This is a genomic window from Prosthecobacter sp. (assembly GCF_014879935.1).
In the GTDB taxonomy this organism is placed as follows: domain Bacteria; phylum Verrucomicrobiota; class Verrucomicrobiia; order Verrucomicrobiales; family Verrucomicrobiaceae; genus Prosthecobacter.
The window spans coordinates 1-48,106 of the sequence record NZ_JACSRD010000086.1; the positions used below are offsets into that span (position 1 = coordinate 1).

Annotated in this window: 39 protein-coding genes and 3 tRNA genes; 24 read left to right on the plus strand and 18 right to left on the minus strand. The window is 61.1% G+C overall.

What is annotated here, in order from left to right:
• The first annotated feature begins 50 nt into the window (after positions 1-50).
• From IAE77_RS04635 to IAE77_RS04660, 6 genes are all read left to right on the plus strand, one after another.
• Entirely contained in the window at positions 51-1,208 is a 1,158-nt protein-coding gene (locus tag IAE77_RS04635; protein WP_345780960.1) for a nucleoside monophosphate kinase, read from the plus strand.
• Between the two features lie 52 nt (positions 1,209-1,260).
• On the plus strand, positions 1,261-1,908 hold the full coding sequence (locus tag IAE77_RS04640; RefSeq protein WP_294222550.1) for a Uma2 family endonuclease: 648 nt from the start codon (positions 1,261-1,263) through the stop codon (positions 1,906-1,908).
• Positions 1,908-3,590 carry a tRNA guanosine(34) transglycosylase Tgt gene (gene tgt, locus IAE77_RS04645; RefSeq protein ID WP_294222656.1) on the plus strand — a complete coding sequence of 561 codons (1,683 nt, stop codon included), beginning with the start codon at positions 1,908-1,910 and terminating at the stop codon, positions 3,588-3,590. The genes IAE77_RS04640 and tgt overlap by 1 nt, the downstream gene beginning before the upstream one ends.
• A gap of 13 nt (positions 3,591-3,603) precedes the next feature.
• Positions 3,604-4,206, plus strand: coding sequence for a hypothetical protein (locus IAE77_RS04650; RefSeq protein ID WP_294222552.1), 603 nt, complete (start codon positions 3,604-3,606; stop codon positions 4,204-4,206).
• Between the two features lie 30 nt (positions 4,207-4,236).
• Entirely contained in the window at positions 4,237-6,252 is a 2,016-nt protein-coding gene (locus tag IAE77_RS04655; RefSeq protein ID WP_294222555.1) for a prolyl oligopeptidase family serine peptidase, read from the plus strand.
• Positions 6,253-6,335: 83 nt separating this feature from the next.
• On the plus strand, positions 6,336-7,109 hold the full coding sequence (locus IAE77_RS04660; protein ID WP_294222558.1) for an SUMF1/EgtB/PvdO family nonheme iron enzyme: 774 nt from the start codon (positions 6,336-6,338) through the stop codon (positions 7,107-7,109).
• 1 nt (position 7,110) lies between these two features.
• Here IAE77_RS04660 and IAE77_RS04665 read toward each other — a convergent pair whose 3' ends face one another.
• Positions 7,111-7,491 (minus strand): ApaG domain, encoded by a 381-nt coding sequence (locus tag IAE77_RS04665; RefSeq protein WP_294222560.1) that lies wholly within the window; start codon positions 7,489-7,491, stop codon positions 7,111-7,113.
• Between the two features lie 146 nt (positions 7,492-7,637).
• Here IAE77_RS04665 and thiD point away from each other — a divergent pair, with 146 nt between their 5' ends.
• The 3 genes from thiD to IAE77_RS04680 are packed head-to-tail and all read left to right on the plus strand — an operon-like array spanning position 7,638 to position 9,753.
• On the plus strand, positions 7,638-8,450 hold the full coding sequence (gene thiD, locus IAE77_RS04670; protein ID WP_294222564.1) for a bifunctional hydroxymethylpyrimidine kinase/phosphomethylpyrimidine kinase: 813 nt from the start codon (positions 7,638-7,640) through the stop codon (positions 8,448-8,450).
• Positions 8,447-9,544, plus strand: a complete 1,098-nt coding sequence (locus IAE77_RS04675; RefSeq protein ID WP_294222568.1) for a S41 family peptidase — start codon at positions 8,447-8,449, stop codon at positions 9,542-9,544. The genes thiD and IAE77_RS04675 overlap by 4 nt, the downstream gene beginning before the upstream one ends.
• Positions 9,541-9,753: a hypothetical protein gene (locus IAE77_RS04680; protein WP_294222570.1), complete on the plus strand. Its 213-nt coding sequence runs from the start codon at positions 9,541-9,543 to the stop codon at positions 9,751-9,753. Before IAE77_RS04675 ends, IAE77_RS04680 begins: the two co-directional genes overlap by 4 nt.
• 39 nt (positions 9,754-9,792) lie before the next feature.
• Here the strand turns inward: IAE77_RS04680 and IAE77_RS04685 are convergent, their stop codons facing one another.
• Positions 9,793-11,238 (minus strand): Gfo/Idh/MocA family oxidoreductase, encoded by a 1,446-nt coding sequence (locus IAE77_RS04685; RefSeq protein ID WP_294222573.1) that lies wholly within the window; start codon positions 11,236-11,238, stop codon positions 9,793-9,795.
• Between the two features lie 80 nt (positions 11,239-11,318).
• Here IAE77_RS04685 and IAE77_RS04690 point away from each other — a divergent pair, with 80 nt between their 5' ends.
• The 3 genes from IAE77_RS04690 to IAE77_RS04700 all read left to right on the plus strand — a co-directional run bounded on the left by IAE77_RS04690 (position 11,319) and on the right by IAE77_RS04700 (position 16,422).
• Positions 11,319-12,791: a sulfatase gene (locus IAE77_RS04690; RefSeq protein ID WP_294222575.1), complete on the plus strand. Its 1,473-nt coding sequence runs from the start codon at positions 11,319-11,321 to the stop codon at positions 12,789-12,791.
• A gap of 668 nt (positions 12,792-13,459) precedes the next feature.
• Positions 13,460-14,854: a sulfatase gene (locus IAE77_RS04695; RefSeq protein ID WP_294222578.1), complete on the plus strand. Its 1,395-nt coding sequence runs from the start codon at positions 13,460-13,462 to the stop codon at positions 14,852-14,854.
• Between the two features lie 125 nt (positions 14,855-14,979).
• A complete protein-coding gene (locus tag IAE77_RS04700; RefSeq protein WP_294222582.1) occupies positions 14,980-16,422 on the plus strand; it encodes a Gfo/Idh/MocA family oxidoreductase in 1,443 nt (480 codons plus the stop codon).
• 418 nt (positions 16,423-16,840) lie between these two features.
• Here IAE77_RS04700 and IAE77_RS04705 read toward each other — a convergent pair whose 3' ends face one another.
• The 7 genes from IAE77_RS04705 to IAE77_RS04735 all read right to left on the minus strand — a co-directional run bounded on the left by IAE77_RS04705 (position 16,841) and on the right by IAE77_RS04735 (position 21,704).
• Complete coding sequence (locus IAE77_RS04705; protein WP_294222585.1) at positions 16,841-17,458, minus strand: hypothetical protein; 618 nt, start codon at positions 17,456-17,458, stop codon at positions 16,841-16,843.
• Between the two features lie 8 nt (positions 17,459-17,466).
• The gene (locus IAE77_RS04710; RefSeq protein WP_294222587.1) at positions 17,467-17,658 is read right to left on the minus strand and encodes a hypothetical protein; all 192 of its coding nucleotides are present in this window, start codon (positions 17,656-17,658) and stop codon (positions 17,467-17,469) included.
• 130 nt (positions 17,659-17,788) lie between these two features.
• Positions 17,789-19,891 (minus strand): acetate--CoA ligase family protein, encoded by a 2,103-nt coding sequence (locus tag IAE77_RS04715; protein WP_294222590.1) that lies wholly within the window; start codon positions 19,889-19,891, stop codon positions 17,789-17,791.
• 66 nt (positions 19,892-19,957) lie between these two features.
• Positions 19,958-20,386, minus strand: coding sequence for a hypothetical protein (locus tag IAE77_RS04720; RefSeq protein ID WP_294222593.1), 429 nt, complete (start codon positions 20,384-20,386; stop codon positions 19,958-19,960).
• 204 nt (positions 20,387-20,590) lie between these two features.
• Complete coding sequence (locus tag IAE77_RS04725; protein WP_294222596.1) at positions 20,591-21,280, minus strand: nucleotidyl transferase AbiEii/AbiGii toxin family protein; 690 nt, start codon at positions 21,278-21,280, stop codon at positions 20,591-20,593.
• Positions 21,249-21,539: a hypothetical protein gene (locus IAE77_RS04730; protein ID WP_294222599.1), complete on the minus strand. Its 291-nt coding sequence runs from the start codon at positions 21,537-21,539 to the stop codon at positions 21,249-21,251. The genes IAE77_RS04725 and IAE77_RS04730 overlap by 32 nt, the downstream gene beginning before the upstream one ends.
• A gap of 3 nt (positions 21,540-21,542) precedes the next feature.
• Positions 21,543-21,704 carry a hypothetical protein gene (locus tag IAE77_RS04735; protein WP_294222602.1) on the minus strand — a complete coding sequence of 54 codons (162 nt, stop codon included), beginning with the start codon at positions 21,702-21,704 and terminating at the stop codon, positions 21,543-21,545.
• Between IAE77_RS04735 and IAE77_RS04740 the strand changes: the two genes are divergently transcribed.
• From IAE77_RS04740 to IAE77_RS04760, 5 genes are all read left to right on the plus strand, one after another.
• Positions 21,703-22,929, plus strand: a complete 1,227-nt coding sequence (locus IAE77_RS04740) for a DUF5722 domain-containing protein (RefSeq protein WP_294222605.1) — start codon at positions 21,703-21,705, stop codon at positions 22,927-22,929. The genes IAE77_RS04735 and IAE77_RS04740 overlap by 2 nt on opposite strands.
• A gap of 21 nt (positions 22,930-22,950) precedes the next feature.
• Positions 22,951-24,108, plus strand: coding sequence for an acyltransferase family protein (locus IAE77_RS04745; protein WP_294222608.1), 1,158 nt, complete (start codon positions 22,951-22,953; stop codon positions 24,106-24,108).
• Positions 24,109-24,407: 299 nt separating this feature from the next.
• On the plus strand, positions 24,408-25,280 hold the full coding sequence (locus IAE77_RS04750) for an AraC family transcriptional regulator (RefSeq protein ID WP_294222611.1): 873 nt from the start codon (positions 24,408-24,410) through the stop codon (positions 25,278-25,280).
• Positions 25,281-25,525: 245 nt separating this feature from the next.
• Positions 25,526-34,888 carry an autotransporter-associated beta strand repeat-containing protein gene (locus IAE77_RS04755; RefSeq protein WP_294222614.1) on the plus strand — a complete coding sequence of 3,121 codons (9,363 nt, stop codon included), beginning with the start codon at positions 25,526-25,528 and terminating at the stop codon, positions 34,886-34,888.
• Positions 34,889-34,904: 16 nt separating this feature from the next.
• Positions 34,905-35,807, plus strand: a complete 903-nt coding sequence (locus tag IAE77_RS04760; protein ID WP_294222617.1) for a hypothetical protein — start codon at positions 34,905-34,907, stop codon at positions 35,805-35,807.
• Positions 35,808-35,875: 68 nt separating this feature from the next.
• On the opposite strand, the gene IAE77_RS04765 is transcribed toward IAE77_RS04760, so the two are convergent.
• Positions 35,876-36,898: a cytochrome c peroxidase gene (locus tag IAE77_RS04765; RefSeq protein WP_294222619.1), complete on the minus strand. Its 1,023-nt coding sequence runs from the start codon at positions 36,896-36,898 to the stop codon at positions 35,876-35,878.
• 214 nt (positions 36,899-37,112) lie between these two features.
• Here IAE77_RS04765 and IAE77_RS04770 point away from each other — a divergent pair, with 214 nt between their 5' ends.
• From IAE77_RS04770 to IAE77_RS04780, 3 genes are read left to right on the plus strand one after another with little or no spacing between them, the layout of a single operon-like run.
• Positions 37,113-38,834, plus strand: a complete 1,722-nt coding sequence (locus tag IAE77_RS04770) for a hypothetical protein (RefSeq protein ID WP_294222622.1) — start codon at positions 37,113-37,115, stop codon at positions 38,832-38,834.
• Between the two features lie 35 nt (positions 38,835-38,869).
• On the plus strand, positions 38,870-39,553 hold the full coding sequence (locus IAE77_RS04775; RefSeq protein ID WP_294222625.1) for a hypothetical protein: 684 nt from the start codon (positions 38,870-38,872) through the stop codon (positions 39,551-39,553).
• Between the two features lie 42 nt (positions 39,554-39,595).
• The gene (locus IAE77_RS04780) at positions 39,596-39,976 is read left to right on the plus strand and encodes a hypothetical protein (protein ID WP_294222628.1); all 381 of its coding nucleotides are present in this window, start codon (positions 39,596-39,598) and stop codon (positions 39,974-39,976) included.
• Between the two features lie 80 nt (positions 39,977-40,056).
• Here the strand turns inward: IAE77_RS04780 and sucD are convergent, their stop codons facing one another.
• The 3 genes from sucD to IAE77_RS04795 all read right to left on the minus strand — a co-directional run bounded on the left by sucD (position 40,057) and on the right by IAE77_RS04795 (position 42,517).
• Complete coding sequence (gene sucD, locus IAE77_RS04785; protein WP_294222630.1) at positions 40,057-40,965, minus strand: succinate--CoA ligase subunit alpha; 909 nt, start codon at positions 40,963-40,965, stop codon at positions 40,057-40,059.
• Between the two features lie 91 nt (positions 40,966-41,056).
• Entirely contained in the window at positions 41,057-41,425 is a 369-nt protein-coding gene (locus IAE77_RS04790; protein ID WP_294222633.1) for a diacylglycerol kinase family protein, read from the minus strand.
• A gap of 15 nt (positions 41,426-41,440) precedes the next feature.
• A complete protein-coding gene (locus IAE77_RS04795; protein WP_294222636.1) occupies positions 41,441-42,517 on the minus strand; it encodes a hypothetical protein in 1,077 nt (358 codons plus the stop codon).
• A gap of 142 nt (positions 42,518-42,659) precedes the next feature.
• Between IAE77_RS04795 and IAE77_RS04800 the strand changes: the two genes are divergently transcribed.
• The gene (locus tag IAE77_RS04800; RefSeq protein WP_294222639.1) at positions 42,660-42,965 is read left to right on the plus strand and encodes a heavy-metal-associated domain-containing protein; all 306 of its coding nucleotides are present in this window, start codon (positions 42,660-42,662) and stop codon (positions 42,963-42,965) included.
• Between the two features lie 99 nt (positions 42,966-43,064).
• Positions 43,065-43,155 (plus strand) — tRNA-Ser (locus tag IAE77_RS04805).
• 283 nt (positions 43,156-43,438) lie between these two features.
• Here the strand turns inward: IAE77_RS04805 and IAE77_RS04810 are convergent.
• The 5 genes from IAE77_RS04810 to IAE77_RS04830 all read right to left on the minus strand — a co-directional run bounded on the left by IAE77_RS04810 (position 43,439) and on the right by IAE77_RS04830 (position 46,349).
• Positions 43,439-43,515: transfer RNA gene (locus IAE77_RS04810), tRNA-Arg, on the minus strand.
• A 111-nt stretch (positions 43,516-43,626) separates the two neighbouring features.
• Positions 43,627-45,048, minus strand: coding sequence for an Asp-tRNA(Asn)/Glu-tRNA(Gln) amidotransferase subunit GatA (gene gatA, locus IAE77_RS04815; protein ID WP_294222641.1), 1,422 nt, complete (start codon positions 45,046-45,048; stop codon positions 43,627-43,629).
• A gap of 24 nt (positions 45,049-45,072) precedes the next feature.
• Positions 45,073-45,363: an Asp-tRNA(Asn)/Glu-tRNA(Gln) amidotransferase subunit GatC gene (gene gatC / locus IAE77_RS04820; RefSeq protein WP_294222644.1), complete on the minus strand. Its 291-nt coding sequence runs from the start codon at positions 45,361-45,363 to the stop codon at positions 45,073-45,075.
• Between the two features lie 93 nt (positions 45,364-45,456).
• Entirely contained in the window at positions 45,457-45,876 is a 420-nt protein-coding gene (locus IAE77_RS04825; protein WP_294222647.1) for an exosortase system-associated protein, TIGR04073 family, read from the minus strand.
• A gap of 269 nt (positions 45,877-46,145) precedes the next feature.
• Positions 46,146-46,349 carry a hypothetical protein gene (locus IAE77_RS04830; protein WP_294222650.1) on the minus strand — a complete coding sequence of 68 codons (204 nt, stop codon included), beginning with the start codon at positions 46,347-46,349 and terminating at the stop codon, positions 46,146-46,148.
• Positions 46,350-46,512: 163 nt separating this feature from the next.
• On the opposite strand from IAE77_RS04830, the gene IAE77_RS04835 reads away from it, so the two are divergent.
• A tRNA-Thr gene (locus IAE77_RS04835) sits at positions 46,513-46,587 on the plus strand.
• Positions 46,588-46,601: 14 nt separating this feature from the next.
• Positions 46,602-47,648 (plus strand): hypothetical protein, encoded by a 1,047-nt coding sequence (locus IAE77_RS04840; protein WP_294222653.1) that lies wholly within the window; start codon positions 46,602-46,604, stop codon positions 47,646-47,648.
• The last annotated feature ends 458 nt before the right edge of the window (positions 47,649-48,106 follow it).

The following is a 48,106-nucleotide window of genomic DNA, read 5'->3' on the forward strand; positions in this document are numbered from 1 at the left end:
TGTCATCAACCGCCCCCGAAACCTCTCCCAAACCCGTCGTCCCCGCGGATTTGGAGATCAAAGACGCCCAGCTCATCTTCAACCATGTCTGGAAGCAGCTCGAAGCCGATTACGGTCGCGAAAAACTGCGCTTCCCGAAGGAGCTGATCCTGCTCGGTGGTGCGCCGGGCGCGGGCAAGGGCACGAACACGGACTTCATCCGCAAAGTGCGCGGCATTGATGCGCAGCCCATCGTCGTCAGCGCCTTGCTCGACACACCGGAGGCCCGCGAGATCAAAGCACGCGGCGGCATGGTGGGAGATCGCGAGGTCGTGGGCATCCTCATGCGCAAGCTGCTCGAGCCCGAGCAGCAAAACGGCGCCATCCTCGACGGTTTCCCACGCACCAAGGTGCAGGTCGAGTGCCTCAAGATGCTCTTCGACAAAATGGTGCGCCTGCGCCGCGACTTCCTCGACACACCGGACGCGGCGCACTTCAAGCAGCCCATCTTCCACATCATGGTGCTCTTTGTCGATGAGGCCGAAAGCATCGCCCGGCAGCTCAAGCGCGGCCAGGAAGTGCTCGCCCACAACGCCGAGGTGCGCAGCTCCGGCCTCGGCGAGCTTTGGGAAGAACGCGCCACCGACTTCGATCCCGCACTCGCTCGCAATCGCTACAAAGTCTTCAAAGAGAAGACCTACGACGCGCTCGTCTCGCTGAAGGAGATCTTCCACTACCACTTCATCAATGCGCAGGTGCCGCTCGAGGTGGTGCAGGAAAACATCATCAAGGAGCTCGAATACCAAAGCTCCCTCGAGCTCGATCCGCGCACCTTCGACCTCCTGCGCAAGCTCCCGCTCGCCAGCGAGATCATCCGCCACGCGCGGCAAGACCTCGTGCGCCGCCTCGATGCCTACAAGGTCGAAAAACCCGAGCTCATGCAGGACGTCGTTAGCTTCATTGAGAAAAAGATGATGCCCATCATCGTCCGCCACGCCATCTCCGGCCGCGCCGACATCAACACCGAGGACAAGCTCTTCCACGACCCCGAAGCCCTCGCCATCCTCATCGACATCTTCTCCGAACGCGGCTTCCACGCCAAGACCGATCTCCACGTCATCGAGATCCCCGACCGCTTCGACCTTCAAACCGGCAAGATCGAGTGCCGGAAGAAAAAAGTCTTCCGCATCGCCGTGCAGTTCAAAGGCTCGGAGATTCGCCGTGGCTGATGAGCAAGGAGAGGCTTGTCATTTGCCTCGCGAGTCATACGTTCGCCCCATCATGGTCGCCCTAGCTTCCAAATCCGTGAAAACCGCCCGGCGCAGTGCTTCGCCGAGGTCGCGCCAGACTGGTGTCGCGCAGCAGGAGTCGCGTCCCATCCCGCCGCCGCAGCCCTTTCGCTTCACGGTGAAGGATTACTACCGCCTCGGCGAGATCGGCATCCTCAAGGAAGACGACCGCGTGGAGCTCATCCAAGGAGAAATCATCATGATGCCGCCCATTGATCCAGGACACGCCGAAAGCACGGACAACACTCAACAAAAAATACAGAAGAAGCTCGGCTCAGAGTTTCGTGTCCGCTGCCAACACCCCGTGCGCTTGGATAGCCGAAGCGAGCCGATGCCAGACCTGGCGGTTGTGCGCCAGAAATCCTACAAGGACTGTCATCCAAGCGCGGATGACACCCTGCTCATCATTGAGGTCTCCAATTCCTCCTTGCGAGAGGATCTCGGTCGCAAGAAGCACCTCTATGCCGCCGCGGGCATTCCGGAATACTGGGTGGTCGATTTGAATGCGCGAGTGCTGCATGTCTTTGCCCGTCCGAAAGGTGGTGACTACCTCGATCATCGCATTCACGAGGAAAAAGAGACCGTTCAAAGTGCTACGCTGAAGCCGCTGAAGCTGAAGGTGTCGGAGCTCCTGCCTTGATGCCTCCCTCCCGTCTCGATTTCCAGCTTCAAGCGCGTGCCAGCGGCTCGCGGGCACGGGCGGCGACGTTTCGGACGTTGCATGGGGTGATTCAGACGCCGCTGTTCATGCCGGTGGGCACCCAGGCGACGGTGAAGGCGCAGACGCCGGAGTCGCTGGCGGCATCGGGATCGCAGATTTTGCTGGCGAACACCTACCACCTGCTGCTGCGGCCGGGGCCGGAGGTGTTTGAGAAGATGGGTGGAATTCATCGCTTCATGAAATGGCCCGGCTCGGTGCTCACGGACTCGGGTGGCTACCAAATTTTCTCGCTGCCGCATTCGCGGTCGATGACGGAGAAAGGCGCGGTGTTTCAAAGTTATGTCGATAACCGCCGCATCCTGCTGAGCCCGGAGCTGAGCATTCAAACGCAGCGCAGCATCGGCAGCGACATCATGATGGTGCTCGACCAGTGCATTCCGAGCACGGCGGATGAAAAGACGGCGCGGAAGGCCCTGCAGGTCACGCAACGCTGGGCCGCCCGCAGTCTCGCGGCACGAGAGGACTCGCCGCAGTCGCTTTTCGCCATCGTGCAGGGCGCGTTGTATCCGCATTTACGGAAGGAGAGCGCCGCCGGGCTGGTCCCGATGCCATTTGATGGCTTCGCCATTGGTGGACTGGCCGTGGGTGAGGAAAAACATCAGCGCGAGGACGTGTGCGAGCTCACCGCCGCGATGCTGCCGGAGGATCGGCCGCGTTATCTGATGGGCGTGGGCATGCCAATCGACCTGCTTGAGGCTGTGCATCGCGGGATGGACATGTTTGACTGCATCATCCCCACACAGGTGGCGAAACGCGGCACGGCCTTCACCTCACGCGGCATCGTCGAGTTGCGGCGCAGCGTGTATAAATTCGCCGATGCGCCGCTGGATGCCGCCTGCACCTGCCCGGTGTGCGCCACGCACTCACGGGCCTATTTGCATCATCTCACGAAGACGCAGGAGACGCTCGGCTGGACGCTCATCGGCCAGCACAACATCCACTTCTACCACCAGCTCATGCGCGAGATCCGTGCGAGCATTCTTGAGGACCGCTTCCTGCCGCTCTACCACGAGAAGCGGGCGATCCTGGCCGAAGAGGATCTCGATCATCCGGTGAAGCCGCCGAAACGCGGTCAAAGCTCCACGGTGAGTGAAATTGGCCGTTACGAATTGCATGGTTCGTCGATCCGATTGATCGACTCCGGTGAGATCATTCCGACTGCGATTCAGGACAGCCTGCCGGAGCTGGCAAAACTGATTCACGAGAAGACCCAGGAGCCGCTCATTGTCTGGGATGTCGGTCTTGGTGCAGGCGCAGCCGCTATCTCCGCCATTCTAGGGTATGAAGCCGCAGTGCAGAAGCAGCCGGTACGGCCGATGCATCTCATCAGCATCACGGACGACCTTGACGCTCTCAGACTGGCGCTCAGCCACAAGAAAATCTTCTCCTGGCTGCGTCACGGAGCCGCGGACACGCTGCTGCATCGTGGCGAGTGGACATCGCGATTCTGCAAAGGTTTGAGCTGGTCGCTCGCAAAGAAGGATGAGCGGCCAAAGCCGGAATTGATCCTCCACACGCCTATTCCTGGACAGGAACACGACCTGACCGGCCATGTCTGTCCTGTGATTGACCTGCTTGCGCCACCGCCAGGCCCCCGCTAGTCATGCGGCCCTCATGTCCACCATCGTTGTCACCCAGAAAAACGGCGTCGCCTGCATCGGCGCTGACACGCTCAGTTGTCTTGGCTCGCTGCGGCAGAAAGCACAGCATGTCGTGAACAAGACGAAGATCACCAAGGTCGGCGACACCTTCATCGGTCTCACTGGCACGTCAGCCAGTTTGGTGGTGATGAACAGCTACTTCGCCAATCCGGAGCGCCCGCGCGACTTTTCCTCGTGCGAAACGATCTTTGAAACCTTCCGCCACGCGCATCACTGGCTGAAAGCCGAGTATTTCATGGCTGCGATGCCGGACAAGGGGGAGGAATACGAAACGACGCAGTTTTATGGGCTGATGGCCAACCCGCACGGCATCTTCGCGATCTACTCGTATCGCTCCGCGCAGCAGTTCCACAAATTCTGGGCCGCAGGCTCCGGACGGGACTACGCGCTCGGCGCGATGCAAACGGCCTATGACAAAGGCAAGACAGCGGAGGAAATTGCCCGTGCAGGTCTCGAAGCCGCCGCCGAGTTCGACAGCGCCACCAGCTCACCTTTTGAGATTCACAATATCCCGCTGCTCTCGGCTGAGAAACCCAAAGCCAAGCGCAAGAAATAACCTTTCCGCCCCTTCTTCTTCGATCCAACCATGAAGCGTCTCGTTCTCCCCTTCATTCTCGTTTCCTCCGTCTTCGCGGATGGTCCCAAAGACAACCTCGCCGACAACGTGCGGCCGGTTCCGCCTCCAGGAGTCGCAGTTCCGGATGCAGATCGAGCCAGACTCACGGAAGGCTTGAAAAAGCTGCGCGCAGCCATCGACGATGCTGCCAAAGCGCAGGCGAAACATCCGCTGCTGGCCGATTTGCTGCCGGATCTGGAGATCTACCACAAGGCGGTCGATTGGGCGCTGCGCTACAACGAGGTTCACAAGCTCACCGAGCTGAAAAGCGGTGACGAATTGATCGCGGAAGGCCTGCAACGCGCCGAGCAGTTCAAAAACGGCCAGACGCCATGGACGAAGCAGAAAGGTCTCGTGGTGCGCGGCTATCGCTCGAAGATCGACGGCTCCGTGCAGCCCTATGGCATGGTGATTCCCGAAAGCTACGTCGGCGCTCCGTCGCGTCTCGACATCTGGTGCCACGGACGCGGCGAAACCTTGAGCGAGCTTGGTTTCCTTGATCAACGCCGCAAACAAACCGGCCAGATCTCGCCCAAAGGCGCTCTCGTGCTGCACCCGTATGGCCGCTATTGCTGCGCGAACAAGTTCGCGGGAGAGATCGATCTGCTCGAAGCCATCGATCACGCGAACAAGTTCTACGCCATCGATGAAGACCGCGTGATCGTGCGCGGCTTCAGCATGGGCGGTGCGGCAGCGTGGCAGTTCGCGGTGAACTACGCGGAGAAATGGTGCGCGGCGAATCCGGGCGCCGGTTTCTCCGAGACACCGGAGTTCCTCGGCGGATTCCAGGCGGAGGATGTCAGTGGCGCTCCTTGGTATCAGAAGAAGCTCTGGCATTGGTACAACGCCACGGACAACGCGCTGAACCTCGAAAACTGCCCGACGGTGGCCTACAGCGGCGAGATCGACAAACAGAAGCAGGCTGCCGACATGATGGAGAAAGCGCTGCGGGGCGAAAACGTCGATCTTCTGCACATCATCGGCCCGCAAACCGCGCACAAGATTCATCCCGACTCGCTGATCGAGATCGAAAAGCGCCTCGCGAGCATTGCCGCTCTCGGGCGTGTGCGTGCGCCGACTGAGGTGCATCTCTCGACCTGGTTCCTGCGCTACAACCGCATGCACTGGGTCGTCGTGGACGCTTTGCAGGAGCATTGGGTGCGTGGCCGCATCCATGCACGCGTCACCGGATCGTCAGAAGTCACGATCAAGCTGCAAAACATCACCGCTTTCACGCTCGACATGGCCAGCGGTCATTGCCCGCTGTCGCTGCTGGTGAAGCCGACGGTCGTCATCGATGGCCAGGTGATTGAAGTCACGCGTCCAAAGCTGGACCGTTCCTGGCAGGTGCATTTCCAGCTCAAGAACAGCAAGTGGGTGCAGACGCTGGGCAACGAGGAAGCGGAAAAACTCGTGAAGAAGCACGGGCTGCAAGGCCCGATCGACGACGCCTTCATGGACAAGTTCCTCTTTGTGAAGCCGACGAAGGCCGGACTGAGCGAAAAGGTCGATTCCTGGGCCAAAGCCGAGCTCGAACGTGCGCAATTCGAGTGGCGCAGGCAATTCCGTGGCGATGCGCCGACCAAAGACGATGCTGCCGTCAACGACGCCGACATCGCCGCCAACAACCTCGTGCTGTGGGGCGATCCGCAGAGCAATGCCGTTCTCGCAAAGATTGCCGACAAACTGCCGATCCAGTGGTCGAAGGACAAGCTCGTGGCCAACGGCAAGACGTATGATGCAGCGACGAACGCGCCTGTGCTGATCTACCCAAACCCGCTCAATCCGGCGAAGTATGTGGTGATCAACAGCAGCTTCACCTATCGCGAGTATGATTACCTCAACAACGCCCGTCAGGTCGCCAAGCTGCCGGACTGGGCGGTGATCGATGTCACCAAGCCGAAGACCAGCCAGGCCCCGGGCGGAGTCGCGGATGCCGGTTTCTTCGGCGAAAACTGGGAATGGAAGCCTGCTCCGACGAGATGAGCGTTGCTGCCGATGTTGTAGCGCGGAATTCCGATTCCGCGACGCACCCTCCGCGGAATCGGAATTCCGCGCTACAGGGCGGCATGTTGCGACCGGTGTTTGCCGCCGGCTGCTGCGTGCTGGTTTTGAGCCTCGCTTTCTTCGTCAATGCACAGCCCGCGAAGATCGAAACAGCGTTCACGAACAGCCTGGAGATGCCGTTTGTGCGTGTGGCGAGCATCAACGCGCTGGTCTGCCGGTTCGAGACGCGAGTGAAGGACTACCAGACCTTCGTCACGGCGACAAACACCGAGTGGCCGAAGCCTGAGTTCCCGCAAACGGCCGATCATCCGGCTGTGAACGTGAGCTGGCAGGACGCGAAGGCGTTTTGCCAGTGGCTGGGGCAGAAGGAGGGGCGCAAGTATCGTCTCCTCTCCGATGCCGAATGGAGCGTGCTGGCGGGTCTGAAGGAGAACCAGGACGTTTCACCGATGCTGCAGCCGCCAAGCACCGGACATTTCCACTGGGGACAGCGCCCCCTGGCCAAGGATGTCGGCAATTTCTGCGACGAGGCCTTCGGCAAAAAGTATCGCGCCACCTACGACGCGAAGTGGCTCGAAATCGACGACGGTCATGCCGACACGGCCCCTGCGGGCAGTTATCCGGCCGATGCGAACGGCCTGTTCGACTTCGCCGGCAACGTCTGGGAGTGGGTGGACGGGTGGTATGACCCGCCGAAGAACACCCTGCGCATCGTCCGAGGCGGTTCCTTCCGTGCCGGTGGGGAAAAGCGTCTGCTGGCGTCGTTTCGCGGCCCGGATCCCTACAACGTGCGACTCGACAGTGTCGGGTTTCGCATCGTGTGCGAAAAGGAGTGACTCACACCATCATCGGCGGCTGCATATCAAACGCAGGGATGCGCGTGAAGACGCCGCGACCGTCGAGCGTGGTGCCGAAGAAGGAACCGGTGGCAGTGCTCTCGGTCTTGATCACGTGGTAGGAGTTGTAGCTGAAGGTCTCGCCGGGCGAGAGATTCGGGAACTGGCCGACCACGCCGTCGCCTTCCACCACCATCGTGTCGCCATCGGTGTCACGCACGATCCATTTGCGGCCGAAGATGCGCACCGTCTCCTCCGAGCCGTTGTGGATCGACAGGTGATACACAAAGGGGTGCGGACGTTCCGGTGGAGCAGGCCGGGTGGGGTCGTAGGCGATGCTGTCCACCTTGACTGTGAGTCCTGGCAGCGGGTCAAAATGCATGTGGCATGTTAATTCATGGCGAAATGCCTACAAGCAAGGCTTTGCAGAAATCCAGCTCCACCGTGCCCGTGCGACACATCCGCCGGGCCGTCAAAATGCGATGCTCGAACTGGCAAAAAGCGCGATGGCCTCCTACTGTCGCGAGAATGTCATCTCCCCCCGTCGTTCTCACCATCGCAGGTTCAGATTCCTCCGCCGGAGCGGGTGTTCAGGCCGACTTGAAGGCGATCTCAGCACTCTGCGGCTACGGCTTGAATGCGCTGACCAGCGTCGTGTCGGAAACGCCCGGCATCGTGTCGCAGGTGCGGCTGCTGGACGCGGATTTCATCGCCGATCAGATGCGGGTGCTGTTTGAAGGCTTTCCCGTGGCCGCGGCGAAGACCGGCATGCTCGGCGGCCGTGAACAGGTGCTGGCGGTGACGCGGACGTGGAAACAGCACGCCCAGGGCCGCATCCCGCTCGTCGTCGATCCGGTCATGGTGGCCACGAGCGGCGGCAAACTGCTGGAAGACGAAGCCGTGCGCACCTTGATCGACGAATTGCTCCCTCTGGCGACCTTGATCACGCCGAACATGGATGAGGCCCGGGTGCTGTGGGATCGCGACGTGACGACGGTGGAGGACATGGAAGCCTGCGCCCGGAAGCTGAGCGCACGTTTTGGCACCGCCGTGCTGGTCAAAGGCGGCCATTTGCGAGGCGAGGCGGCAGACGTGCTTTGTCATGCCGAATCCATCACCTGGCACACGGCGCCGCGAACGGCCGGTGTCCACACTCATGGCACGGGTTGCACGTATTCGGCCGCCATCGCCACCTGTCTGGCTCGCGGCATGACTCTGAATGACGCGGTGGCCGAGGCGAAGCAGTTCGTGAGCCGGGCGATCGCACAGCATTTCGCGTGGCAAAGTGCTGGCGCGGGTGTCGTTCATGCTCTCAATCATCTCCAGCAGACCCCCGCATGAGAAGCGCCGCCGCCATTTTGATCCTCACGACCTCCGGATTCGCCGCCAGCGGCCCGGAATCGCAGGACATCAGCCAGGCGGGCATCCAGACGGCGTTCCGCATCCTGCAGAAGGAGTACATCCGCAGCAACGACCTCACCTTCGATGTTTTGAACCGGGCCGCCCTGGCCGGACTGCTGCAGCGGCTCGATTTCGGCGCGGAGTTGATTCCGAAGAAGCTCGAATCTGTGCCGAACGCGCTCAAAGGCGTGCAGGCAGAGCTGCTCACGCCGCAGATCGCCTATCTGCGCCCGCAGGCGATCACGAACCAGGAAGTGACCGAAGTGGAGCAGCAGTTGCGCCAGTTTGCCGAAGCCAAGGTGACGCATCTCATCCTTGATCTGCGCACACCAGCGCCTCCGGGTGATTTTGATGAAGCAGCCGCCTTGCTGAGCCTGTTTGTGCCCAAGGGCGAGACACTCTTCAAGATGAAGCAGATGGGTCAGAATTCAGCGGAGAGTGAAGTCAACCGTCGCGATCCGCTTTGGACGCAGCCGCTGCTCGTCCTGGTGGACGATGAGACGAACAACCTCGGCGAAACGATCGCCGCCGTGCTGCGGCAGCGGAAACAGGCGCTCTTGATCGGCACGGCCACACGCGGCGGAGCCGTGCGCTACGAGACGGTGCCGGTGGATGCCGAATGGTCGCTGCGCTTCGCCCGTGCCGAGGTGTTGCTGGCTGACGACAGCTCCGTGTTCAAGAAGGGCTTGAAACCGGATTTCGCAGTCGCCATGACGCCCACGGCCAAACGCCTCGCCTTCGAGGCAAGTCGCGAAAAGGACGTGAAAAGCACCATCACCGACCGCCCGAGGTCCCGCTTCAACGAAGCGGCGCTCGTGGCCGAAAAAAATCCCGAGCTCGAGACTTACATCCGCCGCTCAGCCGGCGAACCACTGCCTGAGGATGCGCCGAAACCGTCGGACACCGTGCTGCAACGTGCCGTGGACGTGATTCAGGCACGCAGCCACTTTCAATCGGCGAAGATCGACTGGAAACGCAAGGCTCCGGTCAACCATGAACCACCCGCGATGAAGGCGATTCCTGTGAAGCCATGATGGAGATTCCCCAGAAGATCGAAACGACAATCACGATCCAGGAGGTGCTCAGCCCGCGCACCTGCCATGCCTCGCTGCCCAATGGCAAGATCGTCTTCGGTTTCATCTCCAAGGACGCTCCCGAGTTTCAACTCGAAGTCGGCGGAAAGGCGCGCGTGCAGATGGATGTGGCCGATTTTTCCCGTGCCGAGATGCTGAACGCGGCATGAGGCAGGCCGGACCGACCTGCCTCACCGCATCACAGCGGCTCAACTGATCTCCGGAACCACGAAGGGCTCGCGATACTTGTCTTTCAGCATGCCGTTGGCGGCATCGTTGTCGCTGAAGCGCTCGGCTTTGCCATCCATCTTCAAAACGGGGCCGAGGGTGAGCTTGTCCTTGGCCAGATCGACCTCGTTCTTCGCCAGATGCTCCTTCATGCGCTCAAAGGTCTCCGCGGCAAACCTGTCACCTTTGATCATTTCGAGAATCGCGTCCGGGTTCTGCTTCTCGCCGAGGCGATGGCTGATGTTGCCGGTGTGGCAGAGAGCGCTGGAGAGATGACCTTCCAGGATGTCCGCGTGCAGATCGTCCACGCGGCGGCTGCGGCAGGCGTTGATGAAGTTTTTGAAGTGGTCTTCGCTGCCAGAGAATTTCTTGATCTCCTTGCCGTCCTTGTCCAGCACCTGGGCGCTGCTGTAGCTGCTGACGACCACGGTGCCGCCTTCGCATTCGACGATCACGCCGACACCAGCGCCTTTGTACTTGTCCATGTCCTTGCCATCCTTCGCGGACGGCAGACCACGCACTTCAAAGATCAGCGGAGCCTTCTCGTAGCCGTGGTAAATGATCTGCGTGTTCGCGGTCTCGCCATCGTCTTCATAGCCGAGACGGCCACCGACGCTCCACACGGTGGGAGACAGCTCCATCTCACCGAGGAACCAGCGGGCAATGTCCATCTGGTGGATGCCCTGGTTGCCGAGATCGCCATTGCCGTAGTCCCAGGTCCAGTGCCAGTCGTAGTGCAGCTTCTTGCGGGTGAGTGGCTTCTTCGGTCCCGGTCCGCACCACAGGTCGTATTCGACGCTTTCCGGCACCGGTTGCTCGCCCTCGGTCTTGCCGATGCTGTTGCGGCGCTTGTAGCAAAGTCCGCGGGAGACAAGGACTTTGCCGAGATTGCCATCCTGCACGTATTTCACCGCCGCCGCCAGGCCTTCACGGCTGGAACGGGCCTGCGTGCCGGTTTGCACGATCTTCGAGTGCTTGCGTGCCGCGTTGACGATCTGGCGGCCTTCCCACACGCAATGGGACACGGGTTTCTCGACATAGACATCCTTGCCAGCCTGGATTGCCCAGATGGCGGCCAGCGCGTGCCAGTGATTCGGCGTGGCGATGCTCACGGCGTCGATGGACTTGTCGTCAAACACACGCCGCATGTCGGTGTATTGCGTCACCTTGATTTTTTCCTTGTCCAGCGCCTGCACGTGCTTGCTCATCACGTTGCTGTCCACGTCGCAGAGAGCAGCCAGCCGGACGCCTTCGTTCTTGAGGCCTTTGTAGCCACTGATGTGTCCGGCACCCCGGCCGCCAAAGCCGATCACGGCCATGTTGATGGTGTCACCCGGGCTCTTCTGCGCCCAGGAGGTTTTGGCGATGTAGAAAACGCCGGTGGAAGCGGCGACGGACTGGGTGAGAAAGCGACGGCGGTTGGTCATGGGGTCATGAAAAACGCCATCTGCACCGAAGCCTTTCCTTTTTGACAAAGCTGCAAGCGCTTCTTCGTTAGCCATCCGCCATGCTTCGTCTCCTACCGATCATCTCCCTGCTTTTCATCAGTTCGCTTCACGCAGCGACCCGGCCCAATGTTCTCTTCGTGCTCTGCGATGACCTGCGGCCTGATGCGCTGGGTTGCTACGGGTCGAAGCACGTCAAGACGCCCCACATCGACCGCCTCGCCAGCGAGGGCGTCCGTTTCGCAAACACGTTCTGCACCACGTCACTCTGCTCGCCCAGCCGTGCCTCCATCCTCAGCGGGCTCTACGCCCACACCCACGGCGTCACCGACAACTTCACCGAATATCCGGCGTCGATGCCGAGCTTTCCCGGCATCCTGCACGACAGCGGTTACGCCACAGCCTATTTCGGGAAGTACCACATGGGCGAAAACAACGACGAACCGCGTCCCGGATTCGACGTCTTTGTGACCCACAAGGGCCAGGGCAAGTACTTCGACACCGAATGGAACCTCAACGGCAAAAAACGCGAGGTCATCAAGGGCTACTACACCACCGTCGTGACTGATCTGGCGATGGACTGGCTCAAGCAGCAGAGCCCGGACAAACCGTGGTGCGCCTTCATCGGCCACAAGGCCCCGCACAGCTTCTACACACCGGAGCCGAAGTATGAGCATGCTTTCGATGACGTGCGCGTCCCCTACCCTGCCACCGCCTTCCACCTTGATGACAAGCCCGCCTGGATGAAGCAGCGCCTCTATACCTGGCACGGCATCTACGGCCCGCTGTTTGAGTGGCGGAAAAAGTTCCCGGATGACCGTCCGGAGGCGGTGAGGGATTTCGAAAACATGGTCCACGGCTACTGGGGCACCGTTTTGAGCGTGGATGACAGCATCGCACGCCTGCGCGAATGGCTGGAGGAGACCAAGCAGCTCGACAACACCATCATCGTCTTCATGGGCGACAACGGCCTGCTCGAAGGCGAGCACGGCATGGTGGACAAACGCACCGCGCATGAGCCCAGCCTGCGCATTCCGATGGTGGTGCGTTATCCCGGCCTCGCGAAGGCGTCCAAGGTCGTCCCGCAGCAGGTTCTCACCGTCGATGTGGCCGCCAGCATGCTGGAACTCTGCGGCGCTCCCGCCTTGCAGAAAACGCACGGCAAGTCGTGGGTGAAACTCGTGCAGTCGGGCGATCCCGACTGGCGCACGAGCTGGTTCTACCACTACAACTACGAGAAGCAGTTCCCCTACACGCCGAATGTCCGTGCCGTGCGCACCGACGACTGGAAGTACATCCATTACCCGCACGGCGATGGCAGTCCGGACAAGCATCTGGCCGAGCTTTACGACCTGAACAACGACCCTGGCGAAACCAGGAACCTCATCAACGATCCCAAGCTCGCCGGGAGAGTCGCCGAACTCCAGGCTGAGCTGACGAAACTCATGCAGGCGACCGGATTGACTGCCAAAACCGACACGATGCCCGTGGACCAAGGCGTGAAGAGCGAACTCCCAGACGCGAAGATCCGGTGATTGGCATCTTGCCGAGAGCCTCTGCCGTTCGGGAACTTTCATGGCGTTCCTACTTCAAGGGGCTTTCGACTTCTCGCGAGGGGCACAGATTGTTCCAACGGTTCCGCCCACAACGGCCCCGAAAACAATCAGAAGCGGCCAGAGCAGCGGCCCGCCCACGTCACCCGACAAGCCCGCCGCGACAAACAGAAGCAGCGGAACCAGACACCCACAGCCAAGGGATCCACGCAGACACCCTGACGCACGTCGTCGTTTCGGCGCGCGACTCGGCTGCATCACGGGTCGATGTCGTCGCTCATGCGCAGTGGATGTTGTTGTGCAGGACGCCAATCAATGGCCAGGCAGCGGCCCAAGGTTGGTCAATGAGGCGCAAAACTTGGCCAGCAAGAAGATAACTTCTTGTAAACACGACAGACAATGAGACACCGTCTCATCTCTTCCCAGCCGTCATGAACCGACTTCTCGTTCCCATTCTTGGCCTCGCCGGACTTTTGTCCGCCCAAAGCTTGCCAGATGCTCCACAGCCCCCTCCGGCCGCACCATCACCTCCTGCACCCGCCCCGAAGCCTGTGACGTCCGATCCTGGGTCTGTCTCCGCGGCGACCTCGCCTCCAGCTTCGAATGCCCCGCTTCCGCCGATCCAACCAGCGCCAGTGAAAGTGCCTGTCGTGCCGACTTTGCCCACGGGAGCGCCGCCAAACATCATCGTGATGCTCATCGATGACATGGGCTGGACGGACCTCGGCTGCTACGGCTCGAAGTACTACGAGACGCCGCACATCGACCAGCTGGCGAAGGACGGCATGCGCTTCACGCAGGCCTATTCCGCCTGCACCGTGTGCTCGCCCACGCGTGCGGCCATGATGACGGGGAAATCCCCTGCCCGCCTGCACATCACGGACTGGATCGCCGGCCATGTGCCGGACAACGGACGCCTCGTGATCCCGAAATGGACGATGCACCTGCCTTTGGAGGAGGAAACGATCGCCGAACGGCTCAAAACACGTGGATACGCCACCGCGAGCATCGGCAAGTGGCATCTCGGCGAGGATGCGTTTTATCCGACAAAACACGGCTTTGACGTCAACATCGGCGGCACGCATGCCGGATCGCCGCCGAGCTACTTCTCGCCTTACAAGATCGCCACGCTGCCCGACGGACCGAAGGATGAGTTCCTGCCGGACCGCCTGACGACCGAGGCGGTGAAGTTCATCGACAAGAACCAGGCGAAGCCCTTTTTCGTCTATCTGCCCCACTACGCCGTCCACACGCCGATCATGGGCAAGCCGGAAGTCGTGGCGAAATACCAAGCCAAACCGGCGGCGGGCGGCCACAGCAATCCGGTTTATGCCGCGCTCGTGCAGGGCGTGGACGACAGCGTCGGCACGCTGCGGGCCAAATTGAAGGAGCTGAACCTCGACCAGAACACGCTCTTCGTCTTCACCAGCGACAACGGCGGCCTGAGCCACCTCGTGCGGCCGGACGGCTGGACACGCGGCCCCACGGACAACAGCCCGGCCCGTCTCGGCAAAGGCAGCGCCTATGAGGGTGGCGTGCACGTGCCGCTGATCGTTTCCTGGCCTGCGCTGGTTAAACCCGGCACCACCTGCGACGTGCCAGTCATCACTTACGACCACGTTCCCACGCTGCTCGCCGCCACGCAGACGCCGCTGAAGGAAGGCCAGGTCGTCGATGGCGAGTCGCTGCTGCCTCTGCTCGGCCAGACCGACACGCTGGCCCGTGAGGCGATCTACTGGCACTACCCGCATTATCATCCTGGCAGCGCCCGTCCTTACAGCGCCATCCGTGAAGGCGATTGGAAACTGATCCTCTTCCACGAGGACAAACACGTCGAACTCTACAACCTCAAGCTCGACGCCGGCGAGGCCGACAACCGGGCTCCGTTCGAATCGATCCGTGCGATGCAACTCCGCGACAAGCTGAACGCCTGGCTTGAAGCCACGGGAGCGCAGATCCCCGAGACGAATCCGAAATACGATCCCGACAAGCCGCTCAACGAGCCGAAGAAAGGCAAAGGCGAGGGCAAAAAGAAGGCGGAGTAGGTTCCAAGTTTCAGGTTTCAGGTTTCAGGTTTCAAGTTTCAGGTTCGAGGTAGGCGGGCAGCCGATCTTGAAACTTTGAACCTGAAACATGAAACACGGCCTCCGAGGCGCGTTCTAGTTGGACCATGAGCGCCAACCAGCCTGTTTCGTCCCGCCGTCAATTCATCGCCCGCAGCGCCACAGCCGCCGCCGCGTTCGGTTTTCCTGCCATTGTCAGTGCGCGTTCGCCCAATGCGAAGTTGAACCTCGTCTTCATCGGCGTGGGCGGTCGCGCCACGGGCAACATCAAGGAGCTGACCGGAGTCACGCTTTACAACCCGAAGGTGGCAGCCAAAAAGAACCCAAAGCAGCCCGACGCGGCCGTGCAGCCGCCGCCTCCGGTCGAACCACGCGAAAACGTCGTCGCGTTGTGCGATGTGAACGGTGAAAACCTCGACCGTGCCGCCGAGGCGTTCAAAGGCGCGAAGAAGTTCCGCGATTTCCGCCAGCTCTACGACAAGATGAGCGCCTCGGAGATCGACGCGGTGATCGTCAGCACCACCGAGCACACGCACGCCTACGCCACGCTGCCGGCCCTGCTGATGAAGAAGCACGTGTATTGCGAAAAGCCGCTCACCCACAACGTCGCCGAGGCCCGTCTCATCACGAAGGCCGCCGCCGAGGCTGGTGTCGTCACCCAGATGGGCACGCAGATCCACGGCATGCCGAATTATCGCCGCGTCGTCGAGCTGATCCAAAGCGGTGCCATCGGCAAAGTGACCGAGGCGCATGTCTGCGTCTCACGTGCCTGGGGTTTGCAGAGCAAGGAGGACGCGGAGAAGAATGGCGACATCATCCACGTGACCGAACGCCCCACGCTGGCAGAAACGCCGCCGCCGTTTCTCGATTGGGACCTGTGGATCGGCCCGGCACCGATGCGGCCTTACAGCAGCGTCTATTTCCCCGGTCCCAAGTGGTATCGCTGGTGGGACTTCGGCAACGGCACCATGTCCGACCTCGGCAGCCACTGGAATGACCTGCCCTTCTGGGCGCTGAAGCTCGACGCGCCGCTCAGTGTCGAGGCCTTCGGACCGGAGCCGCATCCTGAGATCGCGCCCGCCTCCATGCATGCCGTTTATGAATACGGACCGCGTGGCGACATGCCCGCGTGCAAGGTCCACTGGCATCAGGGTGCGTCCAAGCCGGATGTGTGGAAGAACGATCCCTACATCAGCAAGTGGAGCAGCGGCGTTCTCTTCGTCGGTGACAAAGGCATGCTGCTCTCCGATTACGGCAAGCACGTGCTGCTGCCGGAGGCGGACTTCAAAGACTTCCAGCGTCCCAAACCCTTCATCGCCGATTCACCCGGCCATCACGCCGAATTCCTCGCTGCGATCAAGAACGGCACCCCGACCGGCAGCCCCTTCAGCTACGCCGGACCGCTCACCGAGGCCAATCACCTCGGCAACGTGGCGCATCGTGCCGGTGGCAAAATCGTGTGGGATGCCAAGGCCATGCGCATCACCAACAACGAAGCCGCGAACCGCTTCCTGAGCCGCACTCCGCGTGAGGGCTGGAAGCTGGGGTGAAGCAACTGGAGCGCGGGCCTCCGAGCCCGCAGCACTCCGCCAAGAGCTTTCGCTCCACTTTTGCAATCGCCTCCACCACACCGCCGACCCCGTGCTTTCAGTGGCGCAGACCACATCCATTCACGTCTTCCACTGACGATCCACTGCGGACTCGGAGGTCAGCGCTTGTCTCTACATTGGGTCCTTCCCTGATAAGATGGAGCCACCGCGACAGCGGTGGCCTTCAAGCAGGGAGGCCTGGAAGGAAGCATTGACAGACCGCGACCGCGCTGGTGCCCGTAGGGCACGCAGGAGATAGGCGTCCATGCTTCACGAAGGGCTGACGTGAAGCCGAACCGAATCCGCAGCCCTGGTGATCCTCTGGCAGCAGTGTTGGCTCACTCCTTGGAAGACCGGCATCTTCCGCCATGAAATCTACTCACTTCACCTTCTTGATCACCCGTACCGCGTAGATCTTCGCCGTCAGTTCGCTGAGCTTCACCGGTTTCGTGTCATCACGCAGCGGATCACGCGCGAGGTATTCATGGCCTTCCTTGCCGACAATCACGCACCAGTGCTGGATGCCGCCGATGAGGAAATACTTCACGACGGGATACGCGCCGCGTTCCAGGGCGTCGTCCAGGAGCGAATGCTTCGTGACTGGGTGGTATTCGGCCGTCAGGCAGTGATCGGTCACTTTAGGGATGGCGTTCCAGACCACCCAGCCTTGGGGCAGAAAGCCGTCGGCCTTCTTCAAACGTTCATTCAGTTCCTTCGGCGTCAGTTTGACACCGAGATCCGAGCAGGCCATCGCCACACTCGTCACGAGGCAGCCGTGACTGCCCAAGGTGCAGTCGGATGGGCCGAGTTGGTCGTTCGCCCAGCGTTTGTCCTTCTGCAGCAGCGTCTTGCCGCTGTCAGGGAGGCGAATATGCAACTCACGTCCACCTTTCGAGGCAATCGCGGGCGCGAGACGTGCCCAGCAGGTCCGCAGCAACACACAACTGGTCGCGGTGGTCACCAGTGCGATCAAACCGATGACCGGCCAGCGGCGCATGCGCAGGATCAATGCTCCTTTTTCGCCTCGTGCTTCTCCTCTTTCGCGTGAGGATCGGCATGGGAGTCGCCATGACCTTCACCGTGGGCCTTGTGCATGCCTTCATGCAACACCTTGGTTTCCTCGAAAGAGTGCTTGTCACAGGAAACGGAGGCGAGGATGAAGGCGGCGGCGCAGAGAAAAATCGGAGCGGTTTTCATGGAGGTTCGAGGCCGCCATCCTATCGCCCGAAACCCCTCGCGCAAATGGCAAATCAAGCGCGTAGGCGCGTTCACCAGAACGCGAAACCACGGACGCAAACACCCGCCCAACCCGCTCTGGCGAGCGGGCCTACTGACGCACCACGACCCGTGCGTCCAGCGCCACAACACCTTCGGCCGAGGTGAGCAGCGGGTTGATGTCCAGCTCCACGATGCGCCGTTCCTGATGCACCAGACGTGCGAAGCGGACCAGCGCCTCCTCCAGTGCCGCAAGGTCGGCAGGTGGACGGCCGCGCACACCTTTCAGCACCTTGAAAATCTTCGTCTGCTCGATCCAGCGGCGTGCCAGGGCACGATTCAGCGGCGGCAGGGCCAGCGCACGGTCCTGCAGCACCTCCACCAGCGTGCCACCGGCCCCAACCAGCAGCACCGGGCCGAATTGAGGGTCGGTGCTGGCTCCGAGGATCAACTCGGTGCCCTGCCCCGTGATCATCCGCTGCACCGTCACGCCCTCAAATGCCGCGACGTCGTGTTTGGCAGCCACATTCGAGCGAATCGTCCGCCACGCCTGACGCACAGCATTCGCATCCCGCAGATCGAGCATCACGCCGCCGCAGTCGCTCTTATGCGTGATGGTGGCGGACAGCAGTTTGACCACGACAGGAAATCCGATCGCCTCCGCAGCCGAGACGGCAGCATCCTCGTCGTAAGCCGCACGGGTTTCGACAATGGGAATGCCGGCGACTTGCAGCAGTTGTTTCGCCTCCAGCTCCGTCAACAGCGTGCGGCCGCTCTTCAGCACGGCATCGATCATGTCGCCCACCACCGGCAGTTCCTCGCCTTCGTGCTCGGCATGCGCCTCGCGGGTTTCGCTCAGCCATAGCAACCTCAACCGGTGCTCGCGCATGCGCACGAAGGCCAGCGCGGCCTCGTCTGGATAATCATACGTGGGAACACCGGCCGCATTCAGGATGCCGCGGCCTTCATTCACACTCTGGGCGCCCATCCAGCTCGCCAGCAGCGGCTTGCCGTTCTCCTTCACGACATTCACCAGTTCCCGGGCCGTGGCGGTGGGATTTGTCATGGCCTGCGGCGTCAGAATGGCCAGCACACCGTCCACAATCGCGTCATTCTTCGCCACACGCAGCGCGGTGGCAAAACGGGCCGCGTCCGCGTCTCCCAGCACATCCACCGGATTGTGATGGCTCCACGATTCCGGCAACACCTCGTCCAAGGCATCAAGCGTCTCGTCGGAAAGCGGTGCCACCTCGCCACCGCCGAGCACGAGCGCATCCGTCGCGAGCGCTCCAGGGCCGCCCGCATTCGTGACAATCGCCAGACGGGGCCCGACCGGAAGCGGCTGCTTCGCCAGCACCTCCGCCATGTCGAAAAGCTCCTCAATGGTGTCCACACGCAGCACGCCGCTTTGCCGCAGAGCCGCATCCAGCACCGCATCGCTGCCCGTCATCGCGCCCGTGTGAGACGCCGCAGCCTTCGAGGCCTCCGCCGTGCGGCCGACCTTGATCACCACGATCGGTTTGTGCGCCGCCACCTCACGAGCGGCTTCGAGAAACGCCGTCGCATCCCCACCGACCGATTCCATGTACATCACGATGCTCTGCGTGTGCGGATCGTTGCCAAAATGCCGGATCAAATCGCCCCAGCCCACGTCCGCCATCGCTCCGGTCGAAACGAACGCACTGAAGCCGACATGCTGGTCGTGGCTCCAATCGAGGATGGCCGTGCAAAGCGCCCCGCTCTGGCTCAGGAAGGCCACGCGCCCAGGACGAGCCATGCTGCTGGCAAAGGTGGCGTTCAAACCCGTGTGCGGATTCATCAGACCGAGACAATTCGGCCCGATCAACCGCACGCCATGCCGTTTCGCCGCCTCCAGTGTCTGTTTTTCCAGATCTGAGCCCTGTGCGCCGGTTTCCTTGAATCCAGCCGAGATCACGACCACCGCTTTCACACCCGCCACACCGGCATCTTCGACAATTTGCGGCACGGTTGCCGCCGGAGTCACCACCATCACCAGATCCGGCACCTCCGGCAGCGCGGCGATGTTTGGGAACGCCTTCACACCGAAAACCTCCGACCGCTTCACGTTCACCGGAAAGACCTTGCCGCTGAACAACCGCAGATTCTCCCAAATGGCCCGCCCGACGCTGCCCTCCCGCTCGGTGGCTCCGATCAAGGCGACGCTGTGAGGCTGGAAGAAGGAATGGAGAGACATCGTGTGATACTACGAGTGGAGTGGGCGAAGTCTCAGCACATGTTGCTCACAAGTTGGCTCAACCTGTTATTGTCCACGCACCGGCTTCGTCAGTGTTGGCACCGGAGTGTCGCCGTGCATGATTGGCGGCAAACTGTCGATAGAACACGGCAGTCCACGCGCCTTGCGCTCCTCAGCATGGCGATTCATCCACTGATCAGCGAGATCACTTTGTCCATGCCTCGAATACCATTCAATCAAGCCAAGCATGTACTCCATGTCGCCCTTCTGCGCTTCAACCAAGGCTTTGTCAAAATCAGCCTCATCGTAAAGCAATGTCTTGGATCCCTTTGGAGGCAGCAGCAATCGCCTGCCTGATGGTGATAGCGTGGAAGCATTCTCAACAGCAACCACCTGTGGCTCTTCAGGCTCTCGTATGGAAGTAAACAGCCAGCAGTTCAGCGCTGTGGCACCAAGAACCAGCACGGCAAGCATGATGAACTGCGAATACTTCATGATCTCATTATAAGACGAACTGGAAGAAATTTGAAGAGGCTTTGTTCCAACCTCAACTTCAAGTCAGATCATCGTTCCCCTCCCCCCGCACAACACGACCCACAGGTCACATAGCAGTCATCGCAGATGGTCTCGTCTCCGAATTTCGACGCGCCCGGCCTGCCGCAGCATTCACAGGCAGGTTGAATTGATCCACGGCTTCCATTACTCCCGTGAATCGAGAATCTCATCCAGCACGCGCGCCGCTAGTTCCATGCATACGGCGGCGACGGCGTTCCAATCATGCCAGCGTGGCGCGAGGTTCTTGTATTCGGCAAGATTCGTTCCTTCCAGATCGAAGGGCTGGGGCGTGGCGAGCTGGATGGCGAGCTGTTGCAGAGGCGATTCGCCGCCGGGTTGGGGATAGAGCGCGTCAAAGGAGCGCAGCGCCTCCACCGCCGCTGGCAGGCCGAGATGAACAGCCATCGCCACGAGGTCCACATAGTCGCGGGTGGCGTTGCGACGCAAGATGAGCACGGCCTTGATGCGCAGCATTTCCGCCGGTGTGGGCAGGCACAGCGTGTCTCCAGCCACCGCGATCTCCTGCGTCTCCAGCGGTGCCTCGCGAATAAGCTGGCGGATGCCCGTCTCGATGCCATCCAGGCTGCCGAGGATGAGCACCGGTCGGTTCACCCGCGCCGTGAGCCAGCCTGCCACGGACTCGAGATCCGCCAGGACTTCATCGAAGCGCTGCCGCAAATCCGGAATGACATGGTCCGCATCACGCGAAAAGCGATGCTGTGCATGCACAGCGGCAGCCGTCCCGCCCACAAGCACGGCATGCGGCACGATCTGCTGCAACCGCGTGGCGGCGGAGAGCACTTCATCCCACGGTGGCAGAGAGTCGCTGGACATATTTGTTCCAAAAGCTCAGGCGCTGGGCGTTTTCCTGACGCGGCTCGCGGGTGAGACTGCCACACACGCGGCGGATTCGCTCCCTCACCTCTGCATCGCGATGCGCCGCACGCCGCAACGCCACCCAATCACGCCAGCCTCCACGGCGGATGATGTCATCCACGGCGGCGGGCGTGAACTCCTGAGACTGGAGGTGGCGGTGCTGCATGATAGCCGGAGTATCGCCACCGCAGGCCGGAATGGCAACGGCCAAAGTCATGCCTTACAGCTCCTCACCTGCACAACACGATCCACACGCCACGTAGCAGTCATCGCAGATGAACTCGTCGCCAAACTTCGACGCGCCCGGCTTGCCGCAGCGGTCGCAGGCAGGTTGTGGTTGCTCCGAGGCGGGCGTGGGTAGGATGGGCTCGTTCTCGCTCATGCTTCGACTTTTCCTCTCCTGCCTCATCCTTGCCACGATTGCCAGTGCTCAAAACGCCGACCCATTTCCCAAGCCGCCGAATGTGAAGGGCATCCAGGTGCAGATGACGGATGATGCGCTGGCACTGGGGATTCATCATGCGACGATCAATGTAAACATCACGGCGCTGTATTCACCGAAGTCACAGCCCGCCAAAGGCGAGTTCGTGTGGAATGAGAACTACCTCGCGTCGCTCGACCAGCAGATCAAACCCCTCTCGGATGCAGGCGTGGTCGTTTACCTGATCATCATCGCTTATCCGTCGAAGAATCCGGCGATCAACGCGGTGACGCTGCATCAGGCGCACCGGAAGGATCTCAAGTTCACCGTGGGTGCGCCGAACACAACGAACGGCTTCTTTTCCGCGGTGATCGGCATGCTGGCGGAGCGTTGGAGCGGTGCTCACCCGGAGCATGGCCGTGTGTGGGGCTGGATCATCGGCAACGAGGCCAATTCGCACTTCCTCTGGAACAACCTGGGCCTCGCGCCACTCGAAACGGCCGCTTCAGAGTATGAAAAGGCAGTGCGGCAGGCGCAGCAGGCGATTCGCCGGCATTCGCAGCAGGCGCGGGTGTATTTGTCCTTCGATCATCACTGGAGCATCGGCATGCACAATGTCAGCGCGCAGGAAGCGGTGCCAGGACGCGACTTCCTCGACACCTTCGCGCGTCTGGCCCGCGAGCGAGGCGACTTCGACTGGAACATCGCCTGGCATCCCTACCCGGAGAACCTGGGCAATCCACGTGCCTGGGCGGATCCGAACGTGACGCACGATGACAGCACGGTGAAAGTGACCTTCAAGAACCTCGACGTGCTGCCAAAGCACCTCGAAAAGCCCGAACTGCTCTTTGCCGGCAAGCCGCGACGCATCATCCTGAGCGAGCAGGGCTTTCACACGCTGCTGACGCCCGATGGTGAAAAGCTCCAGGCGGCCGCGTTTGCCTACGCCTGGGAGAAAGTGCTGACGCTGCCGACGATTGACGCCTTCATCTACCATCGTCATGTCGATCATGCGCACGAGGGAGGTGTTCGTTTCGGCCTGTGGCGGAACAAGCCGCACTCCGTCGTCGAACCGCACAGCACGAAGCTGATCTACGATCTGTTCAAGAAGGCTGGCACAGCCGAGTGGCGTGCGGCGGCCGATGCGCTGCTGCCGGTGACCGGTTTGAAGGCGTGGAGTGAGTGAACGCCTCTGCTGAAGCCTCGTATGTCATCGCCTACCGATCGCATCCACGCCTTGGACAACCTCCGGGCGGCCATCATGTTCATGGGCATCACGCACCACTCAGCGCTGGCCTTCACCGTCACCCCGCTGCGGTGGATGATCCAGGACCGGAGCACCAGTTTCGGCTTCGATGCGATGGTCGCGGCCGGCGAAGGCTTTCGCATGCAGATGTTCTTCCTCCTGGCCGGATTCTTTGGCCGAATGCTGATGGGACGTATGAGCTTGAAAGGCTTCCTGTGGCAGCGGGGACAGCGGATCGGCGCACCGTTCGCCCTCAGCCTGGTCACGCTCGTTCCGGTCTCAAACTTGATCTGGAGCTGGGGGGCGAATGCGCAGAGATGGGCGTTTCCCAGCACGACTTCGGACTGGCTGGGCCTGTTCAGCACGCCGGGCCATCTCTGGTTTCTGGAGATGCTGATCATCCTCCAGGCTGGTGCCGCAGTCTGCGTGTGGACAAGATACCCCGCACCGTCCCGCAGCCGGTGTCACCGGCTGGATGCGGCCTTTGACTGGCTGGTGGCGCATCCCTGGCGTCTGTGGGCTCTACTGCCAGCGACGGTGCTTTTGATGTGGCCGAGTCCGGCGCCCGGCCAGGTGCTGGCCAAAGGTGCGAGCTTCTGGCTGCCGGTCCACGCGGTCAGTTACTACGGACTGTTTTTTGTCCTCGGCTGGTGGCTGCACCGTCGCCCAGGGGCGCTGGAAAGACTCTCTGCCGGATTCAAGGGGCACCTGTCGCTCAGTCTTCTGTCTTTCCCTGCGTTCGGCCTCGCGCTGCTCATGCGGCCAGCTCCCGATGATCCTTGGTTCATCGCGTTCAAGGTGTTCACCTTGCTGGCGGCATCACTGTTCGCATGGGCCACCGTTTTTGCGATGACGGCCTGGTTCATGCGTCATGCGAACTGCCATCGGCCACTGATCCGTCATCTCTCGAACTCGTCCTACTGGTGTTATCTCGTGCACCTGCCGTTGGTTCTCTGGCTTCATGGCGTCACGGCCCCCTGGAACATCAATTGCTGGATGAAATTCGGTTTCGTGGTGCTGGTCACCACGGCGGCTTCATTGCTGTCCTACGAGTGCTGTGTCCGACGCACCTGGCTTGGCTGGCTTCTGAACGGCCGGAAGCAGGCGGCGGCCGCGTGATGGAGGCGCCGCATGCGCGCCTTTTGTCGTGGTCTGATACAAAAATCGCACATGCGTGTCCTGATATGACGAGTGCGATGCGGCATCTGAGTGGTGGCACGCATGTTGCGGTTCCGGCAGTCACCCCCAAAACACCTCCAATGAACGACCTGTTCCCTCGCACCTTCTGACCGGCCCGGCCCGCGCCTTCGCGCCCATGCTGGATTCGCACAGCGGTCCGGCACCCCCCTCTCTCTTCGCAGCCTGAATGAGCGGCGCAAGGGCCAGCAACCCGTCGGGTCGAGTCCAGAGCAAAGACGATGATACGCATTGTCGAAAAGCCCCCGCCCATCGCGACCACTGAACTGGTGGCATGCGGCATCGTGCGCGGGCCGGATTTCGGCTGTGAATGGCATCATCATCCCGAATGCGAGATCACGCTGGTGGTGAAGGGCGGCACGGAGCGGCTGGTGGGCAACCGGATCACACCCATCACACCCGGGGACCTGGTGTTCCTCGGTGCGAACGTGCCGCACGACTACCGGAACCAGGCCACGGCGGATCATGCGGCGTCTGACGAGGTGGAGGCCATCGTGGTGCAGTTCCTGCCACGCCTTCCCGGCCAGGAGGACTGGTTGCACCGCTCCTCAATGAAGCCGGTGCAGCGCCTGTTCGAGCGGGCCGCCCAAGGGCTGGAGGTGCATGGCATCACGCGGCTGACCGCCGCGCGCATCATGCATGACATGCCGCGGACCCAGGGCATGAAGCGGGTCATCCTCCTGCTGCAGTTGCTGGATCTTCTGGCCAACTCCGAGGAGGTGAATGAGATCTCATCAGCCGCGATGCCTCTGCCAAGACCAGGATCCGGAGACCGCCTCGGTGTCGTCTGTGACTACATCGAGGCTCACCTGCCGGAGCCCATCTATGTGGAAGAACTCGCCGTCATGGTGGGGCTTGGCAGAAGCGCCTTCAGCCGCCTGTTCAAGCGCGGCACAGGACGCAGCGTGCCGCAGTATGTGAATGACCTGCGAATCGCCCGCGCATGCCTGCTGCTGGTCGGGACCGACCTCACCGTGAGCCAGATCGCGATGGACTGCGGTTTCGTGTCGCCGGCTCATTTCCAACGTCAGTTTAGAGAGCATCAACATTGCACACCGCTGGCTTACCGAAGCCAGATGAGCTCGAAATCGTGATGCCATGTGCATTCAGTGCACAAATAGCGTCTTCTTTGCGCGATTTGGGGACTGCATGAACGGAAGGATGGTCCCCCATGTGCTTAGAGAAGCGGAGCTGACGTCAGCTCACTATGAAACACTTCTCATTTGTCTCTGATTGGCTTCTTGAATCACGGGAATGCGCCAAACGGCTGATGAACCTTGGATCGAAACGTACGATCTGTTTTTTTCGCCGCGACTTTCACTTTCCAATCACCGCCGTCTTGCTGGCCTGCCTCTCGCTGTGGAGCACGCGGGTCACTGGAGCAACGATCTACTGGGACGGAGCAAACACGGGAGATGTGAACAACGTTCTCACCGGAGCCAATCTCGGTGGAGACGGCACTTGGGACAATCTGACGACCTCCAACTGGTGGGATGGCCTTTCAGCCAGTGACGTGCCGTGGAACAACTCAAGCATGGACACCGCTGTTTTCTGGGGTTCGGCGGGCACGGTCACGCTGGGTGAACCCATCACGGCGGGTGCGCTCCAGTTCAAGACCTCCGGTTACACACTTGATGGCAGCAGCCTTGCCCTCGCGGGCACGGGTGCCATCACGGCGGAGCTTGGCACCTACACCACTATCTCATCCCAGCTCAATGGCACCAACGGGCTGACTCTGGCTGGAACGGGCTCATCCGGGCGCGGAACGGTGAGACTCACCAATGACTCCAACAATTACACGGGAACCACCTCGATCAACAGCGGCACCCTAATCATCACCAACGACGGCCAGCTTGGCAATGCCACCAACGCGGTGGTGATCAATGGCGTGCCGACTGCGGGACTTGCCGGTGGCAGCCTCCTTCTGGCAGGCAGCACCACCGCCTCTGGGTATGCCACCGCCGGCGTCACTCTGGGGGCTTCCCGCAGCCTGACCATGATCGGCGGTGGTGTTGGTTACGCCAATGGCACTCCCCCGGGCAGTGGCTCTGCGCTGGTCAGCGTTGGGAACAACACCATCGCCGGACAGTTCACCGCGACGCCAACGACCCTTGGACTCGCCACAGGTGCCGTTTCCGGTTTCGGGGCTCTGACCCTCTCCAATCTCTCCGTCACCGGCACGCCGGTGACTAATTTTGTGAACTTCGGCTCCAATGGCAGCATCGGCGGATATCGGATCTATGGCGTTCTCTCTGGGACAGGCAGCATCAATAAGACCGGGGGTGGCACCCTCATCTTGGCACCCACGGTCGCGACGGGTTTTTCGGGGACGATTCGTGTGACCGCCGGCTCCGTGCGAGTTTCAAATCTACAGGATCTAGGCACCAATGTGGGCACAGGCCTGAACAGCTTGTTTGATCTCAGTGGTGGCGTATTCGAAGTCCGCGCCGACACCTTTGATGCCAGCACCAAGGGGTTTGCCTCGCGTGCCGCTTCCACGCTGTTTGTGGACCATGCCATCGGCAGCTCCGCGATCAATGGCACCGTCACCTTTGGAAATTTTATCGGCGGTGCCAACACGGTTGCCACCTTCAACTCGCGCAACGGTTTTAATACGACCTTTAACGCTTCCACTGCCACACCCACCTCAAGCGCCACCAGCTTGGGAATCACCAACAGCGGCAATGGTCTGGTGACCATCATTGGCAACGTCTGGGGGCAGACGGTCGCCGCGAACACATTGACAGTCACCGCCACGGGCAACATCGAGTTCACCACGGGCATCACCGCCACCGCAGCAAACACGACCAATCAGTTCATCAAGGCTGGAACCGGCACATTGACCATTTCGGGGGTGGCCTCCACCTTTGTCAGTCCTACCTCCGTCAATGCCGGAACCTTGGCGATCACCGACTTCCGCTCGCTCACATTGGCATCCACGCAGAACATCAACCTCGGTGCCACGACCGTTGCTGCGACGCTGAGCATCGGCACCACCACGGCTTCCACTGCGGCCGGCCTCACCGCCGCCGCCAACCGCGTCATTAACTTGGCAGGCACCACTGGCGGGGCGACGATCAATGCCAACCAGGCCTTCGCGGCCCCGGTGATACTCACCGCGCCATTCGCGGCCACGGGAGTGGGTGCCAAGACCCTGACCTTGGGCGGCACGAGCACGGGCGGTTCGGATGCGACGCCCAACACCATCAATGGCGCGATTGGGAATGCCGCAACAGCCTTCGCACAAACGGCGAACTCGGCGAGCGGTGCCACCGTCCTCACATTCGCGAGCACAACCGGAATCGTGGTAGGTCAACATGTGGCTGGGACGGGTATCGCGGCGGGCACAACGGTGACCGGCGTCACGGCGACCACGGTAACTCTCAGCCGGGGCACCTCGGCGGCTCGAACCACAGAATCGTTGAATGTTTCAAATGGCGGCGGTGCGGCAGTCTCACTCACCAAGGCCGACGCCGGCGCCTGGCAGCTCGCCGGGGTGAACACATACACCGGCACCACCACCATCACCAATGGCACCTTGAAGATCAAGGCCAACGCCGCCGCATCGACGATCATCGCGGATGCCTCCGCCATCACCTTCGGCTCCAACGCCGTCACGCTCACCGCAGGCGGCACGCTGGAGTTCATCGGCATCTCCGGTTCAGCCACCACGGAGACCCTGGGTGCCCTCACTCCCACCGCAGGTGCAGGCAAAGTCGTTTTGACCAGCGGTGGAGCCGGCGCGGCGGCGAATCTCACCTTCTCCTCCTTGGGCGCGACAACCGCAGCATCGAGCGTGAACTTTTTGACCTCAGGAGGCGGCGGCGGGGTGATAACGCTGACAGGGCAGGCGGCCACCACGGCGACGACGCTGCCAGGCACGGCGAACTTCCTGGGCCATCTTTATGTGAACGGGGCGGATTTTGCCGCCATCAACGCCTCCGCACAGGTCTTCACCCCGACGTATGGCACCACGGCGGGATTCGTGCTTGGCGGATCAGCGCTCACGGCTGCCAGTCACAACTGGGTTGATGCTGCCATCGCCTCCCAGGCGGCGGTTTCCGTCACGTCTTTGAAAATGACCACGGCCAATCTAACCCTGGCGGGAAACCTCACGCTGAGCACAGGCGCACTGCTGCAGACAGGGGGAAGCGCGACGATCGATGGCACGGCTTCAGGCAAACTTATTGTTGGAGGAGCTGCGGGAACCAACATCGCCATTCGCGTGAACGGCGCGTCTGACACGCTGACGCTCACTTCAAATGTGAACATCGGCTCCGTACAGACGGGCGGCCTCACCAAGAACGGCGCAGGCACGCTGGTCATCGCCGGAACAAACGCCCAGACCGGCGCCACCACGATCAATGAAGGCACAGTCCAGCTCTCCGGGGCCAGCGCCCGCTTGAGCGCCAGCAGTGTTGCCACCGTCCTCCGTCAGGGAGCAACCCTCGACCTCAATGGACAGTCCACTGGCGTGGCCATCGGATCGTTCGATGGCGCAGGCACGGTTACGAATAGCGGCAATGGCACCGGTGCTGCGGGAACGCTCGTTCTCGGCAACGCCACGACGGGCGCAGGCATCTTCTCCGGCGTCATTCAGGATGGCATCGAAGAGGTTGATGGGGTGACCAGAGTCAGCGTGACCAACGTCAGTCTGACCGGCACGACAGGCAGCCCGACTTGGAGCGGACTGAACACCTACTCGGGTGTGACCACGATCGGAACCGGATTGGCGACCACTGCGAAGCTCGTGAACGTCACCAACCTTGCCAATTACGGCTCCGCCAGCAGCATCGGCAAAGGCAATTTGACTCTCAGTGATGCCAACAACGCTGGCAGCCTCGTTTTGGGCGGACTCGCGACGGCAGGCATCGCCTACACCGGCACCACCTCGGTGAGCATTGACCGCCTCTTCACCTTGAACGGAGGCTTTGCTGGCGCGGGCGGTCAAATCGCCAACAACTCAGCCAACAACTCAACGCTGATCATGAATGGTGTCAGCACAAGCAGCAACAACCGGCTCTTCTTCGGCGCGGGTGCGACAGTGGCCCAGACACTGACTCTTGGCGGCAGTTCAACAGGTGACAATCTGTTTAACATCAGGATCTCGGACAATGGCCTGCTCGCCACAAGCCTCAACAAGATCGGCGCCGGCCTGTGGATTCTTGGGAATGCTGGCAACGATTACACGGGGACCACCACGATCGGCAGCACCACCCTCGCTGGTGGTGTGCTGCAAGCGCAGGATGGTTCCACACTCCCGAACGCCAGCTATCTCCTGCTCGGCAGCGGCACGACTGGCGGAGGTGTCTTCCAGACCACCGGCAGCTTCACGCGCAGCATTGGTACATCGGCAGCGGCCAATACGGTCACGCTCGGAGCAGCCACCGCGACCTCGGCGGCCATGGGGTTTTCGGCCGGAAACAGCAAGCTGACCATCGCTTTTGGTGGCTTGGCATCTCCCACGGCTCTGACATGGGGGAGCGGTGGCTTCATGGGGGTCTCGGGCACATCGACCGGAGCCTTCGTTCTGAATTCGGTCTATTCGCTGGATGAAGTCGAGGTTCGCAATGCCATCAATCTCAATGGGGTGACGCGCACCATTCAGGTGGATGACAACACCAGCACCTTCACCGACTTCGCCACCATCACCGGCGTCATCAGCAATGGCACGGGCACAGCGGGCCTCACCAAGACGGGCGCCGGCATCTTGCAACTCCTTGAGGCCAACACCTACAACGGCCCGACATCTGTGACCGCAGGCACGCTGGTCGTGACCTCGCTGGGCAGCAGCACGGGGAGCGGTGGCACTAGCATTGGCATCGCGGGTGTCGGCGTGGACACCCTCGCCCAGGCCCTCATCCTTGGCAACGGCAGCACCACGGCGGGCCTGCTGAACTATGTGGGTCCTGGGGAAATCAGCGACCGCTACATCCAGATCAACACCACCACCGGCAGCACGCAGATCATTGCGGACGGCTCCGGGCCGCTGGTGCTGTCAAATCTTAACAACGGTGCAGCAGGTGCCAAAACTCTCTTCCTGCGCGGTGCCAATACCTTCGCCAACGAGATCAGCAGCAACCTGTCCGACAACGGTGGGGCCTTGGGCATCTCGCACGACTCGGCCGGGACCTGGATTCTCTCCGGCAGCAACAGCTACACCGGCACAACCACCCTCAGCCTCGGAATCTTCGGTGTCGGAAGTGATTCCGCCTTCGGTGGATTCGGGGGCACACCCGGCACGCTGTCGATCACCAATGGCACCTTCTTCGCTTCCGGTGGGGATCGCACGATTCGCAACAACGTCACCTTTTCTGGAACGAACAGCACCATCGCAGCCTTCGTGGGCGAAAACAGCCTTACCTTCACCGGCAATTGGGCAGATGGCACCACCACGAGCTCAGGTCGTTTTCTCCGCAACAACATCGTCAGCGGCAAGACCCTGACCCTCAATGGCAACTACGTTTACACCACCGTCACCAGCAGCGTCAGCGGCGGGGTGGCGATTGATGGATCGGGCGACACCATCATCAATGGCAACATCAGTCAAAATCCAGGCATCACCGGCAACACCTCCGCCGGTCTGATGGGCGTGGTTTACGTGGGCACAGGAAGCCTGACGCTGGGCGGCACCGGCAACAACTATCTGGGAGAGACCCGGATCTCCAATGGCACGCTGAAGCTGGGGGCCAGCGAGGTCATTCCGGAAACCGTGGTCACCGCGGCGGCCACCACCACGGCAGCCTCGTCGGCATCCACCACGGTCACGGCTCCCACCGCGAGTCTTTATCCTGGCATGACGATCATCGGCGGCAGCGCGCCTGCCATCATCAGCTCCATCACCAACGCCACCTCCTTTGTCGCCAGCGTGGCCCAGACGATCAGCAGCGGGACGAACCTCACCTTCAGCATCAACCGGGGCAACGTGGTGCTCAACCCCGCCACCGGTGTCACCGCAACCTTTGACCTCAACGGATTCAATGAGACGATCAGCGGCCTCACCGCCACCTCCGCGGGCAATTCAGTGATCACGAACACCGGGGCCAGCCCCGCCACGCTCATCTTTGGGTCCAGCAACGCGGCCGTGAACATCAACAGCACCGGCGGCGGTGCCACCACCATCACCAACACCGGCGGCGCACTGTCGCTCACCAAGATCGGCACGGGCACAGCCACCATCGGCAGCGGTCAGACGCTGACCTACACCGGCGCCACCACGGTGACTGGAGGCACGCTGACCATTGCATCCGCTGTCAATCGTACCACCGCGCTGAGTGTCACTGGCTCTGGCAGCATCCTCAATCTCAACGGCCTCATCAGCGCCCCGGCCTCGATCAGCAGCGTGACCGTGGGTGCGGGAGCGTTCCTGAGCTTCCTCGATGGCGTGGGCACGCCGCTCTCGAGTCTGGGCACCTTGAATCTGGGCGCGGGCTCTGGCATCGCCACCCTCAGCCTGGATGTGGGCACCACCTCCGACACGCTCACCACCAGCGTCGCCGCGGCCATCGCCAACAACATCAGGATCAACATCGGCGCGGGTGCTGGCCTCCTCGACAACACCGCCTACGATCTGCTCGTGGCTCCTAGCGGCCTGGGCTTGCTCAGCAATTACATCCTGGGCAGCCAGCCCCCTGGATACTCGACCGGCACCTTGAGCATGGTCGGCGACACCAAGCTTGTTTACACCAGTGGCGCGGCGGTCGTCGGCAGCCTCTACTGGAACAACACCCAGGGCACCGGCAGTTGGGCCACCAACATCAGCGGTCTGACGAACTTCACCACCGATCTCGCCGGCACCACCGACGGCACCTACATCCCGGGCCCTGCCACCACGGTGATCTTTGGCACCACGAACCCCACCACGCTGCCAGGCACCTCTTTCACCACCACGCTGGATGCCAGCTTCACCGTCGCCGGCCTGCAATTCACCGCAAATCCAACTGGCGTCACCGCCTGGACGATCAACGCCGGCACTCCCTCCACCAGCAGCCTGACCATCAATGCGGACGGCATTTCGGTGGCCAGCAACGCGGGCGTTGTCACCCTGAATGCTCCGGTCATCCTCGGCGCGGCCCAGACGTGGAGTGTGAATGGCGGCGGGGCCAATTCATCCCTCGTCATCGGCGGAGCCATCACCGGTAGTGCGGCAGCCACACTGGCCATCACCAGTTCCGGCACCTCGGGTGTGGTCAGCATGAATGCGGCCACGGGTCTCAACACCTACAGCGGCACGACCACGGTCAGCGGCGGAGGCATTCTCCAGGGCGGCGCCACCAACAGCTTCAGCACCAACTCGGACTTCGTCATCAACGGCACCGGCGTCCTGCGCTTGAACGGGATCAGCAACACCATCCGCTCTCTTTCTGGCTCGGGCACGGTGCAAAACAATCACGCCAGCACTGCGGCCACCCTGACCGTCGGTGGCAGCAATGCGAGCACCACCTTCAGTGGCTCCATGGTCAATGGCGGCGCGGGCACCCTGGGCCTCACGAAGGTGGGCACTGGCCTGCTGACGCTCGGCGGCGCCAGCATCTACACAGGCACCACCACGATCCAGGGCGGCGGCCTGCGGATCACCGGATCGGTCAACAACAGCCCCACTGGAGCGGGTGGCACTACCAGCATTGGCAACACGGCGGGGATGTCCGGTTTGGTGATCATGCCTTCCGGAGGAAGCCTCACCACCACCAGCATCACGGTGGGCAGCACTGCGGGTGGCACCGGCAGTTTGGTGATTCGCGGCGGTGCGGTCACCACGACCACCACCGCGACCAACACCGGCATCAGTGTAGGCACAGGCGGCTACGGGTCTCTTCTCATCTCAGCGGGATCGCTCACCGTGAATCGTGTGAGCCTCTACAACAGCGCCGCCGGCACGGGCGTCCTGCAAATCTCGGGCGGCACTTTGACGAGCACGGAGCACATCATCCTGAGCAACCTCCGCACAGAATTCACCGTCACCGGCGGAAGTGTGATCCATAACGCCGCCTCGCAAGGCCTGAACATTGGCTACAACCTCTCGGGCACCACGGTGATGAACATGGCGGGCGGCAGCGTGGATAACACCGGGCGCCTCGTCTCGTTTGGGCTGCTCTCCACCGAAAGCCCCACCGGCATCCTCAACCTGGGCGGCGGCACCCTCATCACCAACGCGTTCACGGTTGGCACCACCGTTGCCGCCACCATCAACTTCAACGGCGGCACCTTGCGGGCGGCGATTGACTCCACCTCGTTCCTCCCGTCCAGCAGCAGGCTCAACACTTACGTGAATGGAGCCTTCGGCACGTTTGCGGGCGGCGCGGTCATCGACACGAACGGCAGAAGCATCACCATCGCTTCCAGCCTGCTTTCTCCCGTTGGCAGCAGCGGCGTCAGCGGCCTCACTCTGGGCACCGTCGGCAGCGGCTACATTGGCGCCCCTTACGTGGAGATCGTCCGAGGTGCCGGGGACACCACCGGCAGCGGGGCCACCGGTTATGCCACGATTGATACCGACCCTGCCAGCCCCACCTACGGCCAGGTGACCAGCGTGGTGCTCACCAACCCCGGCATGAACTACACCGCCACGCCCACAGTGAATCTCGTTGGCGGCCTGGGGGCGGGCGGAACCGCCGCGGTCATCACGGCATCGGGCCTTGCGGCGAACACCTCCGGCGGCCTCACTAAAAACGGAGCGGGCACTCTCACCCTCACCGGGGCCAACACCTACAGTGGCGGCACAGTGGTAAGCGCTGGCACCTTGACGGTGGGCACGGGAGGCACACTGGGGGCCAGCACTGGCAGCCTGGCGGTGAACAACCCGAACACGGGAGCAGGAACTGCCGTCGTCCTCAATCTCGCCGCCGCCGTGGACACCACCGTCGGTTCCCTCAGCGGAACGCTTGCCACGCCGGGCAGCGGTGCCAACACCGCTACGATCAACAGCCAAACCAACCGCAATTTCACCGTCAATCAAACAGCTGATGGCACTTATGCGGGGGTAATCGCAGGCGGAGGCAGTCTGACTTTGGGAAGCCTCAGCACCCACACGCTGACGCTCACTGGCACCAACACCTATACCGGAACCACGACTGTCAGTGCAGGCTCTCTTCAGGTCGGCAATGCTGGCACGGGCAGCACCGGCACCGGGGCCGTCACGGTCCAAAGCACCGGCGTTCTCCTCGGCACGGGCGTTGTGCAGGGCTCCAGCTTCACCGCACAGAGCGGCTCCGCCGTCCAAGCCGGTGATGGCACCGCCCAGTCCAACTATGGCACGCTCAACTTCATGCCAGCATCGGGTGCAGGCAGCTTCGATTTTCAGTCTGGCAGCACCGTGGTGTTGGGCATCGATCCAAGCGGCACCTCAGACCTGCTCAACTTCATTGGCACTGGTGCGAACACATTGCTGTTCAACAGCAATCTCGCAGTCACTGCCGTTGGCTTCACTCCCGCGACCGAGCAGATCTTCAACCTCCTCGACTGGTCAGGTCTCGCCACCGCGCCAGCATTCGACACTCGTTTCAACTACACCGGACCTCTCCTTGGCAACGGTGATGAAGCCGGCGGACTCGATCTGCCGGACATCGCCGGCTCTGGCTACGCCTGGGACATCAGCAACTTCATCACGAACGGCAGCATCGCCATCGTGCTCGTGCCTGAACCTTCACGCCTGACGCTGGTTGGCCTGTGCCTTGCTCTGCTTCTGATCAAACGCCGACGTTAATCCCCCCAATAACCCCATGAACAACCCGCTCTACCTCAACGGCCGCTTTCCAGCGGTCAATTTCCAGGAACTCGACGAAGTTCCGGGCGTGCGCACGGTCGCCGTCCATCTCACTCCAGCCGTGGCCAAACGCCTGCTGGAGCGCAACGTGCACAACCGCAAGATCTCTGAGAAAGTCATCCTGAAATACATCGCCGAAATCAAGGCCGGCGAATGGCGGCTGACGCCCGGCGGCATCGGTTTCGATGATCAAGGTGCCCTGGTCGATGGGCAGCACCGTCTGCACGCCATCGTGCGCTCCAATCAAACCGTGCCACTGCTGGTGACCTTGGGCCTGCCTTGCACCAGCCAGGAAAAAGTGGACCGCCAGCGCCGCCGCTCGCTGTTTGATGCCTTTTTCGTTTCCGGCATCGCCACCCAGCGCCAGGAGGTGGAAATCGCCACCTGCCTCACCCGCCGGATGCTGCGCAGCGACAGCGGAGTGGTTCCCAGCGACGCACTGGTGAAACAAACGCTCGATTGCCACCTGGAGCACATCCGCAGGGTCATCGCCCTGATGAAAGGCGACAACAAAAGCCGCCGCGGCCTCAGTCAGGCCTCCTTCCTGGCCGCGGCCGTGCTTTATCACGAGATCGCGCCGGAGAAGTGCGCGGAATTCCTTCTCGGCATCCGCACGGGCGAAATGCTGACCCAGGATCATCCGGCCATGCGCCTGCGAAAGCTGCTCCTCGGCGAAACGTCACTCACATCGATGCCTCGTGGCGGAGCCAATCAAAGCTACATCTTCCGCCGCTCGATCTTCGCCATGCAGGCACACCTGGAAGGCCGGAACATCGCAGGATTGCGTGAGCAGGACGATTTCAACGCGCCACGAGGCACCCGCCGGCCCCAGCTCAAGCTGATGACGGCCGCCGCCTGAACGCCAAAAACAAACAGCCGGGTCTTTCGACCCGGCTGGCTGTGTGAATCCTCGCTTTCAGCGCTCAATCACGCTTTCGGCGTCTCGGCCGTGCTTTCAGGCAGCTTCGGAGCCTTGATGTATTCGGTCGGCAGATCGCCTTTCAGAGCCTTGAGGAAGGTGACGATGGAGGTCGTTTCCTCCTCGGTGAGCTGCTTGCCGAGCTGGTGGTCGGCCATCTTCTTCACCATCTCTTCGAGCGACTTCACCGAGCCGTCATGGAGATACGGGCCGGTTTCGGTCACATTCCGGAGGCTGGGCACTTTGAAGAAGCCCTTGTCGCCCTCGTTCTTGGTGGCCTCGGCACGTCCGCTGTCCTTGAGGTCGGGCCAGGCCTTCACCAGGCCGAGTTTCTGATACATCATGCCGCCGACAGGGGCGCCGTTGTGGCAGGTGACGCAACCGGTCTTGGCAAAGGTGGCGAAACCTTTCTTCTCGTCGGCTGTCATGGCGTCCTTGTTGCCCTTGAGGAAGGTGTCCCATTTCGAGGGGGTGAGCAGCTTGCGCTCGAAGGCGCCGACCGCCTTGCCGAAGTTGTTGTAGTTCACCGGGTCAGCCTCGCCAGGAAAGGCGGCTTTGAAGGCATCCACGTAACCGGGCATGCTCTTGAGCACCTTCACGACGAAATCCGCGCTCGGGGCGCCCATTTCGACCGGATTGAGCACGGGCCCCTTGGCCTGCTCCTCGACGCTCGGCGCACGTCCGTCCCAAAACTGGGCGACATGCAGCGCGGCATTGTAGGTGGTGGGGGAACTGCGGCCGCCAAGCTTGCCTTCATGACCGGGGGAGAACGGCAGGTTGTCGTTGCCGTATTTGTCGAGGATGTGACAGGAGTTGCAGGACATCTTGCCGTTCTTCGAGATGCGGGTCTCAAAGTAGAGCATGCGACCGAGATCGACCTTGGCGTCGGAGATTTCGTTGTCCGGCGAGGGTGCCAGTGAAGGCAGCGGCTGGAACATGGGAAGGAAGGCTTCCGTGAGATCAGCCTGCGCAAAGGCAGAGACGGCGCCAAACCCTGCTGCAAGGGCGAGTATGCGAGTGGTGAGTTTCATTGGGGTGGGAGGATGCGTTTTGTGCGCGTGCATCATACGTCGCACGCTGAAACGTGGTTTCAAGCGATTGCCCATGAGACAACTTCTCAGGCGGTTGAGTCCGCGATTGACGGAAACACTCCCAGCCCCGTACTCTGGCGACCATGTTCGCGGCAACCCATGTGCTCCAGCCTCTGGCAGGAACAATTGCAGAACGACGGAACGAGGCCGACTCATGACCGTCGCATCTGCCACGCATATTCTCGCCCGCGCACACTGGCGGATGCTGGTGCATAAGATGCGTTTCGGATTGCGTGAAAACCGGCTGCTAAGCCTGACGGTGGGCGGCTTTCTCGTGTTTTATGGCGTGGCATCCTATCTGCTGGTCTCACGGGGGCTGGAATTTGTGTCCAAAGTGCCGCTGATCGGTCCGCTGCTGACAGAGCGGCTGGTTTTTCTGCTCTTCTTTTTCTTTTTCGTGATGCTGGTCATCTCAAACGCCACCATCACAGGCATGGGCCTGTTTCGGCGGAAGGACATGGAGTGGCAGATCGCCCTGCCGCTGCCCCCACGCAGCCTGGTGCTGTGGAAAACGCTGGAAGGCATGCTGCTGGCGAGCTGGGGCCTGCTGGTGCTGAGTGCGCCGATCCTTCTGGCTTTGTCACGCACTTACAAGGCGGATGCGACCTTCATGCTGGCGGTGCTTCCAGCACTGCTGTCCCTCGTGACCATTGCAGCGAATGTCTCCACCTGGCTGCTGATCGCGCTGGTGAGGTGGGCGCGGCGCTGGATGTGGAAGCCGGTGATCGTCATGGTGATCATCGCACTGCTGCGGACACTGCCCGGATGGAATGAAGGCCTGGAGAGGCTGAACTCCGGGGATTTGACGTCGAGCCTGAACCAGATCCTGCAGCACACGGAAATCTGCATGCATCCACTGCTGCCGAGCTCCTGGGTGGCGGAAACCATCCAGGCGGCAGGACGCGGCATCGGCGACCGCACTGTGTTCTTCAATCTCGTGCTCTGCGCCCACGCCTTGATGAGCATTGTCATCACCGCCCGCGTCGCCAGCACGTCTTTCCATCCTGCCTGGAACCGCATCATGAGCGCCGCGCCTGGTGTCGCCGGAACCCGCCTCCAGCCGACGATCGGGTCGGAGCAGCGCCGTGGCACGGAAACGCTGCGGTGCCTGCTGGCTCTGGACCGCGCCTCTTTTGCCGTGCTGGTCAAAGAGGTGCGCACCTTTCTCCGGGAACCGGTGCAGTGGGGCCAGACGGCGATCATCTTCGGCCTGCTCCTGATGTATTCCATGAACCTGCGCAAGCTGGGCTACGATCTGCAAAGCCCGTTCTGGATCACTGTGGTCAGCCACCTGAACCTGCTGGTCTGCTGTCTGGCGCTGTCCACGCTGACGACACGCTTCATCTACCCGCAGTTCAGTCTGGAAGGGCAGCGTTTGTGGATCCTGGGCCTGTCACCACTGCCACTCCACCGTGTGCTGGCCCTGAAATTGCGCCTCAGTGCCGGAGTGCTGGCTTTGATCATGCTGCTGCTGGTGGTCGTCTCCGGCACCTCACTGTCACTGCCGTGGCAGCGCATCGTGTTCTTTGGCGCGACGATCTTGATGATGAGCTACGGCCTGACGTCGCTGGCCTTGTCCCTGGGAGCCTTGGTGCCAAATTTCCGTGAGTCCAACCCCGCCCGCATCGTTTCCGGCTTCGGCGGCACCGTCTGCTTGATCGCCAGCTTCATTTACATCGTCGGCGGCATGGCGCTGAGCTTGATTCCGTCCTGGCAAAATCTACGGCAGGATGCCACCACGTTAGTCACCTATGATCCACGTATCGAACTCGCGACGCTGGCCGGGATTGCGTTGCTGACCGCCCTTTTTGGCGGCCTGCCCTACTTTTTTGCCAAGAAGCAGACGAAAAATCTGGAATATTTAAGACACCTGTAGTATCTAGAGACTGGAAATAATTTCCATCAGTCTCAATGATCACCCGTAAAGCTCCCGTCCACGCCTCGGCTCCCGGTCACCTCGATGAGAATCTCCTCGTCTTCGACGAAGCTCCTGAATTCATGGATGGAGCCCCCGCCATCGCCCCGCTGGACAATGTGGATCTCAAAGTCAAAGCTGCCCAGGAACAGCTCATCCAGCTACGCCTCCAGCAGGAGGAAATCGAGAGGCAGAAGCAGCATCTGGAGGCGCTTCGCATCAAGCAAGAGCGTTTTGTCGCCGGAAAACGCGATCTTTTGGACAAGCTGAGCCGCTCCAACAGCCACGTCGAACGTGAACTTTACGATGCTCAGAAGCGGGTGGAGGAACTCTCCAGCACCCATGACGAATTCCACCGGCATCTGGAAATTCTAAAATCTCTCCAGCCTGAGAAGTGGCACCGCTCCCAGGTGAACGAAGAACTCGACAGCGCGCTCGCCGCCATCGAAGACGCGGAAAATGACTTCGCCAAAGGTATCCGCCGCCTGCAGGCGATGGCACCTCAGGAGCCGGTGTCCAGCGGGCCGGTCCACCTTGATGATGTCGATGCTCCGGTTCTGCCATCCTTTCTCTCGCACTCGGACGACATGACGACCTGGATGCGCCGCGGCCTGGCTTTCTCCCTGCCGATGATCGCCACCGTGCTCGTCGCGATTGTCCTGATCCGCCTGATGTTCTGAGCCTTCGGAACCCGGCCTGAATCCTCCCACCTCCCGCAAGCCATGGCTCTTTTCTCCGGCAACCGTAAAGTTCGTTCCCGTCGTCCGCAAAACGCGCTCGATCTGCGAAGCGAGCCCTCGCCTCGCGGCAAAACGCGTCACCTGGCGAAACGCTCGGACGAACTGAACAGCCAGATTCATCGCCTGGAGTGCTTCATCGCCGACGCCCCCCGCCTGCAACGTCAGCAGCGCCTCTCCAACGTGAACATGGTGCCGCCGATGGATCTGCCTTCACCCGTGCGTCGGAACCGCCGCCTCCCGATCGCGCAGCAACGTGCCCGCCGCGGGGAACGCCTGCGCATGCTCACCGAGGGGATCTTCGTGGTCGGAGCCATTGCAGCCGTCGTTGGATGGCTCAACCAATGGCTCCACTTCTGGAACTGAGGCGGAAACAATTTCCAAAATGAAAAAGCCGGACCACGAGGCCCGGCTTTTTCATTTTTTAAACTCTTCTCCAGCAAAGTTCAAGCCTTGCCCCAGCGCTTCAGCAGCGTGGTGGCCATGTCGGCCGGCGAATCGGAGACGGCGATCCCGCATTCGGCAAGAATGCGCTTTTTGGCGGCTGCGGTGTCATCCGCGCCACCGATGATGGCACCCGCATGGCCCATGCGGCGTCCGGGAGGTGCTGTGGCACCCGCGATGAAGGCCGCGATTGGCTTTTTGCAGTAATCTTTGGCCCAGAGACCGGCTTCCACCTCGGCATTGCCGCCGATTTCGCCGATCATGATGATCGCTTCGGTTTCCGGATCGTCATTGAACATCTTCAGCACGTCGAGATGATTCGTGCCGTTCACGGGGTCACCACCGATGCCGACGCAGGTGCTCTGGCCGTAACCACGTGTCGTGAGCTGCCACACGGCCTCATATGTGAGCGTGCCAGAACGGCTGACGACACCGACATTGCCGCGCTTGTGGATGTAACCTGGGGCGATGCCGATTCGGCAGCCGCCGTGGGATTTTTCACCGTGACCGGGGGTGACCAGCCCAGGGCAATTCGGGCCGATCAGACGCGTCTTGCTGCCCTTCATGGCCGATTTGACGCGAATCATGTCATTGACCGGAATGCCTTCGGTAATCGCGACCACGAGATCAAGACCGGCATCGACACCTTCAAGGATGGCATCAGCCGCAAAAGGCGGCGGCACGAAGATGACGCTAACAGTGGCTCCGGTTTCCTTCGCAGCTTCGCTCACAGTATCAAAAACGGGCACCTTTTTGCCGCTGTGCTCGAAAACCTGGCCGCCTTTGCCCGGAGTGACACCGGCGACGAGTTGGGTGCCGTAGTCGATGGAGGCCTTCGCATGACGGGAGCCGAAGTCCCCAGTGATGCCTTGAACGAGGATGCGGGTGTCAGTTTCAACGAGAATGGCCATCGGAGTGCTGGAGTGTGAGAAGTTTGGGGGCGGAGAAAGCCGCGCATCATAGGAGTGAGCCCCGTTGCGTCAAGGCGGGGGCCGAACATTCTCAAAACAACCGCAAGAGCCTGGGAAAAAACACCATCAGCCCCACGGCAGACGCAGCCAGCGCCGCCATCAGAACCGCAGCGGCCGCCACGTCCTTCACGCGACGGATCGCCTCCTCCCTGGCGCTGCTGACGCGGTCTGAGAGCACCTCGATGGCCGTGTTCAACAACTCCGCCGCCCATACCAAGCCAGCGGCGAGGATCACGGCGCACCATTCGAAGTTCGTGATTCCAAAGCCAATTCCTGCCACGACCACTGCGGCGCTCGCGATCGCATGCACCTGCACATTGCGCTGGGTTTTCACCGCCCAGAACAGACCCGCCAGCGCAGGCCCGAAACTGCGGCATACCAGTGAAAACCAGCGCAACATGGGAACGCGTGACGGCTACTGCGAACCGATGGGTTTTTCCACCACAGGAGCCGTGCCGGGCTCCGACACACTCTCAACCGTCTCGCGGAAATCTTCCAGCCAGCCCGCGGCATCCGGGTGATTCGGGTTGGCCTGGATGACCTTCAGCATCTCCGCCAGCGCATTGACGGCATTAAGGCCATTGGTCACCAGATAGCTGTTTTTTTCCCATTGGAGGCGCGGGCCTTCCTCTTTGTAATAAATGCCGAACTCCGTGTCACTCATCACTGCCTTGCGGATCGACATCGACGCATTGATGCGCGCGTCCCACTGGGCGGCGACCTCCGTCGGCCGCTCCTGCAAGTAGTAGGGCAGGATGGCCTTTGTGTAGATGCCATCGATGTCGAGAGGGCTGTATTCCCAGTCCTTTTTGTCGAGATAGTCCTGCAGCAGGTAGGCTTTGGCAAAATCACATCCTTGCACCGGCTGGCGCAGGAGCCCGTTCAGCGTGCCGCCAGGTCCGCCACCGCCACCACCGCCCCGACGTCCTCCACCTGGAGGCCCTTTGCTGTCTTTCGCTTCCACGGCTCCCGAAGCCGTGTGTTTCGTGGATTCCTGCACAGCAGCCACTGCCTTCGCCACGAAGGCCTGCAACGCCACCACCAACGGTCCCATCTTTTTCGTTTCCTTGACGTCCTGCGCCTGAATGGTCATCACCAGATACTCCAATTGCAGCATCAATCCCTTCTTGAAGTCATCATCCTTGAGGCGCTCCTCATTGCGATCCCGCCATTCCATGAAATCCGTCTGCTTCAGGTCCTTGCGGTCAAAATTCTCCAGCTTGTAGCAGTCGAGGTACAAACCGACAGCAGCCGCCTCGCTGGCCATTCCTTCGCGGAATTTCGTCAAGGCGGTGCTGAAAAGGCCATTCCGCCCCTGCCCGATCAGCGTCTCCGCTTTTTCCAGTTCCTTGAGGATGTGCGCGGTCTGAGCCGGAGTCAGCAGCACCTGGGACTTCGCCGGTGCCGTGGGGGGAGTATCAGCCGGAGTTTGCGCGAGGATCGGACTGGCCAGCATCGTGGCAGCCAGGAACAGAGATGAGGTGGATTTCATGATTGAGGGTCAGTAAACACGGCAAAACGCTCGTGGGCTCACAAAAAAGCACCGCTGGCGAAAATCTTTGTCTCAACGTGCCACGGCGCTCAAACTTGGACTTGGCTGAACAAAGTCACCGGCTAACAGTCCCATCCCCTCCATGAAAAACCTTCTGCTCGCCTTGATCGTCGCTGTGTTCACGCCCGCTTTCGCAGGCGACAAGCCCGTCACCTACACAGCGGAGATGAGCGGGATGATCTGCGCCGGGTGCAAAGATCACGTCACCACCGCTTTCAACAAACTCGACGGTGTTTCCAACGTGAAAATCGTCCCGGGCGACAAGCCGGGCACGCAAAAAGTCACCGTCACATCATCCTCCACCGCCATTACCAAGGAGGAGGCAGTCGCCGCCCTCGGCGCCTCCGCCTCCACTTACGTCGTGCATGCATGGACGAAGTCAGAGTGACGCCGCACAACTCTCTTCAGCATCGCAGGCAAAATCAGCTTGCCAGTGCCCGTGACTGCGCCACTATCCGCGCTCCCCTTTCCCCGGGAGTCCCAATTTGGACAGGTGTCAGAGTGGTCTAATGAGCACGCCTGGAAAGCGTGTGTACCCTAATCCGGTACCGAGGGTTCGAATCCCTCCCTGTCCGCCACCCTTCAGGCGTTGAGCAAAGCAGCATGGTGTCGCAGGAAGCGAGACGGCACCCTATGACGGTGGAAGCCAGCAACTTCGCGACAGCAGGTTAGGTGAACCGTCTCCTCTTTTCCCGACTGCAACAACGGGCTGTGGCAACAAAATGAGGCGAACAGATCGCAATGTCTGACAACATCAAAAGTTGTCCTCTGTTCGAGCAACTTATGCTCAAAGAGTTTTCACCAACACAGCGATGATATTTGCCCTTTCAGAGCTGCCGTGACAAAAACAAAAAAAGAAATTGGCGCACCCGTCAGGATTCGAACCTGAAACCTTCTGATCCGTAGTCAGATGCTCTAATCCGTTGAGCTACGGGTGCGTTGGCTTTTAGCCTTTCCCGCTGCCGGGAAGCGGCGGGCCATGAGACTAGACCAGCGACGGCCTTTGTCAATGAGCGTGACATATTTTATTCGCGATGCGGCGATACGAATCAGCGGGACTGTTCAAAGGCATGCGCGACTTGCAAGATGGTGGATTCATCGAGCGGCTTGCCCACGATCTGCAAGCCCACCGGCAGTGAAACACCGTCCACCGCTGCTTCGCCGCAAGGCACGCTGATGCCGGGGAGCCCAGCTAGGTTCACGGGTATTGTAAAAACGTCTTCGAGATAAGCGGCCAGTGGATTGTCCTTCAACTCACCCAGTTTATGGGCAGGCATCGGACTCGTGGGCGAGACGATGACATCGACCTTCTTGAAGGCGTCGGTAAAGTCATTGCGGATCAGCGTCCGGGCCTTCTGGGCTCGAATGTAATAGGCATCGTAGTAGCCGGAACTGAGCACGTAGGTGCCCAGCAGGATGCGGCGCTTGACCTCGGAACCCAATCCCTCGGCGCGAGATTGGGTGTAGTGTTCCATCAAGTCCGATGCGCTGGCGCTGCGCCGACCATAGCGAACGCCGTCAAAACGCGCGAGGTTCGCGGAAGCCTCCGCCGGAGCCAGTACATAGTAGGTGGCTACTCCGAGCTCGGTATGAGGCAGACTGATCTCCTCAATGATCGCTCCCAGGGATTCAAGCTGACGGATGGCCGCCTGCACGCTGGCTGAAACACCCTCGTGAATGCCGCTGATGTAATACTCCTTGGGTAGGCCGATCCGAAGGCCCTTGATGTCTCCGCCAAGGGCTGCGGTGAAATCGGGCGTTTCGACCTTCAGCGAGGTGGAATCGTGCGGATCGTGACGGCAGAGATGGTTCAAAAGGAGGGCGGAATCCGCCACTGTGCGGGTCACAGGCCCGATCTGATCAAGAGAAGAGGCGAATGCGACCAATCCGTAGCGGGAGACACGTCCGTAGGTCGGCTTGATGCCGACACAGCCGCACAAGGCGGCAGGCTGGCGAATGGAACCGCCAGTGTCGGAGCCCAAGGCGGCCACAGCGAGACCTCCCGCGACTGCGGCAGCGCTACCGCCACTGGAACCACCCGGCACACGGGAGAGATCTCGGGGATTGCGCGTGATGCCGAGCGCTGAGTTCTCTGTGGATGATCCCATGGCAAATTCGTCCATGTTCAGCCGTCCGAACGGCACGGCCCCGCCGGCCCGCATCCGCTGAATGGCACCAGCATCGTAAGGAGCGCGGTAGTTCTCGCTGAGAATCTTGGAGCCACAGGTGCATGGCTGGCCCATGACATTCATGTTGTCCTTCACAGCCACCGGAATGCCCCCCAACGGCAGGCTGATATCCGCCCGATCCGCTTCAGCAAGAGCGGAATCGAGATCCCAGGACAAATAGGCACCGATCTCGGAATTTCGAGATTCGATGGCCTTGGCGACGTCTAGCACGATGTCGCGAGGCTGAATCTCGCGGGCGGCAAGTTGCTTTCGAAGTGTGGTGATGGGGGCGGAGGCGAGCATGGCCAGCAGGTCAGAAAGAGGCGTTTATTCGATCACTTTGGGAATCTGGAACTGATCGGCACTGCGTTTGGGCGCATTGGACAGAGCTTGCTCCTGGGCGAGCCCGGGACGGGCTTCGTCGGCTCGAATCACGTCATAGACAGGCATGGCATGGGCCGTGGGCTCGACGGAGCCGAGGTCATAGCGCGTCAAGGTGTCGATATAACTGAGAATCCCGTCGATCTGAGCGGCGTAGCGCGCCGCCTCGTCTTCGGTGAGCGTTAACCGTGCAAGTCTGGCCACGTGATTGATGTCGATCTGATGTGCTGCTGGCATGTGTCCGCCCTTTGCCAGCGGGACGGGAGCTTTGCAAACAAAAGGCGCAGACTGCAAACAGTCTGCGCCCTTCAAAAACTCTGGTTGCGAGGATTACCAGCCCTGTGTGCGAGAATACGGACTCTCCGAACGATAGCCCAGTTCAGGAGCGAACTGGGTGTATCCCCACCAGTTGTCGAGCACCTCCTTGTGATGGTAAGGCTCACGATAGGTCATCTTCCAGCTTGGCACCGGGAAGGTTGCCGTCTCATAGAGGCCATAGACAGCTCTCACGAGCGTGCGCTTGGTGCCTTCAATCAGGAAATCAGAGGCAGCGGCAACTGCACCATCAGATTGGTTGCTCCGACGCCAGGTGGTGGGGTATTCCATCCACCCAAAAAGCAGATTACCAACACCACGGCTCAGCTTGCGGCTCCATGTGTTGTGATGACCAGGAGGAGACTGGATGTCTCCAAAAGCGACGCTGGTCAGGGCCAGCGCAGTGAGGGCGAGGAGGAAGAAGCGATTTTTCATGCTACAAAGCGATGATTAACAAATTCAGGCACTGTTTGGCAACCATTAAGTTCAGCTTTTTCAATGATTTCGGTGATTCACTCACTGCCGGCGAAAAACGAGGGGCTGATGATGCAGTTCCGCCCGCGCTTTTTAAGGCGTCAGAGAATAGGCGGGTCTCTCGATCACATTGCGCGGTGCCACTTCACTTCATATGGGGGTGACCGTAGAGGTCGCAGCCCAGCGTCCCGCCAGTGCCAAAGCGCCTCTACTGGGTGTCTGCCCGTAGATCAGTCCTTGCACTTGATCTGGTTGCGCATGCCACGCCACTTGGCGCGGTGCTTGGTTGCCCACTCGTTTAGAGCGAACTCCAGGCCGATGTCCCTGTCCTCTTTTTCACTCACGAGCCATTTCAGGCGCTGAATCTCCTCCTGTTCGGCCAGAAATTCGCCATAGGGCGTGCCTTGCAGTGCTTGTGTCGGGATTGAGGGCATCCGGCTCGATAGGGCGGCAAAGCCAGGGCTTCAAGCGTCACCTGACCTCGAAAAACTCCTGCGCAAGGTCCCCTGGAAACACGATTTTTTCGGCTGGTGGAAGAAAGCAAATGACAAGGAATGATGGTCCCTTATATAGTCGCCGTTTCAAATCACGTTCCACGCCGAAGTAGCTCAGAGGTAGAGCAGCGCATTCGTAATGCGCGGGTCGCGGGTTCAATTCCCGCCTTCGGCTCCACGAACAGTGCAACCATGACCCAGCCGAGCAACGCTGACAACCATGCGCCACGCCGGAGCCGGACCCGGCGGCGGGAGGCCATGGTCAATGCCATCGCCACCATCCTGGGTTGCATGGCTCTGGTGGTGATGATTGCCACCGTGGTGCGGGTGGTGATGGTGAAACTCTGGGAATCAGCCCGGGTCAATCCCGCTTACGTGGAGTCCGTCTATGACGACGAGAAAAGCCGCCGGTGGTCTGGAAAAACCACCACCGAGCCCGCCTTGCTGGACGAAACCACCCACGAGCCACCAAAGCCCGCGTCCGCCTCCCCGGTCCAGAGCGGTTCAGTGGCGACGGCCAATGCATCCCTCCTCACGCTGCGTCCAGGACCTGCACCAGTAGAACCTACGGCAAGCTCCATCCAGAACATCGAAAGCAAGCGCTCCCAGATCGAGAGCACGCTGCGCCAGTTCTTTGAATCGGCTGATGTGGGGCAGAAACTGGCGTTTGTGCGTGATCCCGGGCGGGTGCGCCCGCTGATGGAGCGCTACTACCGGAGCCGCCAGTCGCCGGCGTTGGAATGGAAGAGCCTCGGATGGGTGCTGCCGGTGGAGGAGCCGGGATTTCGTCTCGGCTATGCGCAGGCCATCCTCGCGAATTCAGAGCCCGTCAGTGTCATCATGGAGGAACTCGCCGATGGCTCCTTTCGAGTCGATTGGGAAAGCTCCGTGCGCTATGGCGAACTCGACTGGGGTGAGTTCATCAAAACCCAGCCAGCCTCTCCCAAGCTCTTCCGTGTGATCGCTTCCAAACCCCGGCATGCTCCGGTAGGCACGCCTCAGGACAGCGAGGTGCTGGAAATCAAGCACCCCGACGACGCGGACATGATTTACGCCTACTTCGACCGCAAGGACCCGAAGTTTCAGCCTTTGATCCAGCAACTCCAGACGGGGAACTGGAAGGATGTCCCATTAACTCTGCGACTCTGCTATCCGGGTCCCGCAGGCAGCGGCAAAAGCGCACGGATCGCCGATGTCGAAGGCAAGGGATGGCTGATTTTGCACGGAACCAGGAGCTAGACAGTGAGCAAAACGAAGAGCACCCAGAAAAAGGCGGCCCAGGGAAAGGCCAGGCCTAAAACTCCAGCACGGACTCAAGCCAAGCCAGCCCCCAAGGCGAAGAAGGCTCCACTAAAGCCCGCTCCGAAAAAGAAACCCAAGCCCCTGCCACCAAAGAAAGTCGCGCCTGCCAAGAAGGCGGCTTCAGCCAGAAAGCCGACATCGGACGGCAAGCCGCTGAAAAAGCCCTTCCCCGCGAAGGCAGTTACAAAGGCACCGGCACCCTCTGTCGCCAAGAAACCAGTCGCCAAGGCCCCTGCGAAGCCAGTCAAACAGCCGGCCAAGCCTGCACCTGCCACCAAAGCTCCCGTGGCCAAGGCGGCTCCGCCCCCTCCCGCTTCCAAAGCCCCGGCAAAAGCTGTCGCTGCGCCGAAATCCCTCTCCGCACCGAAGGCTGCGGCCGTGCCAACAGCTCCGCC

What these genes read in the sequence shown, in the direction of transcription:
- IAE77_RS04640 (WP_294222550.1), top strand. Translation starts at nt 1,261, where the DNA reads ATGGTCGCCCTAGCTTCCAAATCCGTGAAAACCGCCCGGCGCAGTGCT.
- tgt (WP_294222656.1), top strand. Translation starts at nt 1,908, where the DNA reads ATGCCTCCCTCCCGTCTCGATTTCCAGCTTCAAGCGCGTGCCAGCGGC.
- IAE77_RS04650 (WP_294222552.1), top strand. Translation starts at nt 3,604, where the DNA reads ATGTCCACCATCGTTGTCACCCAGAAAAACGGCGTCGCCTGCATCGGC.
- IAE77_RS04655 (WP_294222555.1), top strand. Translation starts at nt 4,237, where the DNA reads ATGAAGCGTCTCGTTCTCCCCTTCATTCTCGTTTCCTCCGTCTTCGCG.
- IAE77_RS04660 (WP_294222558.1), top strand. Translation starts at nt 6,336, where the DNA reads ATGTTGCGACCGGTGTTTGCCGCCGGCTGCTGCGTGCTGGTTTTGAGC.
- IAE77_RS04665 (WP_294222560.1), bottom strand. Translation starts at nt 7,491, where the DNA reads ATGCATTTTGACCCGCTGCCAGGACTCACAGTCAAGGTGGACAGCATC.
- thiD (WP_294222564.1), top strand. Translation starts at nt 7,638, where the DNA reads ATGTCATCTCCCCCCGTCGTTCTCACCATCGCAGGTTCAGATTCCTCC.
- IAE77_RS04675 (WP_294222568.1), top strand. Translation starts at nt 8,447, where the DNA reads ATGAGAAGCGCCGCCGCCATTTTGATCCTCACGACCTCCGGATTCGCC.
- IAE77_RS04680 (WP_294222570.1), top strand. Translation starts at nt 9,541, where the DNA reads ATGATGGAGATTCCCCAGAAGATCGAAACGACAATCACGATCCAGGAG.
- IAE77_RS04685 (WP_294222573.1), bottom strand. Translation starts at nt 11,238, where the DNA reads ATGACCAACCGCCGTCGCTTTCTCACCCAGTCCGTCGCCGCTTCCACC.
- IAE77_RS04690 (WP_294222575.1), top strand. Translation starts at nt 11,319, where the DNA reads ATGCTTCGTCTCCTACCGATCATCTCCCTGCTTTTCATCAGTTCGCTT.
- IAE77_RS04700 (WP_294222582.1), top strand. Translation starts at nt 14,980, where the DNA reads ATGAGCGCCAACCAGCCTGTTTCGTCCCGCCGTCAATTCATCGCCCGC.
- IAE77_RS04705 (WP_294222585.1), bottom strand. Translation starts at nt 17,458, where the DNA reads ATGCGCCGCTGGCCGGTCATCGGTTTGATCGCACTGGTGACCACCGCG.
- IAE77_RS04710 (WP_294222587.1), bottom strand. Translation starts at nt 17,658, where the DNA reads ATGAAAACCGCTCCGATTTTTCTCTGCGCCGCCGCCTTCATCCTCGCC.
- IAE77_RS04715 (WP_294222590.1), bottom strand. Translation starts at nt 19,891, where the DNA reads ATGTCTCTCCATTCCTTCTTCCAGCCTCACAGCGTCGCCTTGATCGGA.
- IAE77_RS04720 (WP_294222593.1), bottom strand. Translation starts at nt 20,386, where the DNA reads ATGAAGTATTCGCAGTTCATCATGCTTGCCGTGCTGGTTCTTGGTGCC.
- IAE77_RS04725 (WP_294222596.1), bottom strand. Translation starts at nt 21,280, where the DNA reads ATGTCCAGCGACTCTCTGCCACCGTGGGATGAAGTGCTCTCCGCCGCC.
- IAE77_RS04730 (WP_294222599.1), bottom strand. Translation starts at nt 21,539, where the DNA reads ATGACTTTGGCCGTTGCCATTCCGGCCTGCGGTGGCGATACTCCGGCT.
- IAE77_RS04740 (WP_294222605.1), top strand. Translation starts at nt 21,703, where the DNA reads ATGCTTCGACTTTTCCTCTCCTGCCTCATCCTTGCCACGATTGCCAGT.
- IAE77_RS04735 (WP_294222602.1), bottom strand. Translation starts at nt 21,704, where the DNA reads ATGAGCGAGAACGAGCCCATCCTACCCACGCCCGCCTCGGAGCAACCA.
- IAE77_RS04745 (WP_294222608.1), top strand. Translation starts at nt 22,951, where the DNA reads ATGTCATCGCCTACCGATCGCATCCACGCCTTGGACAACCTCCGGGCG.
- IAE77_RS04750 (WP_294222611.1), top strand. Translation starts at nt 24,408, where the DNA reads ATGATACGCATTGTCGAAAAGCCCCCGCCCATCGCGACCACTGAACTG.
- IAE77_RS04760 (WP_294222617.1), top strand. Translation starts at nt 34,905, where the DNA reads ATGAACAACCCGCTCTACCTCAACGGCCGCTTTCCAGCGGTCAATTTC.
- IAE77_RS04765 (WP_294222619.1), bottom strand. Translation starts at nt 36,898, where the DNA reads ATGAAACTCACCACTCGCATACTCGCCCTTGCAGCAGGGTTTGGCGCC.
- IAE77_RS04770 (WP_294222622.1), top strand. Translation starts at nt 37,113, where the DNA reads ATGACCGTCGCATCTGCCACGCATATTCTCGCCCGCGCACACTGGCGG.
- IAE77_RS04775 (WP_294222625.1), top strand. Translation starts at nt 38,870, where the DNA reads ATGATCACCCGTAAAGCTCCCGTCCACGCCTCGGCTCCCGGTCACCTC.
- IAE77_RS04780 (WP_294222628.1), top strand. Translation starts at nt 39,596, where the DNA reads ATGGCTCTTTTCTCCGGCAACCGTAAAGTTCGTTCCCGTCGTCCGCAA.
- sucD (WP_294222630.1), bottom strand. Translation starts at nt 40,965, where the DNA reads ATGGCCATTCTCGTTGAAACTGACACCCGCATCCTCGTTCAAGGCATC.
- IAE77_RS04790 (WP_294222633.1), bottom strand. Translation starts at nt 41,425, where the DNA reads ATGTTGCGCTGGTTTTCACTGGTATGCCGCAGTTTCGGGCCTGCGCTG.
- IAE77_RS04795 (WP_294222636.1), bottom strand. Translation starts at nt 42,517, where the DNA reads ATGAAATCCACCTCATCTCTGTTCCTGGCTGCCACGATGCTGGCCAGT.
- IAE77_RS04800 (WP_294222639.1), top strand. Translation starts at nt 42,660, where the DNA reads ATGAAAAACCTTCTGCTCGCCTTGATCGTCGCTGTGTTCACGCCCGCT.
- gatA (WP_294222641.1), bottom strand. Translation starts at nt 45,048, where the DNA reads ATGCTCGCCTCCGCCCCCATCACCACACTTCGAAAGCAACTTGCCGCC.
- gatC (WP_294222644.1), bottom strand. Translation starts at nt 45,363, where the DNA reads ATGCCAGCAGCACATCAGATCGACATCAATCACGTGGCCAGACTTGCA.
- IAE77_RS04825 (WP_294222647.1), bottom strand. Translation starts at nt 45,876, where the DNA reads ATGAAAAATCGCTTCTTCCTCCTCGCCCTCACTGCGCTGGCCCTGACC.
- IAE77_RS04830 (WP_294222650.1), bottom strand. Translation starts at nt 46,349, where the DNA reads ATGCCCTCAATCCCGACACAAGCACTGCAAGGCACGCCCTATGGCGAA.
- IAE77_RS04840 (WP_294222653.1), top strand. Translation starts at nt 46,602, where the DNA reads ATGACCCAGCCGAGCAACGCTGACAACCATGCGCCACGCCGGAGCCGG.